This window comes from Pelagimonas sp. (assembly GCF_058892305.1).
The window spans coordinates 1-55,653 of sequence record NZ_JBZXVN010000052.1 but is presented as its reverse complement, the minus strand read 5'-3'; the positions used below and the strand labels follow the sequence as shown (position 1 = coordinate 55,653).

The following is a 55,653-nucleotide window of genomic DNA, read 5'->3' as shown; positions in this document are numbered from 1 at the left end:
TATGGGCGTCGATGAACTCTGGCGCCATCCAAGCCCGGACGAGGTGCTGTCATGACCCGCGCTTTGCACACCGACCGTCTGATCCTGCGTCGCCCCAATGGCTCAGACGCGGCGGCAACAACGGCCTTTTACCAAACCGAACGGTCGCAATTTGTCGGCGGTAACGTCCCTGAATTCCGCGCCTTTTCCAACTTCTGCGCCATGCTTGGCCATTGGGAGGTCCGCGGCTTTGGCCTCTGGGCGGTCACCACCAAAACCAGCGACGACATCATCGGCCTTGTTGGCCCCTACTATCCACAGGGCTGGCCAGAAACCGAAATCGGTTGGCTGATGTTTGACGGCTCCGAAGGTCGTGGCTACGCCGCCGAGGCCGCAAAAGCCGCCATCGCCGACGCGCGAACCCGGCTTGGCTGGACCGACATCGTGCACTACATCGCGCCGCAAAATGCACGCTCTATCACGCTGGCCGAACGGCTTGGTGCGCGCCAAGACCCAAATGCCACCGTCCCAAAGCCCGAAGACCCCTGTCTCGTGTATCGCCAACCGGTGGAGGCGTCATGAGCGACAAGCCCATCCTTGCCCCCTGCGAAAAGCACCGCCCCGGCCCAGCGGCACGGCAGGCGGCGCGTCTTGGCGGCAAAATCCCATCGCTCGACACCCGGCGGCTGCAAATTCGCGCCCCGCGCATCTACGACTTCAAAGCCTATGCCAAGATCATGGAAAGTGATCGCTCCATCCTGATGGGTGGCCCGTTTTCACGCAAAGAAGCCTGGGCTGAATTCACCAGCTATTCGGCGCTCTGGATGCTGCATGGCCACGGCCTTTGGACCATCGACGCACAAACCACGCCGTCGGCTGGGTTCATCCTCTTGGGCTATGAATACGACGATCCCGAACCGGAACTCGGCATTTTCCTTACCGACGATGCCGAAGGTCAGGGCATAGCCGAAGAGGCGATGATTGCCGTGCGCGACTATGCCTTTGAGGCGCTGAAATGGGACAGCGTCGCGTCCTTTGTCGATCAAGACAATGATCGCTGTATCAAGCTGATGGAACGTCTCAACGCCACGCGCGACACCGAGGCCGAAGCCACCATTAGTGACGACGGCCACACCCTCGTTTATCGCCACTCGGCCAAAGGAGCTGCCTGATGGGACACCGCGATATTCCCGTCCTCGAAACCAACCGCCTTGTGCTGCGCGGCCCGGATCCCGAGGATTATCCAGACTTCAAAGCCACCTTTGCCTCCTATCGCTCGCGTTTTATGGGCGGTCCTTTGAACGCCTATGAAACCTGGATGCTCTACGCCGCCGAAATCGGCCATTGGGAAATCCGTGGTTATGGCATGTGGATGATCCACCTCAAGGAAACCGACGAAACCGTTGGCATGGCCGGTGGCTGGTTCCCGGCGCAATGGCCCGAACGCGAAATCGCTTGGATCATCTGGCCCAATCAATCGGGTCGTGGCTATGCGCTTGAGGCCGCTGATCGCGTGCGCCGCTATTTCTACCACGACCTCGGCTGGGACACCGCCGTGTCCTATATCGACCCGAAAAACCTCGAAGCGATCCGGCTTGCCGAACGTCTGGGCTGTACCAAAGACCACGCTGCGCCAACCGTTGATGGCCATGATGCTGTCTATCGCCACCCGACTCTGGACCAACTGCAAAGCCAGCTGGGCCATGGCATCGACATGGAAATCGCGCATTACGCCGATCCGCTCTTCAAACCGAAAGGCTGGGCTCTTGACTGATGTGACCAATCAAAACGACGCCACTGCCCGTGCCGCCAAGGTGCTAATGGGGCACCGCGATAGCATCGACAGGCTCGATGCCATCCTCGTCTATACATTGGGCGAGCGGTTCAAACACACTCAGGCCGTTGGGGTGCTCAAGGCACAGCACGACCTCCCGCCCTCAGACCCCGCGCGCGAAGCCAAACAGATCGCGCGGCTCGAAGCCCTTGCGGATCAGGCCAATCTGGACCCTGAATTCGCCAAGAAATTCCTGAACTTCATCATTCAGGAAGTCATTCAACACCACAAACAACATCAATCGTGAATTCGGGCTGCGCCTCAGCAGCCCAAACGCCATCTAAGGAGAATAACCATGGCTATCAAAATTCGTCTCGCCCGCGGCGGTTCCAAAAAGCGCCCCTTCTACCGCATCGTAGCGGCAGACAGCCGTATGCCACGTGACGGCCGCTTCATCGAAAAGCTCGGCACATACAACCCACTGCTGCCTAAAGACAGCGAAGAGCGCGTGAAAATGGACATGGAGCGTGTTCAGTACTGGCTTGGCGAAGGCGCACAGGTCACCGACCGCGTATCGCGTTTCCTCGAAGCCGCTGGCGTCGTTGACAAAAAAGAGCGTAACAACGCCAAAAAAGGTGCTCCAGGCAAAAAAGCCGTTGAGCGCGCCGAAGAAAAAGCCGCCAAAGCGGCAGACGCCGCCGAAGCAGCAGCAGCCGCATCCGAAGAGTAATCTTCGCGGTTGTCGATTTGGGTCCGGCGGTCACACTGCCGGGCCCTTTTTGTGTCTGACCACTTGGCCTGAAAGGGGTGTGTCATGTTCCGCCTGATCCGGCTTGTTATCTTTGTGATGTTTGCATTTTTGGCTGGCATCCTGTTTGAGCGTGACAATCAGAAAAACCTTTGCGATCAATCAGGGGGCATTTGGGCCGATGGCCTGTGCACGATTGCGCAATGACACAACCAATAGATTTGGGGGCACGCACATGGATGATCTGATCTGTGTTGGCACAATTTCCGGCGCCTTTGGCGTTCATGGCGAGGTGCGGATCAAGAGTTTTACCGCCGATCCACAGGCCATCGCCGATTATGCGCCTCTGACGACCGAAGACGGCAGTCGGGCCTTTGATGCCCTGCAAATCACCCGGTCGCTTAAGAATGGTTTTGCCGCGCGCATATCTGGTGTAGCCACCAAGGAAGAGGCCGACGCGCTCAAAGGCACGAAGCTTTTCGTGCCGCGCGACACGCTCCCCAATCTCCCGGACGACGAGTATTACCATACCGATCTGATGGGGCTTGAGGTGGTTGATACCGGCGGCAACCCGCTTGGCATCGTTCACTCTGTACTCAACCACGGTGCCGCTGACCTGCTCGAACTCAAGGTGCCGGGGCAAAGCAAAACCGTTTTGCTCCCCTTTACCCTTGCCGCTGTGCCGACCGTTGATCTTGCATCCGGTCGCATCGTTGCCGACCCGCCCGAGGGTTTGTTTGACTAATCAACCCGGCGACGGAGGGGGACTCTGTTGCCCAGCTTGCTGGCGATAGATTCTCTCAATTTTGTATTTCTTCGACACATTCCCGATGAAACCTGCACAATCCCTCACCAGCGCGACGACCTTGCACAGTTCCGCAACAAACGCGTTCAGGTTTGGCGATTTCGACCAACATAGCGCCACAATGTCAGTCTAATTTTAGCCTTAATCGAAAGATTGACGTTAGAAAATGGACGAGACCAAGTGCATCGCATAATTTTGACCTTTTTGGCCCTTGGCCCTGCGCTGTTTGCGGCGTTTCCTGTGTCCGGCATCGCGATTGCGGTCGGCGGTTTGGGGAGCGCCTATGCGCTTGTTGCCTCGTTGCGCCCCCAACCGATCCGCGTCTCGCGCATTTCAACGGGGGGGAGCCGCGCCACCACGCTTTTGCGCGCCCCGTTGTCCAAATCCGAACGCGCCAAACTACCCGGTCAGACCGAACTCTCACGTCGCCTGATGCGCATCCTCACCTCTGCCAATGACTATCAGCCCCCCGGCTTTCCCCTCGACCGCGACACCGCCATCGCCCGCACCCTTATGGGGTTCATGCAGGGTTGGAAAACCCAAGACATTGCCAAACTGACCGAGCTTCAGCGCGCGGAACTACATCTTATCAACACCTTGCTGCGCACCACTCCGGGTGACGCTGGCCGCCTTGCACAACTTTTTGCCCGCCCTGATACCATGCTGGACCTGCGCGACGAAATTGACATGATTGCCCTGCGCCGCGCGGCCTTTGACCGTGATTACAACGCCTTTCTGGCAACCCAAAACATCTGGGATACAAACACCGGCCCTCGCCCGTTGCTCAACGCGCTCACCTCCATGCCCGCCGAGGATATCGACCTCTGGCATCATGTGGTTGTCCATCACGATCTGCGGGACCCGGCCCAACGTGCGGCCGCCTTGTGGTGTTTGCAAAAACCGACCTGTGACCGCGCAACTTTGGCGGCCTATTTTGGCCGGTTGACCAAAGATCACTTCCTACGCAGCCCCGAAGCCCAAGCCGATCCCGCCTATCTCTCCGCCGTTCAAGGGTTGATTCAGGGCTGGAACAACGGCTTTTACAAATCACACGAACTTGCGCTTATAGCACCCGATACGGTTGCAACGCTTCAACCGTTTTTCGACATCGAGTTGAACCTTCTGCTTGAGCAAACCGGAGCAATTTGGCCTAGCCCGCATTGTATCTTTATCGAATTTGATGGCCGCCCGCCACGCCCCCGCGACCATTGGGATTTGCGCACTGGTCAACTCTCCGAGCCGCCACGTCAACAAGACTATTTCGAAAGCGCCTTTGAGGCGATCTGATCGCATTGCTTGCCCCGCATTGCCCCAACGGATAGGACGGGCGCAAAGCAGGATCCGATATGTCAGACGAAACGCCCAAGACCACCGCGCAACAACCGAACAAATCCTATGGCCGCAAGACCATTCGCCCGACGTTGCAACCGCGCGAATTGATGAGCCACGCGCCCGATTTGGCGCGGGCGTGGCAGGCCCATATCATCACCCTGTTTCCCGAGGCCTTTCCCGGTGTGTTGGGCGAAAGCCTAACTGGTAAGGCGATCAAAGACGGCAAGTGGCAGCTCACAACCACAGATCTACGCCTCTTTGGCGAGGGCAAGCACCGCAACGTTGATGACACGCCCGCCGGTGGCGGCGCGGGCATGGTTTTGCGCCCCGATGTTATGGGGCGCGCCATTGATCACGCCTTGAAACGCGCACCCGGTCCGCTGGTTTATCTGTCTCCACGGGGCAAACGCTTTGATCAACAAATGGCGCGGGATTGGGCAACCTTGCCCGGTATCACCATGATTTGCGGTCGGTTCGAAGGGATCGACCAACGGGTGATTGACCATTACAATATTGCCGAAGTCTCGCTCGGGGATTTTGTGCTCACCGGTGGCGAAATTGCCGCGCAAGCCATGCTTGATGCCACCGTTCGCCTATTGCCCGGCGTCTTGGGCAATGCAGATAGCACGGTGGATGAAAGCCATTCGGATGGGCTTCTTGAACATCCGCAATACACCCGCCCCGCGACCTGGAATGACCGCGCCATTCCAGATGTTTTGATGTCCGGGCATCATGGCAAGGTGGCTGAATGGCGACGCGCCATGAGCGAAGACATCACCCGCCAACGACGCCCCGACCTTTGGGCCAAACATCTCGGAAAAACCACGGACTAGGCGGTTTGCGGAAATCGTGCCAAAGTCGTTTCATTGAAATGTGATTACTGCGCGACTTTGAAAAGGATTAGCCATGTTCCGCCTGCTTGCTCTGGCCGTTATGATGCCCTCCGCCACTTTGGCCTTTGAACACATGGTCGAATATCGGTTCAATGGGGCGGAAATCCAGTCCTTCACCGCCCATGTGCCCGAGCCCGAGGACCCCTGGACGATAGACCTTTCTCTCGAAAGCGAGGCCTTTGGGCCCAGTCAGTTGGTGATTGAAACGGATGGTGACTATGACGATTGCGTTTCGCTTTTGAATATCCACAAGGGCGATGCGACAACGGATTTTGTCATCCGGATGCATATGAATGCCTTCACGATGAACGGTGTTTTGATGGTGGAATGTTCAACCCGGCATCGTCCGTAATCCGACATGTCCGATCCGATTATCCGGCGTGCCCGACGCGGCGATCTTCAGGCCATCGTTGACATGCTAGCGGACGATCCGCTTGGTGCCGCGCGAGAAGCGGCAGGCCCTCCGGCCGATCCCGTCTATGACGCCGCTTTTGATGCCATCGACAGAGACCCAAATCAATTTCTGGCGGTGGCCGAACTCAACGATGATGTGGTGGGTGTTTTGCAACTCAGCTTCATTCCCGGATTGTCGCGTCGCGGGGCATGGCGTGGTCAAATAGAAAGCGTTCGCATTCACTCAAAAGCCCGAGGTTTGGGACTTGGCCAACGGTTATTTGACTGGGCCATTCACACCTGCAAAAGCCGGGGCTGCTCACTGGTGCAACTGACGACCGACAAATCCCGCCAAGACGCCCAGCGTTTCTATGAACGTCTGGGGTTCACCGCATCCCATTTGGGCTACAAACGAGACGTGTAAATTTTCTCTGGCAGGCGGTGTCCAGAGACGATCATGTCACGACGTTTGCCTTCGGCAAAAAATCTCATATTGCAAAGGCATTTAACGCAAGTTGGAGCGAAGTGCGTCACCCCTTTCACACAGAGAGACATGCCCAATCTCGATCACTCGGCTGCCTTTGCAAGGAAACCAACCCTCCCTGCGAAAGCACGCTCCCCTGATAGCTCTCTCTTGTCCGTACTGCGCGTCACAATTTAATAGGTCCAGATTCTAAGACTGGAGGCTGTCCGCCAGCACTTCTTTCAAGGTATCTAGCCGCACCGGCTTGCCTATAAAGCCGGAAAAGCCCGCCACATCACATTCTTCTCGCTGGGCGTTAGAGACATTTGCCGTGACCGCGATGACTTTTGGGCCATCCGGGGCCAGCATCCGAGATATCTCTTTGGTTGCCGTAACACCGTCCATTTTCGGCATGTTAATGTCCATCAGGATGACGTCATAGTGGCCGGTTTCCGCCTTTTCGATACACTCAAACCCATCATGGGCAACTTCACAGCTTAGCCCGCAATGCTTCAAAAGCTTTTGCAGAACCTTGATGTTGATCGGCTCATCATCCGCAACAAGGATGCGTGGTTGTCCTTCGCCATCTTGTGAGTTGGTCATGCCGCATCCTTTTCGTTTTGAGTGTTTTCGTGATCGCTCGCGGCGATCTGTGTGGGCAGGATCAACGCAAAGGTTGAGCCAGTGCCAAGTTCGCTATCCAGCGTGATCTCGCCTTTCGCTTCGCGCACGATCCCCATCGCAATGGCAAGGCCAAGACCGGTGCCTCCAGCTTTGCGGCTGGACGAACTGTCGCCTTGGGTAAATCGCTCAAAAATTCGACCGCGGTGCTCTTCGGCGATGCCGGGACCGGTGTCAGAGACAAAGACCCGCAACGTGACGTCTTGCCTATCGTCGGGCCGTTCAAGAACCGCTTGCACGCTCACGCCGCCGGTTTGGGTGAATTTCACCGCGTTTCCAACGAGGTTCACCAACACCTGGCGTAGTCTTTTGTGGTCGCCAAGAATGTCGGGCAGGTCCCGCGGTACGGAAACGTCAAGATCTAGCCCTTTGTTCTTGGCCATGACTGTTGCAAAGCTTGTTGCGTCCTTCACAAGTTGTGCAACGTTCACAGGCTCTTGGATCATACGAAGGGCCCCGGCCTCAACTTCGCCAAATGTCAAAATCTCGTCGATCAAGGCCATCTGCCCGTCAGCGCAGGACACCAAAATGTCGACCATTTCCTGATCGTCGTCTTCCAAATCACTATGAGCCAACAGCTGCGCTGCGCCGATGATCCCATTCATTGGGGTGCGCAACTCATGGCTGATGGTCGCTAAAAACTGTGTTTTGGCCATATCGGCGGCCCGTGCCGCGGCTGCTTCTTTTTCAAGGTTTCTTTTGGTTTGGATGATTTGACGGACGAGGGGTTTGACCACGCCAAACCATGCAAGAAGCGCCGCAAATAGAACGATCCCCAAGACCGCAAAGGTTAGCAATTCCGGCACTTTACCGGTGCGGAAAACCGTTTCTTGTAAAACTTGGCGCACGCTGGACAAGTGTGCATCTGGCAAAGCATCTGCAGCGGCCCAAAACCGCTCAATGCTTGCTGGATCACGCGAGCCATCCACAAAAATCGGAGCCCCTGCGATCAAAACCGCTCCAATTGACGCTTCGAGAGATAGGGCCTCACCATTTATGAAAGACCACTTATCTTCTTCCCAAAGCTGAACCAATTCATCGGGCATCTCATGCCCGTACAACCCCATGCTGGTGCTCAACTCAGCGGGCTGCACACCCAATCTTTCTGTCAACGTCGACAGAGCCTCGCGTTCAGGCGTGTCATTGTCTCCGAAGATTTCCGCCCCATCGGGGTCGGCGGCACGCAACGCACTAAAAAGCCCGACACCATCAACGAAGGTCTCTTTAAGATGCTCGGTAACGCCACTCCGCCCGGCCTCGATCCTAGCGACATCACCTTCCATTTGTGTGACGTGCTCGATGAGATTGCCAAGGACCATCGTATAGCGCGCGCTATCCGCCGCCTCATGGTGCAAGTAAACCGAAGCCCCGCTTGCCGCAAACAAGGGAAGCAACAAGACCGCCAAGGCCAGAAACACACGTCGTCGCACATGCAAGACGCTGCTTGCGCGTTCAACCGGCTGAGCGGCAGAAAGGTCTTGTTTCATAGTGCCTCCGACAGGTTTTCGCACGGGTTTGCTCCGCCCAGATCCCGCCCAGATCCCGCTCGGCCTGCTTGAAACTGATCAAAGAAGGTTTCAGCGTCGTTAAAATAACCAGTTGCTTTGACTGTACCCCCGCATCTCGGGCGAATTTTGCCGTTTAAGTTCCGCCAATTTGAACGACCCCATCGCGCCGACGCCAAACCAAAGCCAACCGGCCCTATGTTAGGGCCTTGGTTCCCCCTCTCTGCTCAAATGCCCCGCAATCAATGTCACAAGCCTGTTGTGGATTGCGCTGCGCGATTGCCCCCCTGCATCTTCACACAAGGGGTCAAGCTCGCCCTCGCGCTCCAGAATCTGGGGCCCCGCTGGCTTGCACTCTGCAAGGAAACTGAAATGGCTCGCATCGGGAACAATCTGATACGTTGCTTGTGGAATCCGCTCTGCGGCCGGGCGCGCATAGACCCCGGCGGGCACTTTGTCTTCGTCACCTAGGTTGATCACATGCACAGGAATATCAATCGCCGACAGGCTGTCTTGGGTTAGCGTGCTCACAATTCCGGGGTCTACAATCACGGCCCGCGACACCCGGTGATCTCGCAAATCCTGCGAGGCCGGGGATAGGTCCATCTCATGTAAATCCACGCCAAAATGCGCAAGGAAGGCACAATCAGACATGCCATGATCGGTGCTATCACAAAACCGTGCTAGCCGCGCGGGATCGACACGCGCTCCGGCAATTGCCATGGCCGTATAGCCCCCGGCCGAAAACCCAAGCATCGCGATGCGTGTCACGTCGATATAGGGATAGGCATCCGGATTGCCGGTTATCTCATCCAACACGGCCGAAATATCCGCTGGTCTTTCCCAAACACGCACCGCTGCCTTGGCCGAGGCATTGCCGGTTGTGGTGCCGGGGTGGTTGGGCAACACAACCACAAAACCAAGCTCAGCAAGCCGTGAAGCAATCCAACCAAACTGACCCGCATTGCCCCCGGCCCCATGGGACACAAGCACAAGCGGGAACCGGCCCTTTTGCGGCGGGGCACGTCGTCCGGCTTCACGTCCATAAAACACACCGTTGCCCCCAACGGTAATCGCCTTTCCGCCCGGCATGGCGGGGTACCAGATGTGAAACCCAAGGTTGTCGTCACGGATCGGAGCATAGGCAGACCCCTGCGTAAAACCCGCGCTTCCACCATAGGCGGGGCGCAGAATTTCGTACCCGCCCCAACCGGCCACCCCGACCATGGCCAACAAGGCGATCCCTTTTGCAAATGTTCTGACACTCGGCATAACAGCTCTCCTTTTTCGGATGCGCAAGTTCTGCCCTTGATGTGGCCCACTCCTCTAAAACTGGCGTCCTAAAACGCGATAAAGGTCGTCCTTAGACGCGTTTCAGGATATTGATCCGACACGAAAAACGGCATTGGTCACGGCTATATGGTATTTGTTCCCCTTCCTTTGTTTGCCACTTTGGTTTTGGCATTTGTCTGCGCGCATTTTGTGATGAACCGCGATATGTCGGCTCGCCCGCATCAGCTTTTCGCCGGACTCATGGCCCTATATGCGGTGCAATCTTTGCTGGTCTCGCTGCGCTGGGGCTATGGGGTTGAACCGGCGGCGGGTCTCATGGCGATCCTTGCCCCGATCCTGCCTGCGATGGCCTATATCGCTTACAAAACACTCTTCGGCCAAAACGGCGCACGGCGGCTCTGGCCTTTGGCCATCATAGCGCTCAATTGGATCGTTTTTGCCGCTGTGCCGGATTTGGCCGATGTCGTGATCCTTGTGACCTATCTTGGGTTTGGTGGCATCCTCTTGTGGCTGTTTTGGCACGGAGAGGATCAGCTCACCTTGTCCCCCATTGGCGGTGGGCGCGACATCCTCGCCGCGATGGGTCTGACCGGGGCGGCTTTGGTCGCATCTGGGTTGACGGACCTTTATGTCGTCTATGATTTCGTCTCCAACGACGGGCGCAATGCGGCTTTGGTTTTGACCTTTGCGCAAACGGCTTTGGTTTTGGTCATTGGTGTTTCGGCTGTGTTTGGCCAAGCCGCCGATGCCGACAAACCAGCCGCCGAACGCGCGCCTGTTCCGGAGGATCAATCGCTCCCAAATGCCACCGGCGCCGACGAAGACATCCTAAACCGTCTCGCATTGCTGTTTGACCGCGACAGGCTGCACCTGACCGATAATCTAAGCGTGCGGCGGTTGTCGCGGCGCTTGCGCGTTTCGGACCGGCAGGTGTCACAGGCGGTGAACCGCATCAAAGGCATAAGCGTATCGCAATTTGTAAACGAGCATCGCGTCAAGGAAGCCTGCCGTTTGCTCCGCGAAACGGACGACACCATTTTGCATGTGTCGCTTGCCTCTGGCTTTGCGACCAAATCCAATTTCAACCGAGAGTTCTCGCGCGTGACCGGGCAAACCCCATCGCAGTGGCGCGCCGCCACCCCGCCGTCGGCTGGGGTCTGACCTCACGGTTTTGTGATCCGGATTTGCCGGGGCGCGCGCGGTGCGTTCCCGCCTTTGGGGCAAACTGTACCAAACTCGGGTCGAATCGGGCGGATTGGTCAATTGGGTGTCGCAGATGGCCGAAAACACTCTGGGGCAATCTCCCCCAAACCCCGCTGGAATCGAACGGATTGGTCGGGGAAAACGGGCCCACGCAACGGAGTTAACGATGCGAACGCTTTGGTCGCCAAACGGGCATTTCACCCTTGCTTTAAAGGGGTCTGCGGCCTATACGGGCGCATCTTAACGGCATCGGGGCGACTCGAGTTCGTAGGATATCCGGGGTCCTCATCTGGGGCCCCAGACAAACAAAGAACAGCTGGTGTATCTTTTTTCCTTTTGGGATCAAAGCTCTGGCCGGACATTATCCGCGGGCAAACCGCGACGTACATGAAGGAGAGATCAGATGGATCTGATCGCACAGCTCGAAGCGGAGCAAGTTGCTGCGCTGGGGAAAGACATCCCCGATTTTAAAGCCGGCGACACCATTCGCGTAGGCTTCAAAGTAACAGAAGGCACCCGTAGCCGTATCCAGAACTACGAGGGTGTTTGCATTTCTCGTAAGAATGGCAAGGGGATAGCCGGTTCTTTCACCGTTCGTAAAATCTCGTTCGGCGAAGGTGTGGAACGTGTGTTCCCTCTGTACTCGACCAACATCGAATCGATCGAAGTTGTTCGCCGTGGCCGCGTCCGTCGCGCCAAACTCTACTACCTGCGCTCGCGCCGCGGTAAGTCCGCCCGTATCGCAGAAGACACCACTTACAAGCCCCTCAAGGCCAAAGCGTAAGGATCGACGAGATGAAAAAAGATTTGCATCCCGAGTATCACATCATCACCGTCAAAATGACCGATGGTTCGACTTTCGAAACACGCACCACTTGGGGCAAAGAAGGCGACCAGCTGTCGCTTGATATCGACCCGACCGTGCACCCAGCTTGGACAGGCGGCAACTCTCGTCTCCTCGACCAAGGTGGTCGCGTTTCCAAGTTCAAAAAGAAATACGAAGGTCTTGGCTTCTAAGCCTTTTTACCTTCAAGCCGTTTCAAATGCCGCCCCTCGGGGCGGCATTTTTGCATCCGGTGCTTGACGACTGGTGCCAAGGCAGGGAAGCCAAATTTCGACCTGAGTACCACCGACGTCACCGGGCCTAGGGCTCATGACTCGCAAGCCTCCGGCATGAATGCGCGTGAACCCCAATACCATCGGCAACCCAAGGCCCGTCCCCTTGCCACGTACCTTGGCCGAATAGAAGGGTTGAACAACTTTGCTGATGTCGCGACTGGCAATTCCAGTCCCCGTATCCCCAACTTCGACCACCGCATACGGCCCCACCGCCACGCCAGCGCCATCCACCATGCCCAAATCCGCGTCCGCACGTCTAAATGCGGTACGAACGGTTAAAGTCCCGCCGTCTGGCATCGCATCCACGGCATTCACAACCAGATTAATCAAGGCTGTCATCAGCTGCGTTTCATCAACCCGCACGCCGAGAGGCCTGTCACTCATTTCTGTTATCACAACGATATTGTCAGGGATCAAACGTTGAGCGAGCTCCATCATTCTTGGAACGGTTTGGGATAGGTCCAAATCCGTACGGAAAGACGGGGCTTTGCGAGAATAGATAAGCAGCTGTTTCACAACGGCTTCTGCACGTTTGGCGGCATCAAAAGCATCGTCAAATGCGGCGTCACGTTCTGCCTGATCAGGCAGTTCCCGACAGAGTTCGAGATTGCCCAAAATCGCCGTTAGGGTGTTGTTGAAATCATGGGCAACGCCGCCTGCCAGTTCACCAATCGCGGCCATTTTCTGCTCCTGCACAGCACGTTCGACCGCCTCCAACTCTGCAAGTTTCGCCTTGCGTGCCATAACCAGCGCCTGCGCAAGATAACCAACCAGGATGAAGTTGGTGACAATCCCGCCCCATTTCGCCAACAGGTTTTCAGCCGGAGGTCGGTACCAGAAAACAGCAACATACATGGCACAGACGACTGCAATTTCGCCCCAAACCAAAAAGCGTATCGTGTCGCCACGCCGAACCAAAAACACCAGGGCCGTTGCCAATAGGGTAGAGCCAGCGAAAACCAGATTGATATCGCTTTGGGCCGCCATAACTGCCGGCATCCACAAAAATGATGACATCACCACCAAAAAGAAACCAGATGCGGCCCGAACCTCCGCAAGACCACAGTCTTCGCTGCGGGTTTTTAAGTACCCGTAGTACATGCCATGGGCCAAAAAGAAACCGAGCGGCCAGAACCACGTCGCGGTCCAACCGGTATAGAGAAACAATATGAGCGAGCCAAAAGGCACACCAAAAAGCCGCAAAGCCAATTCAGGTGCTTCGCCGTATTCGACTTGAATCAACCTGTCGATTTCTTGCCGGTGTTCCGTTGTCATTCCGTAATTCGGGCCGATCCTGAGCTAGTAGGTTTAGAGTGGTCGCCGCAAAACAAGACCCGGTAACGAATGACTATGTACCTTTTGCAGCTTGGTTTAAGCAATAATATTTCAATGGTACCTAGCCATCGCAATACTGGCAAACAGTTTAAGGTTAATCGCTCGCTCCTGTCATCGACGCGACCGTTAAGGTTCCGGAATTCTGCGTTCCGGGCGAAATCGAATGGCTGTTGTTTACCTATTCAGGCCTTGAACCTGGGAGAGGAAAATAAACCCCTTCACAAATTCAATATTTAGAATATATATAACGCAACCCGCAAGGCCCCCGGCCACAAAGGATTGCTTCATGCAAAGATTTGCCCGCTATTTCCCGATTCTGACATGGGCCAAAACCTATGACCGCGATACCGCGACGTCCGACATGGTCGCCGCGGTCATTGTAACCATCATGCTGATCCCGCAATCACTGGCCTATGCCTTGCTAGCGGGATTACCGGCAGAAATGGGGCTTTATGCGTCGATCCTGCCTTTGATCGCCTATGCGATTTTCGGCACAAGCCGGGCGTTGTCCGTGGGGCCGGTGGCTGTGGTATCACTCATGACAGTCGCCGCGATTGGCAATCTCGGTCTATCCGACCCCGCTCAGATCGCTATGGCGGCTATCACATTGGCATTTATCTCGGGCGTGATCCTGCTTGCTATGGGCGTGTTGCGGTTGGGTTTCCTCGCAAACTTCCTAAGCCATCCCGTCATTGCCGGGTTCATAACGGCGTCTGGTTTGTTGATCGCCGCCTCCCAGCTGAAACACATCTTTGGGGTCGAGGTGCATGGACACACCTTGCCACAGGTCTTGGGCGATCTGTGGGCCCATTTGGGGCAAACAAACGTGTTTACGGTGTTGATCGGTGTCGCAGCCGTTAGCTTCCTGTTCTGGGTGCGCAAAGGGCTCAAACCTTTGCTGCTGTCCAAAGGGCTGACCCCGCGCATGGCGGATGTCTTGACCAAGGCAGGACCGGTCGCCGCGGTGGTCGCCACGGTTGTAGTCACATGGCTGTTTGGGCTAAACGCCCATGGCGTCAAAATCGTTGGTGAAGTCCCCATGGGCCTCCCCCCCCTTAGCGCACCAAGTTTGTCCCCCGATCTATGGAGCCAACTATTTCTGTCGGCGCTGCTCATATCGGTCATTGGGTTTGTCGAAAGCGTGTCCGTGGCGCAAACTTTGGCGGCCAAGAAACGTCAACGGATCGACCCGGATCAAGAATTGATCGGCCTTGGGGCGTCAAACGTCGCGGCCTCGATAAGCGGTGGGTATCCCGTCACCGGCGGATTTGCCCGCTCTGTCGTCAACTTTGACGCTGGGGCGGAAACGCCAGCTGCCGGGGCCTATACCGCCATTGGCATCGCGCTTGCCGCGCTTTTGTTGACGCCCCTCTTGTACTTTCTCCCCAACGCAACACTGGCTGCAACGATCATCGTCGCAGTGCTAAGCTTGGTCGACTTTTCGATCCTGAAAAAAGCCTGGGGCTATTCCAAAGTCGATTTCGCCGCCGTCGCCGCAACGATCATTTTGACCCTTGGGTTTGGTGTTGAAACGGGCGTCTCCGCCGGTGTGATCCTGTCGATTGCGCTCCATCTATACAAAACATCGCGCCCGCATGTGGCCGAGGTCGGCCTTGTTCCCGGAACCCAGCATTTCCGCAACATTCTGCGTCATGAGGTCGAAACCGACCCGCAGATCGTAACCTTGCGGGTCGATGAAAGCCTCTATTTCGCCAATGCCCGATTCCTTGAGGATTACGTTCTTAACCGCATCGCCGGAGACGCGGAGGTGTCGCATGTGGTGCTGATGTTCCCGGCTGTGAACGAGGTCGATATGAGCGCGCTTGAAACGCTTGAGGAACTGAACCGTCGGTTGGAGGAAATGTCGATCAAGCTGCATCTGACCGAGGTCAAAGGCCCGGTGATGGATCGTCTCAAGCGGTCTCACTTTTTGGACGAGCTCACCGGCGAGGTGTTCCTATGTCAGTATGACGCCTGGATCGCTCTGGGGCAGCGGATCAAGGCGGGTGCGCCCAAAGGGGCCAAGCAAGAAGGCCTCGTTGCCGAGTAAAAGCACCGGGTAGAGCGGGCGACCAAAGCCCGCACCGCCATCCACATTGACACGGTTGCCACGATGCTTGGGCATTTCGATGGCTGTGTGACCATGCACCACGAGACGGCCATGGTCGCGCGGATCATCCAGAAAATCACCCCGAATCCAGATCAGATCCTCGGGGTCTTGATGATCAAGAGGAACACCGGGACGAATACCGGCATGAGCAAAAATATGGTCAGCGGTTTCGTAAAGGCGCGGCAAACTGGCAAGCCAATCTACATGTTCTTGAGGAATGGCGCGCATCGCTTTTTCGCGAATGTCTACGTTGCTATCGCTGGCACGCACGTCCACACCATATGACGCTAAGGTTTCCAACCCGCCGATCTTGGGAAGAAACCAGCGGGTTCGACTACCATCCTTTGGCAAGTCAGGGGTCGCTCCCAAAAACCGCACCATATAGTCATCGTGATTGCCAAGCAGACAGGTCCAATCCTTGCCACTGGCCTGCCCCTGCATCAGCGTTTTCAAGACCGCCTGACTATCGGGTCCGCGATCAATGTAATCGCCAACAAACACAATGGGCGCACTGGCACAGGCATCCCGCGCAATGCTCTCTAGCGCCATGTCGAGTTGGTCAATTTGCCCGTGAATGTCACCGACAACAAAAACAGGATCAGACATAGGCCGCCCCTTAAAAATGTGACTATGGGCTGCGGTTAAATTAGCGGAAAAGAATATGCAAAGAAAAACGCCGCCCCGGTTAGGGCGGCGCTTTGAAAGCTTGGACTAGGCGACGTCAAACTGCAGCGGTTTGACCTGTTTGAACATGCCCGTGTCGCCCAGCTTGGCGATCACATCCGCCGGAACCGGCGCATCGACATAAAGCAGCGCAATTGCACCACCGCCCACTTCGGAGCGGCCAAGGGTAAAGTTGGCGATATTCACGCCGTGTTCGCCCATTGTCTGGCCCAAGGTACCGATGATGCCCGGCACGTCCTTGTTGGTGGTGTAAAGCATATGCGCGCCAACTTCGGCGTCGATATTGATGCCTTTGATCTGGATAAAGCGCGGTTTGCCGTCGCTAAACACAGTCCCGGCCACCGAACGCTCCATATCGTCGGTCACAACAGTGATCTTGATATAGCCGTCAAAGGTGCCTGCCTTGTCTTGGTTGGTCGTGCTGATCTGAATGCCGCGCTCTTTGGCGACAACAGGGGCCGAGACCATGTTCACATCAGGGTTGGCCTTTTTCATGATCCCGGCAATGGCGCTACAGTTCAGTGCCTCAAGGTTCATTTCAGCGGCAACGCCGTCATAGAGGATATTGATGGCTTTGATCGGCTCGTCGGTCATCTGACCGGCGAATGCGCCGAGATGCTCGGCCAGTTTGATCCATGGACCCATAACCTTGGCTTCTTCGGCGGTCACAGACGGCATGTTCAGCGCGTTTTCAACCGCACCGGTCAGCAGGTAGTTCGACATTTGGTCGGCAACCTGAAGGGCTACGTTTTCTTGGGCTTCGGTTGTCGCCGCACCAAGGTGCGGGGTGCAGACAACGTTGGGCAGGTTGAACAAGGCGTTCTCTTTGGCGGGCTCTTCCTTGAACACGTCAAAGGCCGCACCGGCAACGTGACCGGATTTCAGCAGCTCGGCCAGCGCCTCTTCGTCAACCAGACCACCGCGGGCACAGTTGATGATGCGCACGCCTTTCTTGGTTTTGGCAAGGTTCTCAGCGCTCAGGATGTTTTCGGTCACACCGGCAATGAACGGAACATGCAGGGTGATGAAATCAGAGCGGCTCAGCAGGTCGTCCAGCTCAACCTTTTCAACGTGCATTTTTTCGGCTTTTTCGTCCGAGAGGAAGGGATCATAAGCGATGACCTTCATCTTGAGGCCGCGCGCACGATCACAAACGATGCCACCAATGTTGCCCGCACCAATAACGCCCAGCGTTTTGTTGGTTAGCTCAACACCCATGAACTTGGACTTTTCCCATTTACCGGCATGGGTAGATTCCGATGCCTCTGGGATCTGGCGGGCCACGGCGAACATCATCGCGATAGCGTGCTCGGCTGTAGTGATCATGTTGCCAAACGGCGTGTTCATCACGATCACGCCCTTTTTGGACGAGGCTTCTTTGTCAACGTTGTCGGTGCCGATACCGGCGCGTCCGATGACTTTCAGGTTGTCGGCTTTTTCAAGCAGAGCAGCCGTGGCCTTGGTCGCCGAGCGAATGGCAAGACCGTCGTACTGACCGATGATTTCTGCCAGCTTTTCTTTGTCTTTGCCCAGTTCGGGCATGAAATCAACGTCGATGCCGCGATCGCGGAAAATCTGAACGGCGGTTTCGGAGAGTTTGTCGGAGACGAGAACTTTGGGGGCCATGATAGTGGTCCTTGAATATAGGGAGGGAACGGGGCCGCGCATGGGGCCCCGCGTTTTCACCAGAATGTCTTAGGCTTGCGCGTCGATTTCGGCGGCAAAGGCGTATTCGAGCCAAGGCAACATCGCCTCAATGTCGGCGGTCTCGATTGTGCCACCACACCAGATGCGCAGACCGGCAGGCGCATCGCGATAGGCACCTACGTCCAACGCAACACCTTCGGCCTCAAGCCGCTTGGCGATCGCTTTGGCAAAGGCGGCACCGTCTTTGATGCGGTCATCTGTGAACTTCAGGCAGACCGATGTGTTCGACCGTGTCGCCGGATCAATCGCAAGGTTGGCGATCCAATCACGCGCTTCACAGAAATCCCAAACGGCTTTGGCATTGGCTTCGGCGCGATTGATCAGACCCTTGAGGCCGCCAACAGACCGCGCCCAATCCAGCGCAACCAAGTAATCTTCGACGCAAAGCATCGACGGTGTGTTGATCGTCGCACCGGTAAAGATACCGTCGATCAGCTTGCCACCTTTGGTCAGGCGGAAGATTTTTGGCAGCGGCCAAGCGGGTGTGTAGCTTTCGAGACGCTCTACAGCGCGTGGGGACAGGATCAGCACGCCGTGTGCCGCTTCGCCACCCAGAACTTTCTGCCAAGAGAAGGTGGTTACATCCAGTTTGTCCCAAGGCAGGTCCATCGCGAAGGCCGCCGATGTGGCGTCGCAGATGGTCAGACCGTCGCGGTCTGCCGGGATCGCATCGCCATTTGGAACCCGCACACCCGAGGTGGTGCCGTTCCAAGTAAAGACAACGTCATTGTTAAAGTCGATGGTCGCGAAATCGACGATCTCACCGTAATCGGCGGTTTTGACCTCGGCGTCGATTTTCAGCTGTTTGACAACATCGGTGACCCAGCCAGAGCCAAAGCTTTCCCAAGCCACCATCTCGGCCTTGCGTGCACCGAGCATCGACCACATCGCCATTTCCATCGCGCCAGTGTCGGACGCAGGAACGATACCGATTTTATAATCAGCGGGGATGCCCAGAAGCTCGCGCGTCTCTTCGATCGCGGCTTTCAGCTTGGATTTGCCAATTGCGGCACGGTGCGAGCGACCCAAAGGCGCGTCAGCAAGTTTATCCAGCGAGAATGTGGGGATTTTGGCGCAGGGGCCGGAAGAAAAACGCGGGTTAGCCGGCCGCGCGGCAGGTTTAGTCATAGCCATTGATGCTATCCTTACAGATAATCGCCCTTCGTTGGGGAAGGGTGTCCCACTGCCGGACCTATCCGTCGCCTTGCGATCACGCAAGTCGGAAAATTGCGGAAAATGGCCGTTTTCGACTTATGGAGGAAATCTGTTGGAGCGGATCGGAAACATGAAGCCGCCGTTAACACGGATCAAAGCCGCGCCAATCCACCCTCGACAAAATCGGCTGCTAGCTCTGCATACTCTTGACGAGAAAGGCCTTTTCCCGGCCGGTGCCACATGTAAAACCAATTGAGGATGCCATACACCGTCATGGTCGCGGCCCTCAATCGCTCGGGGTCCATCCCCGGCTTGACCGCTTCAATTGCGACACTCATCGCCTCAACAAGATAGCGCTGCGCCGCCAAAAGAGGGGCCTGCATATCGGATGGAAGCGCAGACAATGATTCGAGCTGCAGCTTGTGTTCCGCATCTGCATCTTCATAGGAATCCAGAATTGCGGCGATAAGGGCACGCAGGCCCTTGGGCGCACTGTCTTCGACAACGCTTACCAAATCGGTCAAATGCGCCTCAAGAATGTCGAACAAAAGAGCCTCTTTGCTGTCGTGATAATGGTAAATCAACGCCTTGGAGACACCGATTTCCCGCGCGGCTCCATTCATCGACGCACGATCAAACCCGTGCCGCGCAAAATAGGCCGCGGCCCCTTTGCGCAGGGCCTCACGTTTTTCGTCATGGTTTCGGGCTATTCCGCGCGGCATTTTATGTCCTCTGTTGGCGGGTCGGTCTCTACCCAGCGCCCCCCAATTTGAAAAGCGCTTGATGGGACGGTGGGTGGGGCGGCGCTCGCACGCGAGCAAGCGTCACCCCGTCCCGTCAATCCTTGGGCCGATTGTCGACAATCCGCACCGCTTTGCCTTGGCTACGTGCCACGCCACCGGGCGAATCCACGTCAACCTTGACCGATATACCAACCACCTGTTTGACCTTGGCCGCCAGCTCTTTACCGGCCATATCACCAAGCTCCACCGTATCAGGTAGTGTCTCAACCTTGACCCGCATCTCATCCTTGTGCCCCACTCGGTTCAGCTCAAGCTGGAAGTGCGGAGCAAGCGACGCCACCTGCATCAATTGCTCTTCGATCTGGGTCGGGAAGACGTTGACGCCGCGCAAAATGATCATGTCATCACTGCGTCCCGTTACCTTTTCCATCCGCCGCATTGACCGCGCCGTTCCCGGCAAAAGCCGTGTCAAATCGCGTGTCCGATAGCGGATGATTGGAAACGCTTGTTTGGTCAGCGAGGTAAAGACCAACTCGCCCATTTCGCCATCTTCTACCACCTCACCGGTCTCCGGGTTGATGATCTCAGGATAGAAATGATCCTCCCAAATATGCAGCCCATCTTTGGTTTCCACACATTCGTTGGCGACACCGGGACCGATGACTTCAGACAGCCCATAAATATCCACCGCGTGCATATCAAAGGCCTCTTCGATCTCAAGACGCATGGCGTTAGTCCAGGGTTCCGCCCCGAAAATCCCAACCTTGAGCGGGCTTTTGCGTGGGTCCAGCCCCTGCGCGGCGTATTCGTCGATAATCGACAGCGCATAGGATGGCGTGACCGTCATACCGGTTGCACCGAAATCCTCGATCAATCGAACTTGGCGTTGAGTCATCCCACCCGAAATTGGCACCGTTGTTAGACCAAGTTTCTCGGCCCCGCCATGGACACCAAGACCGCCGGTAAACAAGCCATATCCATAGGCATTGTGCAGCACATCACCAGGACGCAACCCCGAGGCCCGCAAACAGCGCGCCACAACCGACCCCCACATATCAAGGTCATCGCGGGTATAGCCCACAACCGTTGGCTGGCCCGTCGTGCCCGAAGACGCATGCACGCGGATCACCTGTTCGCGCGGCACGGCGAACATCCCAAATGGGTAATTCGCCCGCAGATCGCCTTTTACGGTGAACGGAAACTTGGCCAAATCCGAAAGCGTTTTGAGATCATCCGGATGCACACCGGCATCGTCAAACGCCTTCTTATAATGCGGTACATTCTCATAGGCGTGCCGCAGCGACCATTTCATCCGTTCTAACTGCAACGCAGAAATCTCATCGCGTGAAGCGATTTCAATCGGGTCCAGATTCTCTTTGCGAGGTGTCAGATCCTCCATGGCGCGTCCTCCTCCGACTTGCCGATATGTCTTTAGCTCAGGCGTTCCATCACCAAAGCAATCCCCTGCCCCACACCAATACACATGGTGCAGAGTGCATATTTCCCACCGGTCTCCTGCAACGTATGGCCCGCCGTCAGCGCCAAGCGCGCACCCGACATCCCCAAGGGATGGCCCAGCGCAATCGCGCCGCCGTTCGGGTTCACATGCGCCGCATCATCCGCTAGCCCAAGGTCACGCATGACCGCGAGACCTTGCGATGCAAAGGCTTCGTTGAGCTCAATTGAGTCCATCTGGCCGATATTCAAACCCAACCGATCCAACAGCTTTTTCGAGGCCGGGGCCGGGCCAAAGCCCATGATCCGTGGTGGCAACCCCGCCGTCGCACCACCCAGAATACGGGCAACCGGGGTTAGCCCATGTTTCTCTGCCGCTTCTGGCGAGGCGATAATCAAAGCGGCCGCGCCGTCATTCACACCCGAAGCATTTCCCGCCGTCACACTACCGCCATCGCGAAACGGGGCGCGCAAGCTGGCCAGCTTTTCCAAAGATGTCAGGCGCGGATGCTCATCCGTATCCACAACAATAGGGTCGCCTTTGCGCTGGGGAATGCTCACCGGAGTGATTTCCCGCGCCAAACGCCCCGAGGCTATCGCCGCCGCTGCTTTTTCTTGCGAGCGATAGGCAAATGCGTCCTGATCAGCCCGTGAAATGTTGAAGTCTTCGGCGACATTCTCGGCGGTTTCCGGCATGGAATCGACGCCGTATTGCGCCTTCATCTGCTTGTTGATGAACCGCCATCCGATAGTTGTGTCATGGATTTCAGCCTGACGGGAAAAGGCGCTGGTGGCTTTGCCTTGCACAAAAGGCGCGCGCGACATGCTTTCGACGCCCCCCGCCAAAACCACCTCGGCCTCGCCGCATTTGACCGCCCGTGCCGCCATCATCACCGCATCAAGGCCCGATCCACAGAGCCGATTGACGGTGACACCCGGCACGTCCTCACCTAATCCGGCCAGCAATGCCGACATGCGTGCCACGTTGCGGTTGTCTTCGCCCGCTTGGTTGGCACAGCCCATGATGACCTCATCAATCGGGAGACCTTCGGGCACAACGGCGCGCATCACACCAGCCAGTAAATCATCCGGGCGCACCGAAGACAAAGCTCCACCATAGCGGCCAATAGGTGTTCTGCTGCCCTGACAAAGCCATGCTTCACGCATCTAAACTCTCCTGAAAGTGATTTCCTTTGACGGTGCGGGACAAACCCCGCATCAACGCCACCTTGCGATCATCCTCGCCCGTGACCGTGACGTCATAAACGCCAGATCGGCCCGGCTTGGCTTGCTCGATCGCCGTCGCGGTCAGCCTCTCACCGGCCTTGCCCGGCAGGAGATAGGTCACCTGACATTCCTGCCCAACCGTGATTTCGTTGTAGCTATTGCAGGCAAAAGCAAAGGCGCTATCGGCCAGCGTAAAGATGAACCCGCCATGGCACGAACCATGACCGTTCAAGAATTCGGGTCGAACAATCATCGACAACACCGCCCGCCCCGGACCGACCTCGTCGATCCGCATCCCAAGGTTTTGACTGGCCGTATCCGTGGCCCACATGGCCTCGGCCGACCGCTCGGCGCGCTCTTGTGGTGTCATGATGTCCTCCTGTCGCCACGATGCACAAAGCCGACCGCGCGGTCAAGTATGTTGATTTCTGTTTTTGTTTGGACCATGGTGCACCGCAACACGGCCCCGGATAAGGCCAATTGCGGAGGACACAGAATGCTGGAACCAAATAGCTTTGCCTATGGGCGCTGGATCACCCCCGGCGCATCGGCCAAAAACATCATCAGCCCAGTCAACGGTGCGGCAATAGCCCGCGCCGGCGGCAGCGAGTTGGATTTTGGGGCGATGATCACCCACGCCACACAGGTTGGCGGCCCAGCATTGCGTGCGATGACCTTCCATCAGCGTGCCAAAATGCTCAAAGCCTTGGCAATCTACCTCGATACACGCAAAGAAGAGCTTTATGCGATCAACCCGCTGACCGGGGCAACGCGCAAGGATGGCGGCATCGACATTGATGGCGGTATCATCACCATGATGGTTATCGCCTCAAAAGGTCGACGCGAAATGCCAGATGGGCATGTTTACGTTGATGGCGATATCGAACAGGTTTCGCGCAAGGGCACCTTTTTGGCCCAGCATATTGCGACGCCATTGCAAGGGGTTGCGGTACATATCAACGCCTTCAACTTCCCGGTTTGGGGGATGTTGGAAAAGCTGGCACCGACTCTGTTGGCTGGCGTGCCCGCTATCGTGAAACCCGCCACGCAGACCTGTTTTTTAACAGAAGCCTGTGTGCGGATGATCGTCGAGTCGGGCATTTTACCAGACGGCGCGTTGCAGCTCATCGTTGGCGGCACCGGCGATCTTCTGGACCGTCTCGGCCCACAGGACGTGGTGGCCTTTACCGGTTCGGCTGATACTGCGTTCAAACTGCGCAGCAATCCCAACATCATGCGCAATTCCACCCGCTTCACGGCGGAACAAGACAGCCTTAACGCCTCGATTCTTGGCCCTGATGCCGTTGCTGGAACACCCGAGTTTGACCTGTTCATCAAGCAAGCCGCATCGGAGATGACCACCAAGGCCGGGCAAAAATGTACCGCTATTCGTCGGATGATTGTTCCCGAAGGTCAGATGGATGCCGTCACCGAAGCCCTGTCTGAACGGCTCAAGAAGATCACCATTGGTGACCCGGCGGGCGACGCGCGTATGGGGGCATTGGTTTCCGGCGGGCAACGGGCAGATGTGCTTGAAAAGGCGGCGATGATTGGCACCGAGGCCGAACAGGTTCTTGACCAAAACGCCTTTGACGTGCCCGATGGCCCCGGCTTCCTTGCCCCGATGTTATTCCGTTGCGCCGATCCGGACGGTGCGCAAAATATCCATGCGATCGAGGCCTTTGGCCCGGTGTCGACGCTGCTGCCTTATCGCGACACAGCGCATGCAGCGGAACTCGCCAATCGTGGCCAAGGCTCTCTTGTTGCATCGCTCATCACGCATGACCCACAGGTTGCACGCGACGTGACCCTATCTAGCGCCGCGTGGCATGGCCGTTTGTACATCAGCGACCGTGCTAGCATGGGCGAAGGCACCGGCCACGGCTCCCCCCTTCCCCATCTTGTCCATGGCGGCCCCGGTCGCGCCGGTGGCGGCGAAGAGCTTGGCGGGGTGCGCGGCGTATTGCACTACATGCAACGCACCGCCATCCAAGGCGGCCCGGATGTTTTGACCGCGATCACCGGCCAATGGGTGCCGGGGTCCAAGCAGATAACCGGCCCGGATCATCCCTTCCAACGCACCTTCCGCGAGATTGAGATTGGTGAAACCATTGTCACCGATCCGCGCGAAGTCACCTTGGCCGATATCGAAAAATTCGCTCATTTCACCGGTGATACGTTTTACGCGCATATGGATGACGACGCGGCCAAGGCCAACCCGTTCTTTCCCGGTCGTGTGGCGCATGGCTATCTGCTGCTTAGCTTTGCCGCCGGTCTGTTTGTTCAACCGGACCCCGGCCCGGTTCTGGCCAATACCGGTTTGAACAGCCTGAGCTTTCAAAAGCCAGTAAGCCCCGGCGACACCGTTCATGTGCGCCTAACTGCCAAGCGCAAGACACAGCGCACCGACGAATATGGCGAAGTGGCGTGGAATGTGACCCTGTTCAATCAGGACGCGGAGCAGGTGGCGCAGTATGAATTGCTCACCATGGTCTCATACGAGCGCTAACGCGGTTGCACATGGGCAACAAGCCTTTAGACTCAGGGGTATGGATCCGCTTCAACCCCTGATCGACACCCTACATTCCGACGGGCGACCCCGTGTTTGGTCGCTTGTCATTACCGTTTTTGGCGATAGCGTTCAGTTGCGCGGCGGGCGGGTTCCTGCGGTGCGTTTGAACCGGTTGTTGGGCCGGATTGGCATTGAATCCGGGGCGCTGCGCACGTCGCTATCGCGATTGTCGCGTGATGGCTGGGTCGAGGGCCGCAAATCCGGTCGCACAAGCAGTTACGCGCTAACCCCATCCGGCACCGCACAGTTCGGCCCCGCAACGGCCCGCATCTATGCGGCACCGCGCAACGGCCCCGTTGCGGACTGGACCTTTTCGACGCAAGAAGTTGCCGGCGCGCTCCGGGTTGCAGGCGGCTGGCTTTCACCGTCCAAAGTCACAACATCCGGTTTCCAAATCACCGGCAGCCTGTCCAAAAACAGCGCCGATGACATCTGGAACAACTTGGCATCCGATCATGTGGCCGCGCTTGGTAAGCTAGCCGATGACCTCGCGACCCTTGCAGGACTTGACCCAGACCCGATAGGCGCCGCCGCCGCGCGCACGTTGCTTATCCACCGCTGGCGGCGTTTGGTTTTGCGTCACCCCGAAGTCCCCGCCGAGCTAACCCCTGCGGATTTTGCACCGGGTGACATTCACCGCGCCGTGGCCGATGCCTATGCGCGTTTGACACCCATGGCTGAACAATGGCTCGACCTTGCCCAAGGGGATATGCCCGCCATGCCCAACGCCACGCCCGCCCTCGCAAAACGATTTGGTCAGGCGTAATTCACTTGATCCTAACGTAAAACAGCGCAACCTTGAGATATGAACAGTCTGACACCTTTTCCTGGCGGCCCCAAAAGCAACGAGGTCGTCGCCTTCCAACGCCCCGAATTGGGGGTGATCATGTCCCTCTATGGCCGCATGGTCGCCGCGGGCGAATGGCGGGACTATGGCATATCGACCTTGCGCGACGTCGCCGTTTTCTCTGTCTTCCAACGCACCGCTGAACATCCGCTTTATCGCATCGAAAAGCGGCCAAAGCTGCGCAACAAACAGGGCGAGTACGCGATTTTCGGGGCCGACGGCCAGGTGTTGAAACGTGGCCATGACCTGAAAGCTGTACTGCGCGTTCTTGAGCGTAAACTCATCCGCGCAGTGAAGTAATCAGCGCGACAGCATCGCGCAAAGCAGTTCAAACATGACGGAAACACCCAAGAACGCGGTTCCGCCGCCTTCATCAAAGGGCGGCGACACCTCGACCATATCGGCACCGACAATGTTCAACCCATAAAGCTCGCGGCACACTTGCAGCGCCTGAAAACTATTCGGGCCACCGACTTCGGGTGTTCCCGTTCCGGGCGCAAAGGTCGGGTCAACGAAATCAATGTCGTAACTAATATAGGTCGGCTTTTGCCCAACGATGTCACGCGCCTCGGACATCACATCGGGAACACCACGGGCAAAAAACTCTTCGATCGTAATGATGCGAATGCCATTGGCGGCGGCAAAATCGCGATCTTCACTATCATACATCGTGCCACGAATACCGATTTGTACGATGCGCTTGGGGTCTAAAAGCCCTTCTTCAACGGCCCGGCGAAACGGCGTGCCGTGTGTATACATCGTTCCGCCAAAATAGGAATGGAACAGGTCGGTGTGGCTGTCAAAATGCACCATGCCCAAGGAGCCATCTTTGGCCAAAGCGCGCAAAACGGGAAGCGAGGTCAGATGATCCCCACCGGCCGTCAGAGGCCGGATGCCATTGCCGACCAGTTGATCATAAAACGCTGTGATCCGCGCCATGCTATCCTGAATATCCGCCGGGTTTGGCCCGACATCCCCCAGATCGGCGCAATTCACCATCTCAAACGGACGCATCCCCGACACCGAGTGCTGGGCACGGATCATGGTTGAGGCATCGCGAAGTTGACGCGGGCCGTGCCGCGGACCGGGTCGATTGGTTGTGCCACTGTCCCAAGGTACGCCGACCAAGCCAACATCGACGTCACCAAAGCGTGGGTGATCGGGGGCGACATGAGGTAGGCGCATAAATGTCGGCACCCCCGCAAAGCGCGGCAAATCAAACCCCGAGATCGGGTGGAAAAACGGATCGGATGTCATGGGGCACCTTTTGTCTGAACACATCTATGATTGCAGGCTTTGCCGGTGAGGCAAGCCTAAATCTTTTCTCAAAAGATTTGCAAATTCCTTGCAAGGAATTTGGTCGCGCGTGCCGCGATGTTGCTCACATCATAATCCGGGCACGGCGCGTGACCGGGCCATCACCTTGCTCAGCTATGCGTGAAATTGCATCTTGGATCGGCTCATAGGCCACGGCCATATGGTGGGCATTCGCATGGATAAGCGTCTCACTGTCCACAGCCATGGCCACATGCCCCTTCCAAAAGAACAAATCCCCGCGCTTTGAGGCGGTTCCCGGCACAAGCGTTTCACCCAAGGCTTGCTCTTGCTGATCACTGTCGCCGGGACACGGACGACCACATGCCAGTAAAGCCGCCTGAACAAGGCCTGAGCAATCTATGCCAAAGGATGAATTCCCGCCCCAAAGGTAGGGTGATCCAAGAAACAATTGGGCAACTTTGACTGGGTCGCCAAACTGGTGATCCGCGGCACACAGGTGGTTGGCAGGGACAAACCCATCTCGAGGAATGAGACCCTGAGAAATCGCAACCTTCGCCCATCCATCCGATTGATCGATAACGGTGAATGCCGCCCCAAAGGGCAGAGGCGTAACCTCTCCCATGGTTTTCAAACCCGGCGTCGATTTGGCATAGCTACGCGCTACACAGACTGTGTGTGTCGGGGAAGTATTAGGCGCGGCAATCACATCATCGGCTTGTAGCCAGCCGACATAGCCATCCCGCTCTGCAAACCCAAAAACCTTGGAGCCTTCGATATCCAAAACCGTAAACGTTTCACCACGCAAGAGTTGACGGTCGCGGTTGCCTTTCGCTGACAACAGATCCGCGACTTCGCTTCGGACACGATGTGGCTCCCCGTCAACGAACTTGTCGACCTCAACCTTGCCGCGCAAAGACACATGCGCGACGCGGCCATTGCTCGGGGTTAGGCGGCGGTCCATCACAGCCGCAAGGCCTTGGGCAACGCGGCGAAAATAGCGCGGCTGCCTTGACCAAGGCCGCCTTTGCTCCGACCCGGTTCGGGTTTTGGCTGCCACCCGTAAATGTCAAAATGTACATAATTATGCGCCTGATCCACGAACCGGCGCAGGAAAAGAGCGGCGGTGATGCTTCCTGCGAAACCGCCCGCCGGCGCATTATCAAGGTCGGCAATGCCGGGTTCGATCATCGCCTCGTAGGGGTCCCAAAACGGCATGCGCCACAAGGGATCTGCTGCGCCGGTTCCCTGTCCAGCCAGCTCCAAGGCAAGCGTGTCATCGTCACAATAGAACGGGGCCAAATCCGGGCCAACGGCAACACGCGCCGCGCCGGTCAGGGTTGCCATAGAAATCATCAGGTCGGGTTTTTCTTCGTCACCCAAAGCCAAAGCATCGGCCAACACCAAACGCCCTTCGGCATCGGTATTGTTGATCTCAACCGTCAAGCCTTTGCGCGATGTCAGGATATCACCGGGGCGAAAACTATTACCAGCAACGGCATTCTCAACGGCGGGGATAAGAACACGCAATTGGACGGCCAGCCCAGATTGCATGATCATATGCGCCAGCCCGAGTACATTCGCCGCGCCGCCCATGTCTTTTTTCATTAGGCCCATTGAGGCCCCGGGCTTGAGGTTCAACCCACCGGTGTCAAAGCAAACCCCTTTGCCGACCAGTGTCAGACGAGGCCCAGCATCGCCCCAACGTATATCAATCAGGCGCGGCTCTTGTTCTGCGGCGCGCCCTACCGCATGGATCATCGGAAGATTTTGTTCCAACAATGCGTCGCCCGATGTGACTTCGATTTTGGCGCTATGCCGGGTCGCCAAATCCAGCGCCGCAGCCTCAAGCGCTTCCGGCCCCATATCGGCAGCAGGGGTGTTGATGAGATCCCGTGTCAGGGCTTCAGCCTCAGCCAAGACCTCAACAGACGCCGCATTAACTCCCTTTGGCGCAATCAAGTCTCGCGCGGCACCGGATTGCGATTTATATCGCTCAAACCGATAGGATTGAAGCAACCAACCTAGTGTTTCTGTTTGCAATTCATCAACTGGTAAACCGCCCTCAAGGCGGTAAACCCCCGGGGCCAAGTTTGGCACAGCTGCTGCTAGAACAAATCGGCGGCGTTTGCGCTGTACCTCTGTGCCATATCCAGCCAAAGCTGCAACCGGCGCGCCATTCTCGCCCGGAATCATTAAAGCTGATCCAATAGCCCCGGAAAATCCACTGGATTTAACCCAAGTTTGAACGTTGTCAGGTTGGTCAGGCAGCCAAACATCAAGGTCGTCGCTAGACAAAACATGTAGTGGCAGGGCCGCATCTGTCGCGGCTGAAAACTTGAGTGGCATGGGGCGTCCCTAAATCAAAGCACGCCCCAGCCTAACTTTCCTATAGCCAACCGCAAGGGGCCAACCACATTGATCGTCACCTATCCGTCAAGCGGATCAACCAAGTAGGTCATTGTGATCCCACATTGCAGTTAAAGACCGTTCTCCGATACGGGCCAAACGCGCTAGCGTCGCGGCTTCTGCAACCAAATCACCCAGCTCTAGGCAATTGATCACGTCGCGTGCAACATCAGACAGGCCCACCATGCCAATCTGATCTGCAATGGCGCTTAGCGCGCGCAGCCCTTTGTGCAAATCCTCACGCGGACCATGCACGGCCATTTCCTGTAAAGCGCATAACCTATGCGCCAGCTCTTCCATCGCGCGACAAATGACGTCTTCGGCGGCATGTGGCCCCAAATCTGCGCAAAGCGTTTCGATTTGATCTGCATTCATGCTCGGCCGTTCCATCGGCGCGAGGTACGTTACCTCTTTCACATCTCACCCCATTATTACTGCCCCCACGGCTGAAACAATCTTGCAGATGTCAGTTCCCAAAAGGTTATTCCCAAAACTCTATTTATGCGTCTTTTCTCTCGAATTTCCTGCGAATCCTCTTTAGTTACGTCGAAACACTTTCGAGATGGAGGTTCGGATGGAACATGTGCACCCTTTGCCTGAGTACCTGGTGAGACGCTACAAAGGTTGGAAAGCGACAGAGTATGCAGACAATAGCGCTTGGTTTCGCAAACTTGCCGAGGGGCAACATCCGCGCGCCATGGTGATCAGCTGCTGTGATTCTCGTGTCCACGCGACATCGCTCTTTGGCGCGGATCAGGGCGAGTTCTTCTTGCACCGCAATATTGCCAACCTTGTTCCGCCGTACCAACCCGACGGAAAGCAACACGGTACATCAGCCGCATTAGAATACGCTGTCACGGCTCTGAAAGTTGCGCATGTAATAGTCTTGGGCCATTCGCAATGTGGCGGTGTGCAGGGGTGTCTAGACATGTGCAGCGGCAAGGCCCCTCATCTAGAGGAAAAGACATCCTTTGTTGGACGTTGGATGGATATTTTGCGTCCCGGCTACGAACAGATAAAAGACGTCGCCCCTGAAGAACAGGCGCGGGCCTTGGAAAAGGAATCCATCCTGGTGTCGTTGAACAACCTCATGACATTCCCTTTTGTTCAAAAGGCTGTCGCGGCCAACAACTTGTCCCTGCACGGTCTTTGGACCGACATCGGAGCGGGCGGCCTCGAAGGGTACGACCCGAAAACAGGGGAATTTAACCCGCTGTAGCTTTGGAATATTTCCGGGGGAATGGATCGCCCCGTTTCCCCGGTTTCGAAAGATCAGGAGTCGCGATAGGGTTTCCCCTAGCGGATCGAACGGCCCTTAAGGCTGCGCTTGATCGCAATCTGAAATTATCCCAACTCGCCCGAGTGACCGCCAGGATGCATCTTGATGCTCGGTCGGCCGATGCGGTTCGCGATCTCTGCCAAAGGAATACCAAGCCCGCGGCCCGTACAAATTGCGTCTCCGTTTTCATTTAGGATAACAAGCCGCCCTTCGCGAAAACACAGGCCGTAGCCCTTTTCAGAGAATCGCGAGTCGATTTCATCCCAATTGGGGGCCGTTTCTAAAATGGGCCCCAAAAACAAACGCAAAAGCGCTTGCGTTTCGCAGTCAATTGGCCCCGGCAAACCGTTGGTCGCCTGAGCCCAGCTTTTGGTCGTATCACTATGATGTGTCATGGATTCTGCTCCTTGCCTACGGGATCAGCCTGACAAAGGAGTTTGGCGAAATTAGGGCTTGGACGACAGATTGCCGCATCATCGCTAATACCTTCTTAACCTTGGAGACGCATCGTTGAAGAATGGAAAAGCGTGCCGTCACTCTAGAGCTGCCAAAACAGGTGTGGGAGGCGTTGCAAAAACGGGATCCCTCGTTGGAGCAAGCGATAACCTCGGTTTTGCAGTCCCATGTCGCCCACAATCTGCGGATTGTAGACGCGAAAATAGACGCCACTTTCCTGCAACGTCTAAAAGGTCATTTCGAAAACGCGCGCAGTTGGCCCGAACTTCAAGGTCGACTGAAATTGATCGGCTTGACCCTTCGCGCGTCGCCCAAAGGATTAGCCCTTTTTGAAACAGACACGCGTCAACGCGTTTGCGGCCTGCAACGATTGGGATGCTCTGAATCAGAGTTGGTAAATCAGTTAGGTCGCCCATTCCCGCAGGTCGCCCAAAGATGGCATCGTGATTCGCTCATTGATAGGGCTTCGGAACCGGCCCGAACTGGATCAGGCTGCAAACAATCTTTTGCGGCCACCGCGCACAGGCGTTGAAAAAGGCGATAGGCGTGACGGGCGTCCGCTTCGCTGACCTGTCAAAACATCCAAAGCCCGAAGGCGTCTTGCACGGGCTGTTTGTGCCAAAGTGCTCATGGTTTTATTCCTTTGCTGCCTCTGCCGATGTGGTCCCGGCTGGTGATCTCGTGTCACCCATGCTCAAGACTGCTTGGTCAACTGGGCAAATTCGAGACAAAGTTTGGGAATTTTTGGGCGGACCAAAGCGCATTTAGCAAACCAGAGCGACTGCGGTCCATGTCAGAGAGAGAGTGGAGAGAGTGGACCGCAGTCGTTATACCAGCACCGGGTTCGGTGCGAAAACGTAAGTGTGTCGCGCTAAGCGACGTTGGCGTTACCGGGTGAGAGACCAAAGTCACGGTCGCGCCATAATGTCCGTAAAACTCTTATAACCCGCGCCATGATTTTGTCACACTGTTTCAGAGCATAGGACCGAGTCCCTTTGGCACAGGCTGCCCTATCCATTTGAGTAGGCAGCAAAAAGGCCGATGGAAACGATCCACCGGCCTCGGTCTTGATTGTCTACAATTTAGCCCTTTTTCAAAGCTTTCTGTCCGAGAACTTCTGCAATCTGTACCGCGTTTAACGCCGCACCTTTGCGCAAGTTATCGGACACGCACCACAGGTTCAGACCATTATCAATGGTGCTGTCCTGACGGACGCGGCTGATAAATGTGGCAAAATCACCCACACATTCCTTGGGCGTCACATAGCCGCCATCTTCGCGCTTATCGATAACCATGATTCCGGGCGCTTCGCGCAGAATGTCGCGCGCTTCGTCTTCATCCAAGAACTCTTCGAACTCGATGTTAATCGATTCCGAGTGACCAACGAAAACCGGAACACGCACACAGGTGGCCGTAACCTTGATCGCCGGATCGATGATCTTTTTGGTTTCGGCGACCATCTTCCATTCTTCCTTGGTCGAGCCATCTTCCATGAAGACGTCGATATGAGGAATGACGTTGAACGCGATCTCTTTTGGATAAACCTTGGCCGGAACCTCGTTCACCGGATTGTAAACCGCCTTGGTTTGCTCCCAAAGCTCTTCCATCGCCTCTTTGCCCGAGCCGGACACAGACTGATAAGTCGATACAACCACACGTTTGATCTTGGCACGATCGTGCAGCGGCTTGAGCGCCACAACCATCTGCGCGGTCGAGCAGTTGGGATTCGCGATGATGTTCTTTTTCGTATAGCCCATCACAGCATCGGCATTACACTCTGGCACGATCAACGGAACGTCCGGATCATAGCGATACAGCGAGCTGTTATCGATCACCACACAGCCCTGCTTGGCCGCGATTGGTGCAAATTCTTTGGTGGCTGTGGACCCAACTGCGAAAAGCGCCATGTCCCAACCGGTAAAGTCAAAGGTGGCCAAATCCTTGGTCTTTAACGTCGTTTCGCCAAACGTCACCTCTGTCCCCAGTGATTTGCGCGAAGCAAGTACTGCGATTTCGTCGACGGGGAATTCCCGTTCGGCGAGGATGTTCAGCATTTCGCGGCCCACATTCCCTGTGGCACCCACGACAACGACCCTATAGCCCATTTGGCCCTCCTTAAGGATACATACGCACGCCAAGATCACCTTGGCGCGGCTCGCGCTCAATATCCGAGTGTAGGCTTTTGGAAAAGGCCTGAATCTGCCGCCAAGGGTCATCTTTGCGACTATGCAACAGGCATTTTGTCCAAAATGGCACGTTTTGAACAAAAATCGGCGCTTTCCGGCTCTGTCAAAAGTGCCTCCTTGTCCTGTAACTATTCCTTAACTTATTCAAGGCTTAGAGAATAAGCAGAAACACCCGCTAGTTGCATTTTTTGCCCATTCGGGCTAGGTAGCGGACAAAAATAACAATACTGGGGCCAAGCCCCAAGGACTGGGACGATGTTTTTTGAGCTCGTGACAAGCATGTCGCGTCAGCAGAAATCGCTGGTGTTTGCCTTTGTTGACGCTTTGGTTATCCCAGCAGCTTTACTGTTCGCCTACGTCCTAACCGATCCGTCGGCCTTTGGGTCGGCAAGCGCCATCCAAATTTTGTCTATACTTCTAGGCCTTTTGATTATTGGCGGGATGGCAGAATGGCGGCTGGGCCTCCCTCAGACCAAGCTCAACGCCTACGAAATGCGGGGAATCATACGTACGGTACCCTTGGCTGTCCTGCTTGGCGTGTCTTGCTTTGCCCTCGGCTTTGCCGTCTCCGCGCCCGTTGCCCCCGAAGTCTGCTTTGTTTTTAGCCTGCTCGTCCTGGTGTTCACTGCGACTTGGCGCATCGTGTTGCGACAAATCACGCTGGAAATTTACCGGCGTGGTTCTGATCGGATGCGTGTCTTGGTTTACGGGGCTGGGCAAACTGGCCAGCAGTTGGTTGCCGCCTTGCGTCAAGACAATGCGATTAACCCGATTGCTTTTGTTGATGACAACCCAACGTTGCAGAGCAGTATGATCGCCGGTCTCCGCGTCATCTCGCCGTCCGATATTTCTGCTCTTTCCAAAAAGAAGCCGATTGATCGCATTGTTCTAGCGATGCCGTCGTTGAACCAACCCGCTTTGGCACGGGTCGCTCAGAGCCTGCGCCACTTGGGATGCGAGATTCATGCCCTCCCTTCATTTGCGACGCTGGTCGGAGAAGGGGCGTTGAAAAGAAGCGTATCGGCCGTTTCAATTGATGACCTGCTCGGGCGAAATCAGTTGGAGAACGAACTTCCGAGCGTGAGCGAAGCCTATAGCAACCGGCGTATTCTTGTCACTGGTGCCGGGGGCTCGATTGGCTCAGAGCTATGTCGACAATTGATCGCGTGCAAACCATCCTGTGTTGTCCTGCTCGATCACTCAGAACTCGCCCTTTATAATATCGACAAGGAAATCCGGGATTTGAGCTCCGGCTTCGAAGTTGTTCCGGTCCTCGGCTCGGTCCAAAACGCCTCTCTGCTCGAAGATGTTCTTCGCGATCACAAAATCGAAGTGGTCCTGCATGCCGCCGCTTATAAACATTTGCCTTTGGTCGAGAGCAATCCGATTGCCGGTCTGACCAATAACGTTTTGGGCACAAAAACAATCGCAGACGCCGCCCGCGATGCCGGTGTCGAACGGTTTATTCTGGTGTCGTCCGACAAGGCGGTTCGCCCGACCAATGTGATGGGGGCATCAAAGCGTTTGGCCGAACTGGTGATCCAAGATCTTGCCACCCGTCATTCAAGCACCCAGTATTCCATGGTGCGGTTTGGCAATGTGTTGGGATCGAGCGGATCGGTGATCCCTCTGTTTGAGGAACAGATTGCTCGGGGGGGGCCTGTAACCCTGACTGACCCTGCTGTTACTCGCTATTTCATGACAATTTCCGAAGCCGCACGTTTGGTTTTGTTGGCCGGATCCTTTGCCCGCGGCGGTGACGTGTTTGTGTTAGATATGGGCAAGCCTGTGCCAATCCGCAAACTCGCTCGCCAAATGATCGAGGCGGCCGGATACTCCGTGAGATCGCCCGAATCCCCCAACGGTGATATCGAAATCGCAATTACCGGTCTTCGCAAAGGTGAAAAGCTCCACGAAGAGCTCCTTATTTCACCCGACATGTTGACCACGCCGCATCCGAAAATTTTACGGGCCCAGGAAACGCATCTCTCGGAATTTGAAATCGCGACTGCGATGCGGGAATTGCGAAATGCCATCGAAAGCCGGGACGAAGCTGCGGCTCGCAAGGTCATTGCGCGTTGGGTTGAGCGCCGGCTTGAGACAGAGCAGGTTCAGGACGGATCGGCCTGAACCCGGTCTGGTTGCTTTAGCGCCCGGGAATATCACTCCTGGCTGGGGCTGGATCCCAGTTTTCGATGATCTCCGCCGCTTCTTCCCCCGTCTCTACAAAACGGAATAGGTCGAGGTCCTCAGGGCTAATCGTCCCTGCATCTTGCAAAGCATCCCAATTGACGATCTTTTCCCAAAACGCCCGACCGAAAAGCAGGAACGGCACGCGTTGCATCCGACCCGTTTGAATGAGCGTCAAAGCTTCGAACATCTCATCCAACGTGCCAAAACCACCGGGAAAAACGCAAATCGCCCGCGCCCGCATCAGGAAATGCATTTTGCGGATGGCAAAATAGTGAAAGTTAAAGGCGAGTTCTGGCGTGACATAGGGGTTCGGGGCCTGCTCATGCGGCAAAACGATATTCAACCCGATGGACACCCCACCTTCATCTGCGGCACCGCGATTGCCCGCCTCCATCACGCCCGGCCCACCGCCAGTCGTCACGACATAATCGCGGTTCCCAGAGGCAATAGATTTGCGTGTCATCAATCGGGCAAAGCTGCGTGCTTCGTCGTAAAAATGGGACAGGTCCGCCAAGGTCTTGGTGCGGGCTGTCTCCTTGTTCTCGGGGGCAGGAATACGCGCGCCACCAAAGAGCACAATGGTCGACTCCACCCCCTGCTCATCCAAAAGCAACTCGGGCTTAAGAAGCTCAAGTTGCAACCTGACCGGCCGAAGCGCGTCGCGGCACAAAAAATCTTCGTCCGCAAAGGCCAGCCGATAAGCCGGTGACCGCGTTTGAGGCGTATCTGGGATATGCTCGGCCGTATCTAAATCTGTATGGGCATCGCGAAACCTACTGCGGCGATCGTCTTTCATAGAGCACTCCTTGAAACTAAGACCCCAAGGAGTAGCCTGAAAAAACTACACTTTCCAGTAAAGGAATTGCGACACCTCCGAGCGCCCAAAGCCCGTTCGGCGCTTTGCACGTTGTAGCCAGTTTTAGAGCGATGCCAAATATGCTTCTTCTAGACTTTCGCGCAAAGCAACCATCTCACCTGTGGCTGCCATTTCGGCAGCAATCGGCTCGATCTTGTCAATCAAATCAACATGGTCTTCATGCACGTAGTGATATAATGGCTGCTCGTTTAGGGCGGGCATAATAGGTACGATGTCACCAAAGCCCAGTGTTTTGAGAGAGGCCATACCATCAAGGTAACTGGTTAGCGCGAGATCGACTCGACCGGCTTCTACAAGTTTATACATTGCTTCTGGACCATTCACCGTTGTCACAGTGTCAATGCCTTCAGTGATCGCAATCGTATGCAAAACTCCGGCTGCAATAGCAGATTTATAGTTCTTCAAATCTTCGCGGTTGCTAAGCGTAATATCTGCGCCATCCAACGCAAACCCAACGGTCTGCAATTTCGACAACGCCGTCGGGACGCGAATCAGAGACGTCACCCTCTCCCCCAACCCATAGACCCGTAGAGTTTCACCGTCCATTGCACCGCTTGACGCCTGCTGCAATGCACGTTTGCCTGGCAATGCGGTTATGGTCATATCAATGCCAGCCCGCTTGTAGATCTCTGTCAAAAGGCTTTCGCCCACAGCCTGCTCGGCCAAACCAGCAATGCGAACAAACTTATAAGGTGCCGCAGCGTGAACAAGTGTCGGGCCGACGGCCAACATAAGACCGGAAAAGCCAGCGGTTTTGAGGAATTCGCGTTTAGAAAGTGCCATCGGTGCCTCCAGAAGAGTTTTTCGAAGTAGAAGTCTGGCTGTTGAGCTAACCGAAGAAGGTAATAATCCGCTGAATCTTTCATTTTCATCTTTTCTAAGACTTTATTAGTCGCTCGCGGGGTGACGCCGAGCCTGTCTTTGGCTATCAACCTCCGAAATCCACGAGACCGGAGTTTTCCCCATGTCCAATGCTCAGCTTGAAACCGCCATCGAAGCCGCGTGGGAAGCACGCGACACCATCACGCCCACAACGACCGGCGAAACCCGCGAGGCTATCGAAGATACGTTGAACGCTTTGGATAGCGGCGCGCTGCGCGTTGCGGAAAAGCAAGCGGACGGCAGCTGGCACGTCAATCAGTGGGCCAAAAAGGCCGTGCTGCTTGGCTTCCGCATCAAAGATATGGAAGAGCAATCCGGTGGCCCACAGGGCTCTGGCTGGTGGGACAAGGTCGACAGCAAGTTCAAAGGCTGGGGCGACAACCAATGGAAAGCCGCGGGTTTCCGCGCCGTGCCTAACGCAATTGTGCGCAAATCGGCCTACATCGCCCCCGGCGTTGTATTGATGCCCTCCTTTGTGAACCTCGGCGCGCATGTCGACGAAGGCACCATGGTCGACACATGGGCAACCGTCGGTAGCTGTGCTCAGATCGGTAAAAACGTTCACCTCTCGGGCGGCGTTGGTATTGGTGGCGTATTGGAACCTATGCAGGCCGGCCCAACCATCATCGAAGACAACTGCTTTATCGGCGCGCGTTCCGAGGTGGTCGAAGGTTGTATCGTCCGCGAAGGCTCCGTTCTGGGAATGGGCGTGTTCATCGGCCAGTCGACCAAGATTGTTGACCGTGAAACCGGCGAAATTATGTACGGCGAAGTGCCCCCCTATTCGGTCGTCGTCGCAGGCTCCATGCCATCGAAAAACGGCATCAACCTCTATTGCGCTGTGATCGTGAAACGCGTGGACGAGCGGACCCGCTCAAAAACCGGCATCAACGAATTGTTGCGCGACTGATGTCAAAACGCTTCGCCTCACTTTGCACCGCGTGGCTAACCCTTGGGTTGGCCACCACTGCCTTGGCCGGACCATATGATGGGCTCTACTTCCCCGAAGGGGGAGCCGACCATTGGGATTGCCAGCGCGTCGGTGCAGATGGCGGAGCGATTTCCGTGCAAGACAACATGTTTGAGGGGGTGGAGAACCGCTGCAGCCTGACCAATCCGGTTGCCGTGCGCGGTATGGATGCCACGCTCTATGATGCGAAATGCAATGGCGAGGGCATGGAGTACGCGTATCGCATGATGCTGATGTCCAGCCCGCCGGGCCTAACCATTATCCGCGAAGGCTATGCCTCTTATTTCGAACGGTGTGATCAGCGATGAGCAAAGACAAAAAGCCCGCAAAAAAGCGCAAGCATCAGGTGTTCACCCTGCTGGTTGAGATTGGCCGCAAGGATGGCGACGGCTTGCCCGACAACAGCACCGGCGCGGCATTGATGTGCTATGCCTCAGGCGTCGATGAAGCCGAAGCGGTGCGCGAAACCGTTGCCATCCTCAAGCAGGCCGATACCGCCCCGCTTGATGTAACGGGGTACGGCACGCTCGATGAACGTCGCGAACAGGGTCATGACATCCCGGACGAAGAGATCGAACTGATGGACCGGGCACTGGCAGAGAACGCTGTGATTGTTGCTCAGGTCACGCCGTTTTTCGACAAGCCATAAGGGGCTAGGCGGCGCGGGCTTCGGCCAGAGTGATCGCCTCAAATGGCCCCAAAACCTTGATCCCGGTTCGGGCGTGCTCTGGCATCAAATTGCGTGGGACATCACCGAGCAGGGTTTGATTTAGCTGCTCGGTGCGGCGGCGCAAACGCCCGACATAGAGGCTCTCTAGTTCCGCTCCGGCGGCAATCACTGGCTCTTGCCTAGGCAACAATAGTTGATGGTATTCAACCATTTGAAGACCCTCTTCGTAGACAGCCGTGAACCCATTCACGAGGCTTAACGCCGGGATCAAAACCGCCTCACGGCCGAAAATATACTCAACCTCGGAGCCGCCTATAACCAGCCGTTGGTGGGGCGCAACCACAAGATCGCGCATCAAACCGAGGTAAGGCGCACGCAAACGAACCGGTTGAAACGAACCGAGCGCCGGAACAATCCGCGACACCCGATGCAACACCGGAACAATGCCGTTCTTGCGGGTATTGACCGTGTCGCCACAGCGCAAATCAGACACGGCACGATAGCCGGTCGGCGTCATCACCGGAACCTGTCCGACCAATGACGGCATCGGGCCAACGGCCTCGATCTCATCTGACACAGCGAAAAAGATCACGTCCGGGTCCATCTCGATCAACTGCGGACGGCGGGCCAGCGTATAGATATCTTCGATCAAAAGAGGCGGCGGCGCGGGTGTGGTTTCAACAACAACCGTGTCACTTTCAGGGCGCTCAACCGCAATCCGGCCAAAGCGCGCTTCACTGTCCCAGCTAAATGTCACCCTAAGGACATCGGTTCGGGCCTCGTGTTTGTGTTGCAGGACGGTGTGAAACACCTCTTCGCCCTGGCTCATCACCAAAACGATCCCGCCCCCCGGCACCGCGCGAAATGAAATCGCTCCAAACCACGGGTGTGCCCGTTCATACGACAAAAGCGTTTGTGGTCGACCATCCGGGGACAAGCGGGTTTCGATCATGATCGACCCCTTGGACATCAACCGGTCGCGTTGTTCAGCCCCGCCTCCGAAAATCCGGGGGCAGACCCAGGATTTCCCCTGGCCCGACAACGCGATCCAACTCATGCAACCTTGCTCCTGCTCAGCAGCGTCGCTTCGTGTCTTTGCAGAATGCGACGTGCTGCCGGACCGTACCCCGATCCGGTTTCCGGGTCCAGCTCTGGAAAGACATCTACGATTTCGGCAAGCGTTTCGTCTTCGAAGAGCGACGAGGTTTGCGGCCCCGGCAAAAAGCTTTCGCTCAGCAGACCATTGGCGCGAATAATTTCGTGCTGGTCAAAGAGGATATGCACATATTCGACCGTTCCACCTTCGGCGACCCGAATGGAGTGATCGTTGATCAGATGCTTGGCTGCGGCAAGAACTTCGGGCTCTTCGAATAGCAGATGCGCCATAATATCCTGCACCAAAACCCGATGCTGGGGCGACACCATGACCGCCGCATGATCCCCCAAGGCACCGGCGGCAATGCGGATTGGCGCATAATTTCCGCGTGCGGGAACGCTTCGCCGCCCAATCCAACGCAGCGGTTGCGGGCCATGATCGCGCGTGTTGACCAAATCCCCGGCCACCAGCTTGTGAACCGGTTTCTGCCCATCTGGCGTCTCGATCATTGTCCCGGCGACAAAACACGGCACCGAATCCACCGTGACATAGCCCACGTCGGTCTCACCGGTCGAACTTGTGGCGGTATAGGTGTAGTTTATCGTTTCTTCGTCGCCATCGCCAAGAACCGACATCGTGCCATCGGCGTTCAAGGTGATTTCCTGACCGGTGTTCAACACAACCGTGTCACCCGCGCTCACGGCGATGCCGTTGATATGGGTGATCGTCAACGTTCCGGCGGTGCCGTTTTCATCGTTTGCCAAGGCATCTACGACACTGCTGCCGGTGGTGTAGACTGTGACGCTATCTTCTAGTGCAACAAGGGTGGTTTGAACGGAATCTGCCGCGATCAACAGGTTGGAATCGTAGCGGTTGTCCACAACGTCAGCGACACCAATTCGGATCGAGTTCACCTGACCGGCTGTCACCGGCATCGTCAGAGTCATCGTGACAGTGAACCCGTCCATCTCGGTGTTGTATTCATCGTTTGTGTTGGAAATGAAAAGGTTCTCATTGGTCCCGGAGTTCACGTTTCTCGGGTCAATGTCACCATCACCAATCGCAACATCGACCTGAACGCCATTCACCCAAACGCCAACGAAATCCTGATATTGCGACGATTGATATTCCGGGTACTCTTCGGACGAAAACACAAACTGCATCGTCATGACGTCTTCCGTCGGGATGAAATCGACATCCAGATAAGACGCATCATAAGTGCGGGCTCCGGCGGCGGCATTGAAGTCAGAGTTGTTGTTCTGACCGCTCGTATTTGTCGAAGTGTTGGTACGCCAATTCGACTGCCCCCAGGAGTTGGTGAAGTCGGTCACCCGCCCCGTGGATAGGATCACGCCCTCATCCGACGGCGCGACGCCCGGCGACGTGCCGAACCCATCGGAATAAATCCCGGATGACCGACTATCCCCGGTATAGCTTGCCGAAACAACGGTGACCCCTTCCCCAAAGATGGTTTCCGCCATCTGGGTTGCGTTGGCCCCGGTGTTGATCGGCAGTTCTGATGCTGCGACCATGCTCGTCTGTCTCACTTGCGAGGCACACGACATCCTTGCCCGGCGAACCGAGTTAGACGAAAGATATCACTGAATACTGCGCGCCTGCCTCGGCGTTATCGTTGTTTTGATAATCTGTAACACATCCAACGGGTTGACGTTAACCTTTTCTCAACCTTTACCCTGCGGAACCCTTGGGCGGCCGATGTATTTTCGCCACATTTGCGATTGCCGTCCGACTGCGATAGCCAAGTCCCACAGCTTGAGGAGACCCCAGATGACCCGCATTGACCCCGCCGAATTGACCGCTCAACTTGTGCAATGCGCTTCTGTGACACCCGTCGAAGGTGGCGCTTTGGTACTCCTGCAAGGGGTGCTGGAAGAAGCCGGGTTTACCTGCACACGGGTGGATCGAAATGGCACGCCCAACCTCTACGCCCGCTGGGGCGTCAAAAAGCACAGCCAAAGTTTTGGGTTCAACGGTCACACGGATGTTGTTCCCATCGGCGACGAAACCGATTGGCAACATGCCCCCTTTGGCGCTGAAATCATTGACGGTTTCATGTACGGGCGCGGCACCACCGATATGAAATCGGGCGTCGCGGCCTTTGCCGCCGCTGCAATCGACTATGTCCGCGAAACACCCCCCGATGGCGCTGTTATTCTTGCCATCACCGGCGACGAAGAAGGCGATGCCACCGACGGCACAACTGCCTTGCTGGATTGGATGGATGCCGAGGGCGAATCCATGTCGGTCTGCTTGGTCGGAGAGCCGACCTGCCCTGATCACATGGGCCAAATGATGAAAATCGGACGTCGCGGGTCGCTCTCAGCGTGGTTCGAGGTTGAAGGCAAACAGGGCCATTCCGCCTATCCGCACCGCGCCTGTAACCCCTTGCCGGCAATGGTGCGCCTGATGGACCGCCTTGCCAGTCACGAGTTGGACCAAGGAACCGCGCATTTCGATGCCTCAACCCTTGCGGTTGTGACCATTGACACCGGGAACCCGGCAACAAACGTCATTCCGGCCAAGTCTTCGGCCTGTGTCAACATCCGGTTCAACGACGATCATACCGGTGCCGAGCTTAGCGATTGGTTGCGCAACGAGGCCGCCAAGATCGACACCGAGTTTGGCACGACAACAGGCGTCACCATCAAGATTTCTGGCGAAAGCTTCCTTACCCCTCCCGGTCCCCTGTCTGATTTGATCGGCAAAGCGGTCGAGGCAGAGACGGGCCACGCGCCAGAGCTTTCGACCACCGGTGGCACATCGGACGCGCGTTTTGTCAAAAATCATTGCCCCGTGGTTGAATTCGGGTTGGTTGGCAAAACCATGCATGCGGTTGATGAACGTGTCGAAGTCGCGCAAATTCATCAATTGAAAGCCATCTATACCCGGATTTTGCAGGATTATTTTGCATGATCGTTCGGGTTGCCACCGATGCCGACATGGGCGCCTGCTTCGCGCTCCGCCGCACAGTTTTCATTGATGAACAGAACGTTCCAGAAGAGCTGGAACTTGACGAGCACGATCAAACGGCAGTGCACCTGATCGCTGAGATCGACGGCACGCCAATGGGAACTGCGCGTATGATGTTCGGCGATGACTATGCCAAGGTGGGCCGTGTGTGTGTTTTGCAGTCTGCCCGCGGAACGGGCCTTGGCAAAGCCTTGATGCTCGAAACCATCAACCAAGCCAAACTTCGCCCCGGCATCACAAAAGTCATCCTTCAAGCGCAAACATCGGCGCTTGGCTTTTACGAAGCCCTTGGGTTTGTCGCCCATGGCGGGATCGTCATGGACGCCGGGATTGAGCATCGCGATATGGAAATGGTCCTTACGTGATGCGCACTGTTATTGTCATGGTCAAGGAACCGCGCCCCGGTCGGGTCAAAACCCGTCTGGGGCGCGACATCGGTTATACCCGGTCTGCTTGGTGGTTTCGCCATCAATCCGCCGCCCTTTTGCGCCGCATTCAAGACCCGCGCTGGCAAGTGGTTTTGGCCGTATCGCCCGACCGCGAGGGGTTGCAAAGCCGGGTCTGGCCCCATCATCTACCACGATGGCCGCAAGGTCGCGGCAACCTTGGCGACCGGATGGCGCGCATGATGTCGCTGGCCCCCAATGGCCCCGTTTGCGTTATCGGGGCCGACATTCCCGGTATCAATCGCAACACGCTGTGGACTGCTTTTCAGGGGTTGGCCGGTCATGACGCCGTTTTTGGCCCCGCTATGGACGGTGGGTATTGGCTTGTTGGTTTGCGCAACGGCGGGCATGTGCCAAATGGGCTATTTGACGGGGTACGTTGGTCTTCCGAAACGACTCTAACCGACAGTATCGCAAGCCTCGGACAACGACGTGTGGCATTGGTTGATCCTCTGCGCGATGTGGATACCGTCGACGATCTCGCTAAAATCTGAACAACGAATTGCGGATTGCAGCCCAAAGCGCCCCGCATAATCGAATAGGCCATGACGCTGTTGGCAACCCGTGTTACGGGAAAGCATGAGCAAGCTGCCAACAAAACCCGAGATCCTAGATTGGATCAGCGAAAACCCGACCCTCACCTCGAAACGCGACATTTCCAAAGCGTTTGGGATAAAAGGGGCCGCCCGGATTGACCTCAAACGCCTGTTAAAGGAGTTGGAGGCCGAAGGTCATTTGCAAAAGCGCAAAAAGACCTATCAAGACCCTGATCGCTTGCCCCCGGTGAGCGTCCTTCAGATGTTGGCACCAAACAAAGATGGCGATCTCTTTGCGCGACCGTTGGAATGGCACGGCGAAGGTGTGGAACCGGTCGTACTCTATGTGCCGCGCCCCTCTGATCCGGCCTTGGGCGAAGGCGATCGTATTTTGGCACGGCTTCAGGTCGTGCATGAAGAAGACCACAATTACGAAGCCCGCCTGATCCGCAGCATTGGAACCAGCCCGCGCAAAGTTGTTGGTATTTTTCGCAAAGGGGCCGAAGGCGGGCGGATCATGCCCATCGACAAGGGCAATGACAAAGAGTGGCTTGTTCCAAGTGATGCGACCGGCGGTGCCAAGGATGGCGAGCTGGTTGAGGCAGAACAGGCCGGGCCCAAAGGGCGGATGGGCCTTCCCAAGGCGCGGATTGTCATGCGTTTGGGGGACCCGACCGAACCACGCGCCGTTTCGTTGATTGCGATCCACCAACATGGCATCCCCGATGACTTTCCCCAAAACGTGCTTGAGGAAGCCGATAGCATGAAGCCTGCCGGGCTCGCCGGACGCACCGATTTGCGCGACATGCCCCTGGTTACCATCGACCCATCCGACGCCCGTGATCACGACGATGCGGTTTACGCCCAAGCCGACGAAGACCCAAAAAACAAAGGCGGACATATCGTTTGGGTCGCTATCGCCGATGTGTCCCACTATGTGCGCCCCGGATCGCGGCTCGATAATGAGGCCCGCAAACGCGGCAACTCAAGCTACTTCCCGGACCGTGTTGTTCCGATGTTGCCTGACCGTCTGTCCGGCGACCTATGCAGCCTTCACGAAGGGGTGCCGCGGGCCTGTCTAGCCGTTCGCATGGTCTTGGACGCCGACGGCAACAAGCTATCGCACGAATTTCTACGCGGTTTGATGCGGTCGCCCGCTTCTTTGAACTATCAAGAAGTCCAGGCCGCCATGGATGGCGCGCCCAACGAGCGGACCGAAGAGCTCATTCATCCGGTCATTCGCCCGCTCTATGCGGCCTACGCAGCGCTCAAATCCGCACGCGAACGCCGCCAGCCGCTCGATCTTGATTTACCCGAACGCAAGATCGTTTTGGGCGAGGATGGCAAAGTCACCTCGGTCGATTTCACTGAACGTCTCGACGCACACAAGATGATCGAAGAGTTCATGGTTTTGGCCAATGTCGCCGCCGCCGAGACGTTGATTGCCAAGGACACACCGCTTTTGTTCCGCGTGCACGAAGAGCCGCCGGTGGACAAGCTCGACTCCCTTCGTGAAACCGCCCAGAGCGCCGGGTTGGTTCTGGCCAAAGGGCAAGTTCTGAAAACCCGGCACCTCAACAAATTGTTGCATGATGCCGCCGGTACAGAAGAAGCCGAGCTCATCAATCTCTCGACCCTGCGGTCGATGACACAAGCCTATTACAGCCCGAAAAACTTTGGGCATTTCGGTTTGGCGTTAATGAACTACGCACATTTCACCTCGCCGATCCGGCGCTATTCCGATCTGATCGTGCATCGCGCCTTGATTACGGCGCATGGCTGGGGCGATGACGGGTTGTCACCGGTTGATATCGAAACGCTTGAGGCCACGTCGCAACATATTTCCGACACGGAACGCCGCTCGATGATGGCCGAACGGGACACAACCGATCGCTATCTTGCCGCCTTTCTAAGCGATCGTATGGGGGCCGAATTTACCGGGCGTATTTCCGGCATCGCCAAATTTGGCGTCTTTGTAAAACTGGACGAAACCGGTGCCGATGGGCTTGTCCCGATCTCGACCCTTGGCAACGAGTATTTCGATTTTGACCGCGAGGCGGGCACCTTGATGGGCTCGAAAACCGGTCGGATTATAGGCTTGGGGATGCGTGCCAAGGTCAAGTTGATAGAAGCCGCCCCTGTCACCGGTGGCATCGCCTTTGAGATGCTAGAGCTTGAAGGCGATGAGATGGAGCGCGGCTCTGGTGGGCGCATGCGGCGCGGTTATGGGCGCGGGCGAAGTAAATCCGGACCTTCGCCACGACGCAAAGCCACCAAGTCCAAGATCAAAACCGCCAAGACCAAGCGCAAGGTGTCCCGCAAACGCAAGTGATCTTCACAAATTTCGGGGGACGGTACTCAAACGCTCCGCCCCCTGTCAGTTTTTGACAGCACGTGGCAGTATGTATCTCTCATGTCTCGTACCGAACGCCTTTTTCAGTTGATGGATACGCTGCGCCGCCTGCCACCCCCTGTGACGGCCGGGCAATTGGCGCAAGAAACCGGCGTGTCTGAGCGCACCCTGTACCGCGACATTGACTCGTTGCGTGGCCTTGGTGCGGTGATCGACGGGGCCGCCGGTTTTGGGTATACCTTGATCGAAGATGCCCACCTCCCACCACTAAGTTTCGATGACGAAGAGCTTGAGGCGCTTGTTGTTGGATTGCGAGAGGTCAGAGCCGTCGGCGACCCGGCCTTGGCTCAAGCCGCCTCACGCGCCATGGCGCGCCTCAAAGCGCGGCTGCCCGACAAACAAGCGCACCGATTGAAACATGCGGTTCTAACGGCACACAGGTTTTTCCCAACTCCGGCCCCCGGTATTGATGCCAGCGCGTTGCGCAAGGCCTGTTGGGAAGAAAAACAAGTGGTTTTTGACTATACGGACCGCAACGGTGCCCCCACTCAGCGCGAGGTCAAACCGCTCTCGATTATCTTTTTTGAGCAAAGCCATTGTTTGGTTGCGGAATGCCAGCTGCGACAAGCGTTTCGCACGTTTCGGCTTGATCGTATGTCAAACTTGGATGTCACCACCCGGTCTTTTCGACCGCATCGTGTTGGCCTTCTACGCGAAGCTCTAAAGCGGTTTACCGGCGAAATCGACAATCACGGTTAGGTCGCTCTAATCGTCGTCTTCGGGCTGGCAATACCCACCTCGAAAACACCGCTGCAATGCGTCTAGGGTTTTGCGGCGCGGTTCGGGGAATAGCCAGCTTTCGCAGGGATCGGAAATGGCAATATGGCGACCGTTTTCGCGTTTGATAAACACCAAATACTGCCGCCCCGAATCTGGGTGTCCGCACCAAGAACCAAAGCATTGGATGCGTAATGACACATGACCTTGAAACGGGTCTTTGAACCCGTCGACCCCAAGGGAATTCCCGACAAGTTGCGCCCGCAACTCGACATCGTCATGACCACCATCGGACACCGCAGGAGGCAGGCGGCTTTCGTCGAAATCCAATCGCCCGACGACCGCGCCCCAACGATCCTCGGATGCGTTGGCTTCAAGATAACTTCGTACGGCATCTGGTTTCAGACAGCTAAGCGCCAACGCCGGGTGTGCAAACCCGAGCATAACCAAAATCGCCGTACAAAGCCTTTGCATTACAAATACCCCTTAAAGGCGGCCATGACCTGCTCATAGACACCGCGTTTGAAGGGAACAATTTGCTCCAACACCTCATCCGCAGCCAACCAACACCATTTTGAAAACTCGGGGTGCTCAACATCAATGTTGATATGATCGTCGCGACCGTGAAAGCGCAAAAGGAACCATTTCTGCTCCTGCCCTTTGAACCGACCCTTCCAGATTTTCGGCACAATATCATGGGGTAGATCATAGGCGATCCAACCATCGGTCTGCGCCTCAATGGTCACAAGATCGGCGGACACACCGGTTTCTTCCTCAAGCTCACGCAGGGCGGCGGTTTGTGGGTCTTCGCCCTTGTCGATCCCGCCTTGGGGCATTTGCCAGGCGGGCACCTCGCTATCCAAACGCTGCCCTACCCACGCATGCCCATCGGCATTCACAAGCATAACCCCAACATTTTGACGATAGGGGAGTTTGGCGATGTCTTCGGGCGTCATGGGCGTCTCTTTTCTACTGCGTTTGTGCGAAATACCGGCATGGCAGATGTGTCATACCGCAAAGGGCTTTCCAACAGGTTGCCATGACGCCGACAAACAAAAAAGGCGAGGTTTCCCCCGCCTTTTGAACCATGTCCGATGAATGGGTGATTATTTCGCGTCGCCCAACGCCGACAAGCCACGCAGGATGTCGATGGCATAGGCCAACTGGTAGTCATCTTCGCGCAGCTTGGCCGCGGCTTCGGCTTTTTCGCGATCTTCCTCGATATGGCGAATTTCATCTTCGCTCAACGAGTCATTATCCAAACGCCCGCGCAAATCCGCTTCGGAGCGGGAGAAGCGGTTGTTGGTTTCCTCTTCCTCTTCGCTCTCTGGCTTGCGGCGAGGCTGTTCCACCACCACGTCTGGCGACACGCCCAGCGCTTGGATCGAGCGGCCCGATGGGGTGTAATAGCGCGCCGTGGTCAAGCGCATCGCGCCTTCGCCGCGCAAGGGCATAACGGTTTGAACCGATCCCTTACCAAAGCTTTTGGTGCCCACAACAATGCCGCGACGGTGGTCTTGCAAAGCACCCGCAACGATTTCCGACGCCGAAGCCGAGCCGCCATTGATCAAAACAACCAAGGGCTTGCCATCGGCGAGATCGCCGGGGGTTGCGTTGAAACGCTCCCCATCTGCCGGGTTACGACCACGCGTCGATACGATTTCACCAGCCTCAAGGAAGGCATCGGAAACACGGATCGCCTGGGTCAAAAGACCGCCGGGGTTGTTGCGCAGATCGAGAACGAAGCCGTTCACATTGTCCATGCCACCGGCTTCTTCGACCTGCTTGGCAAGACCGTCGGACAGGTTCGGGAATGTTTGATCGTTAAACGTTGTCACCCGCAAAACGACTGTCTTGCCCTCAAGACGCGAGCGCACAGCGGTCAGTTTGATGGTGTCGCGAATGATCGACACGTCAAAGGGTTCTTCTTCGCCTTCGCGGACAACGGTGATGATGATTTCGGAGCCAACCGGGCCACGCATCAAATCAACCGCTTCGTCCAATTTCAAACCGAGAACAGATTCACCATCAACATGGGTGATGAAATCGCCCGCTTCCATACCGGCGGCATCCGCAGGGGTGCCATCAATCGGGGAAACAACTTTGACGAAACCGTCTTCTTGGGTGACCTCGATACCAAGCCCACCAAATTCGCCACGCGTTTGAACGCGCATGTCTTCGGCATCTTGGGGCGGCAAATAGCTGGAATGCGGGTCAAGCGAAGTCAACATGCCGTTGATCGCCGCTTCGATCAGGTCCGCTTCGTCCACTTCGGACACATATTGCGCCCGGATGCGCTCAAAGATGTCACCGAAAAGATCGAGCTGTTCATAGACGCTTGCCGGGCGGTCGGCCTCTTGGGCCACAAGTGGGCCAACAAATTGTGTGGTCGCGACCACCGAGGCCAAAGTGCCACCAAGCGCGGCCATGACGAATTTTTTCATTCTCAATTATCCCTTGTCGGTTGCGAACCACAAAAGTGGATCGACGGGCGCATCGCCCTCTCTTACCTCTATATAGAGCGTTTCAGAACGCTCGGCGCCACCCCCTTCACTCAAAGGTGACGAATTATTCATCTGCATCGTGCCGCCCATGGTGCCAACCGGGCTGCCCTCTGGCAAAACTTGGCCGATTTCGCCATAAACCGCATCCAACCCGGCCAAAACAAGCATAAGGTCGGCTTGTGGTTCAAGAATGATCACCAAGCCGTAGTCAAGCAGCGGCCCATTGTAGCGAATGGTGGCCGCAACCGGCGTTGTTACCAAGGCCTGAGGTTGGGTCGCGACGACGATACCGGGGCGTGTAACCCCCGCGGCATCGGATTCGCCCGCCTGACGCAAAATCACGCCGCGCACCGGCAATTGCAAAAGCCCCATACGATCGTCAATCCGGGTCGTGGTAACCGGCGCGTCGTCTTCGCTAATTTGCGTAAGGCCCGACGCAAAGCCCTGAAGCGTTTCCGTGGCCGAAATCAGAATCGCGGTTTTGATCGGGTCTTCGGTAAAACGACGCGGTAAATCGGTTCTATCGGCAATGGCTTTGGAAAGGGCGGTTCGGGCGTCTTGCACACCTTCCAACCCTTTTTCGAGGGTTTGTGCCGCGTTTTGCTGAAGCTCTCGCAGGGCGCTGACCTCTTCAAGGTCAGCGCGCAATTCTGACGCCTGCTCGGCGAGACCAGGTGTGACCGACGCCACCAACATACCAGAGCGCGCCATGCCAAGAGGCCCTTGGGGGTGCAAAAGGGTTTTCGGTTCTGCCTCACCACCCATTGCCGTCAAAACACCTAGCAATTGCTGAATCTCTGCCTCTTGCGACTCCAGCTTTCGGCTAAGCTCGGTTTCACGAATAGCAGCGGCGCGAAGCCCTTCGCGCATGGCAGCAAGGCCATCTTCATAGGCGCGCACGGTTTCCGTCAACGCCTTGACCCGATCCCGTGCGCTTTCCGCCTGATCCAAGCCAATAGACGCTGCATCTAGCGCATCGGCGGCGGCGCGGGCCCCGGCCCCGCCATCCTGAGCAAACAGCGGCGTGGCACAAAGGCAAAAGATCAGCGCGAGGCGTCTCACTTGATCAGGCTCTCCCCTGTCATTTCGTCCGGTTTCGCAAGGCCCATGACCTGCAACAGTGTCGGCGCAACATCCGCCAAACGACCGGCCTTTAGCTCCGCCCCTTCAGGCCCACCAAACAATACGACAGGCACCAAATTGGTGGTGTGCGCCGTGTGCGGCCCGCCGGTTTCAGGATCGACCATGGTTTCACAATTGCCATGATCGGCAATGACCAGCATCGCGCCACCTTTTTCTTCGAGCTTGGCAACAACCTGCCCCAAACCGGCGTCCACCGCTTCGCAAGCCTTGATCGCCGCATCAAGATCACCAGTATGGCCCACCATATCCGGGTTGGCGTAGTTCACAACTATCAGGTCATAGCCATGATCAATGGCACCAAGGAACTGCTCGGTCACTTCGCCAGAGCTCATTTCGGGTTGCATATCATAGGTCGCCACCTTGGGCGATTTGGGCATGAAGCGGTCTTCGTTCGCCTCTGGCACCTCAACACCGCCGTTCAAAAAGAACGTCACATGCGGGTATTTTTCGGTCTCGGCCAAACGGAATTGCGTCTTGCCTTGCTCGGCCACCCAATGGCCGAGGGTATTGGTGATTTCACGCTTTGGATAGGCGGTGGTCATATAGCCGTTGTGCGCATCAGAATATTCGACCATCCCCAAAAGTGCCGACAACTCCGGCGCTTTTCGCTCAAAGCCATCGAACTCCGACGCCCCAATGGCCGCCAAAATCTCGCGCGCGCGATCCGAGCGGAAATTCAAGCAAAAGAACCCGTCCCCAGCTTGAACGCCAGCGTAATCGCCGATCACAGTTGCGGGTATGAACTCATCTGTCACGTCCTTGGCGTAGTTTTGTGTGACCGCGATGACAGCATCATTCGCCGCCTCGCCCTGCCCCAAAACCATTGCATTATAGGCGGTTTCAACACGTTCCCAGCGGTTATCGCGATCCATCGCATAATATCGACCGGTCACCGTGCCAATCAACGCGCCCATAGGCAGACCATCCACCAAGTCATTCATGAACACCTTGGCCGAGCTTGGTGCGACGTCGCGCCCATCGGTCACCGCATGGAAAACCACCTCAACACCTTGATCTAGGATCGCTTGGATCGCGGCTTTGATATGGTCGATATGGCCGTGGACGCCGCCATCGGAGACAAGCCCCATCAGATGCGCCCGCCCGCCCGCGGCTTTGACCTTGGTCGCAAACTCGACAACTGCGGCATTGGTGAAAAACGAACCATCTTCGATCGCCAGATCAATCTGGCCCAAATCCATCGCCACAACCCGACCCGCGCCGATGTTCGTATGCCCCACCTCAGAGTTCCCCATCTGCCCGGTTGGCAGGCCGACATCAGGCCCATGCGTGATGAGCGTGGCGTTGGGGCAGGTTGCCATCAACCGGTCCATTGTTGGCGTTTTCGCCAAATAGGGGGCGTTGGCAGCGGTGTCATCGGACAAGCCCCAACCGTCGAGGATGGTCAAGATTACGGGTTTAGTCATGAAATAGGCCCTTGCATGCGGGGAGTTGAGCGCTGTTTAGCAGCCCCTGCGCAAGATGCGAAGGGGGCCGCGTGCAACAACGTGATAACGGCTTGTTTTTGCTTCTAAGCTTAGGAAAGCTCGTGCGCCCAAGGTGGATTGGCCCCGGCGCGCGACACGGTCACCGCGGCAACCTTGGCCCCATGGGCAAGCGCCGCTTTGGCTTGATCGCCGGTCATGCCCTTGAGCGCCGTTTTTGAAAGCAAGCCCAGCTCGGACAGTTTGGCGAGAACTCCGGCGTTAAAGGTGTCGCCCGCGCCGACCGTATCAACAACCTGCACTTTTTCGACCGGAACCGAGACCTGAGACCCATCGGCAAGATAGCCAGACGCGCCATCCCCGCCGCGCGTTACGATAATCATCGCCGCCCCACCGTTCAAAAGCGTCGCCACCTTTTCGTCCAATCCCGCATCGCTCGGCACAATCCAATCCAAATCTTCATCCGACACTTTGATGATGTCAGATTTGGCAAGCATCTTGTCCAAGCGCGCCCGATAGCGGGCCTCATCTTGGATGAAACCGGGGCGGATATTTGGGTCAATCATCACCGCCCGCGTGTCACCGTAGCGCTCTAAGAGCGCCGCATAAGCATCGGCCCCCGGCTCACAAGCCAGGCTGATGCCCCCAAAATACAGCGTATCAACATCACTAGGCAGACTAGGCATGTCCTGCGGCCCAAGCATGCGACCGGCAGAATTTTCATCATAGAAATCATAGGTGGCATGGCCATCGCGCAGCTGCACAAACGCCAATGTCGTCGGGCGTGCAACCTCGACCACCAGATTCGTATCGACTTGGCTTGCCTCTAGCCCGGCTTTGAGCTGTTGCCCGAACATATCTGTCGACAGCCCCGTCAGCATCGCCACCTCTGTGCCCAACCGGCCCAGAGCCACCGCCGTATTGAAAATCGCACCGCCAGTATGCGGGACGAATCCGTCGCGTTGTGTGTTTGTTGGCGTTGGGATCATGTCGATCAACGCTTCGCCACAGCACAAGATCATGGCAAAATCCTTTCGGGAATGTTTCCGCTAACAGTGCCAATACCGACCCGCTTGTCCATGCGTCAAGAGGGCGACGGCACACTGCAATGCGTATTTATATAAGTGTTTGTTGACCACGCCTTTTTTACCCGGCACACTTTTCGAAACTGAATTCAGGTCTTGGGACCTGGATGTGGGAGGTTCCGATGTCATCAAATCTCTCGGACATAGAGTTCATCCAAGCGCTGTGCGAAGATGGTGGATTAAGATTGTCTGACGCTTTCAGCGAGGCGGGCATAGGCCTTTTGCATCTTGATCTTGCCACAAGAGACATAAGTTTCAGCCGAAGCCTTTCCGAGCGATTAGGGTTGGACACTGGTGGACATTCAACACAGCTTAGTGCCCGACAAATGTTTGTTCATCCCGACGATCATTGGATGCCTGAACCCGCGTTGGTGGCTCATCTCGAACATGGCCAACCCTATGAAACTCTTATGCGTTTCAAGCATGCAAATGGCGAGTATTTGTATTGCCGCACAATCGCCAAGGCTTTCTTTGATTCCGAAGGCAAGCCCGACAAGATGATTGGGATTGTCCGCGAAGTTGACGCACATGAACGCGGGAAAGAGGCGATGCGGCGCGCGGAACGCATGGTTAAATTAGGCAACTGGCATCAAAGTCTGACGACCGGAAAAACCACATGGTCCGAAGGTATGTTTGTTATCCACGGGGTTGTTCCCGGCACAATGGAGGTGTCCGAAGACTGGGTCTTTGATCAATTTCTTGCCGAAGACCGGTCGCATGTTCGCGATGAAATATCGACCGCTATTGCCCAAGCCGCCCCTTTTGAATTTCGCGCCCGCATCTCGACCTCAAATGACGAAATTCTGACGCTACACATAGTCGGAGATGTCGAAATCGGTGCCCAAGGCGAAGTTATCGCTTATTACGGCGTTGCCCGTGACATTACCCATGAATTGCAGCAAGAAACTCTTTTAATTCAATCTCAAAAGGCCGAATCAATTGGAAACATGGCCGGTGGCGTCGCCCATGATTTCAACAATCATCTGGCCGTGATCCTTGGCAATCTAGAACTGATGCAGGAAGAAACCGACGATCCGGTTTTGCAGCGGCACATTAGGACCTGTATCAATGCGGCCTCAAGTGGGGCGGAACTGACAAAAAACATGCTCAGCTTTGCGCGCAAGGCACCGCTTGTTCCCCAACTCCTGGACATCAACGAAGTGGTGAGAAACACCAACCAATGGGCCCGGCGTACGCTCCCCGCAACAATTTCAACCGAAGTTTATTTGCAAGCCGGACTTTGGAAAGCCGAGGTGGACAGAAGCTCCGCCGAAAGTGCCCTCCTGAACCTTATCCTGAACGCGCGTGATGCGATGCCGGACGGTGGAAAGTTGACGATCGAGACATCGAACATGCGCATCGACGATGATTTCATTCAAAACAGACAGGAGGATCTTCAGCCCGGTCGCTACGTGTTGTTGTCCGTAAGTGACACCGGTCATGGCATCCCAGAACCGATGCAGAACTCGATCTTCGATCCATTCTTCACCACAAAGGAACCGGGCAAGGGAACCGGTCTTGGCCTATCCATGGTGATGGGTTTTATGAAGCAATCCAATGGAACCCTGCGCGTGTATTCGGAAGTGGGAACCGGGACCACGTTCAACGCCTATTTCAAGGCTGACGACACCGCCGACAAGGCCCCCGTCGCCACAGTCACGACACCGAACAATGATCAAACAAAACACCGACGCATCCTTGTTGCAGAGGATGAACCAGGCGTGGCCGACATACTCATGCGTATTCTAAGCAATGCTGAATATAAGGTGACACTTGCGGAAAACGGCGATTTGGCCAAAGCCATATTTGAAAGAGATCCACATTTCGATCTTCTGCTAACAGACATCGTGATGCCGGGAACCTTGCAAGGCAGCGCACTGGCCAGAGAGTTACGCAAGATTCGCGGTGATCTGCCAGTGGTCTTTATGTCAGGCTATGCAAACGAGGCCATGGTACACGGCAACGGTCTGCGACCAGAAGACATCCGCCTTATGAAACCAGTCCGGCGACAGGAATTGCTCGCCGCACTGAGGAAAGCATTGACAGGATAACCTCTGTCA

At 56.3% G+C, this 55,653-nt stretch carries 58 protein-coding genes (1 of these 58 only partly in view); 31 read left to right on the top strand and 27 right to left on the bottom strand.

The window, feature by feature from the left end:
• The 12 genes from AC5EFR_RS20170 to AC5EFR_RS20115 form a co-directional block, all read left to right on the top strand.
• On the top strand, positions 1–55 hold the 3' end of the coding sequence (locus AC5EFR_RS20170) for a GNAT family N-acetyltransferase (protein WP_493577531.1). Its footprint begins 476 nt before the window's first position; 55 of the gene's 531 nt are visible here — the last part of the coding sequence; the start codon falls outside the window, past its left edge; the stop codon is at positions 53–55.
• Positions 52–561, top strand: coding sequence for a GNAT family N-acetyltransferase (locus AC5EFR_RS20165; RefSeq protein ID WP_493577530.1), 510 nt, complete (start codon positions 52–54; stop codon positions 559–561). Before AC5EFR_RS20170 ends, AC5EFR_RS20165 begins: the two co-directional genes overlap by 4 nt.
• Entirely contained in the window at positions 558–1,151 is a 594-nt protein-coding gene (locus tag AC5EFR_RS20160) for a GNAT family N-acetyltransferase (protein WP_493577529.1), read from the top strand. Before AC5EFR_RS20165 ends, AC5EFR_RS20160 begins: the two co-directional genes overlap by 4 nt.
• A complete protein-coding gene (locus AC5EFR_RS20155; protein ID WP_493577528.1) occupies positions 1,151–1,753 on the top strand; it encodes a GNAT family N-acetyltransferase in 603 nt (200 codons plus the stop codon). The genes AC5EFR_RS20160 and AC5EFR_RS20155 overlap by 1 nt, the downstream gene beginning before the upstream one ends.
• A gap of 1 nt (position 1,754) precedes the next feature.
• On the top strand, positions 1,755–2,060 hold the full coding sequence (locus AC5EFR_RS20150; protein ID WP_299926738.1) for a chorismate mutase: 306 nt from the start codon (positions 1,755–1,757) through the stop codon (positions 2,058–2,060).
• A gap of 48 nt (positions 2,061–2,108) precedes the next feature.
• On the top strand, positions 2,109–2,483 hold the full coding sequence (gene rpsP / locus AC5EFR_RS20145) for a 30S ribosomal protein S16 (RefSeq protein ID WP_299926524.1): 375 nt from the start codon (positions 2,109–2,111) through the stop codon (positions 2,481–2,483).
• 84 nt (positions 2,484–2,567) lie between these two features.
• A complete protein-coding gene (locus tag AC5EFR_RS20140) occupies positions 2,568–2,708 on the top strand; it encodes a hypothetical protein (RefSeq protein WP_493577527.1) in 141 nt (46 codons plus the stop codon).
• A gap of 28 nt (positions 2,709–2,736) precedes the next feature.
• Entirely contained in the window at positions 2,737–3,246 is a 510-nt protein-coding gene (rimM, locus tag AC5EFR_RS20135; RefSeq protein WP_493577526.1) for a ribosome maturation factor RimM, read from the top strand.
• Between the two features lie 240 nt (positions 3,247–3,486).
• Positions 3,487–4,593 (top strand): hypothetical protein, encoded by a 1,107-nt coding sequence (locus AC5EFR_RS20130; RefSeq protein WP_493577525.1) that lies wholly within the window; start codon positions 3,487–3,489, stop codon positions 4,591–4,593.
• 59 nt (positions 4,594–4,652) lie between these two features.
• A complete protein-coding gene (gene trmD / locus AC5EFR_RS20125; RefSeq protein WP_493577524.1) occupies positions 4,653–5,471 on the top strand; it encodes a tRNA (guanosine(37)-N1)-methyltransferase TrmD in 819 nt (272 codons plus the stop codon).
• A gap of 73 nt (positions 5,472–5,544) precedes the next feature.
• Positions 5,545–5,883 (top strand): hypothetical protein, encoded by a 339-nt coding sequence (locus AC5EFR_RS20120; RefSeq protein WP_493577523.1) that lies wholly within the window; start codon positions 5,545–5,547, stop codon positions 5,881–5,883.
• A gap of 6 nt (positions 5,884–5,889) precedes the next feature.
• Positions 5,890–6,348, top strand: coding sequence for a GNAT family N-acetyltransferase (locus AC5EFR_RS20115; RefSeq protein WP_493577522.1), 459 nt, complete (start codon positions 5,890–5,892; stop codon positions 6,346–6,348).
• 249 nt (positions 6,349–6,597) lie between these two features.
• Here the strand turns inward: AC5EFR_RS20115 and AC5EFR_RS20110 are convergent, their stop codons facing one another.
• The 3 genes from AC5EFR_RS20110 to AC5EFR_RS20100 all read right to left on the bottom strand — a co-directional run bounded on the left by AC5EFR_RS20110 (position 6,598) and on the right by AC5EFR_RS20100 (position 9,845).
• Positions 6,598–6,990 carry a response regulator gene (locus tag AC5EFR_RS20110; RefSeq protein WP_493577521.1) on the bottom strand — a complete coding sequence of 131 codons (393 nt, stop codon included), beginning with the start codon at positions 6,988–6,990 and terminating at the stop codon, positions 6,598–6,600.
• A complete protein-coding gene (locus AC5EFR_RS20105) occupies positions 6,987–8,555 on the bottom strand; it encodes a sensor histidine kinase (RefSeq protein ID WP_493577520.1) in 1,569 nt (522 codons plus the stop codon). The genes AC5EFR_RS20110 and AC5EFR_RS20105 overlap by 4 nt, the downstream gene beginning before the upstream one ends.
• A gap of 219 nt (positions 8,556–8,774) precedes the next feature.
• Positions 8,775–9,845: an alpha/beta hydrolase family protein gene (locus tag AC5EFR_RS20100; RefSeq protein WP_493577519.1), complete on the bottom strand. Its 1,071-nt coding sequence runs from the start codon at positions 9,843–9,845 to the stop codon at positions 8,775–8,777.
• Between the two features lie 147 nt (positions 9,846–9,992).
• Here AC5EFR_RS20100 and AC5EFR_RS20095 point away from each other — a divergent pair, with 147 nt between their 5' ends.
• The 3 genes from AC5EFR_RS20095 (at position 9,993) to rpmE (ending at position 12,086) form a co-directional block, all read left to right on the top strand.
• On the top strand, positions 9,993–11,027 hold the full coding sequence (locus AC5EFR_RS20095) for a helix-turn-helix domain-containing protein (RefSeq protein WP_493577518.1): 1,035 nt from the start codon (positions 9,993–9,995) through the stop codon (positions 11,025–11,027).
• Positions 11,028–11,472: 445 nt separating this feature from the next.
• On the top strand, positions 11,473–11,853 hold the full coding sequence (gene rplS / locus AC5EFR_RS20090; protein WP_493577517.1) for a 50S ribosomal protein L19: 381 nt from the start codon (positions 11,473–11,475) through the stop codon (positions 11,851–11,853).
• Positions 11,854–11,864: 11 nt separating this feature from the next.
• Complete coding sequence (gene rpmE, locus AC5EFR_RS20085; RefSeq protein ID WP_299926560.1) at positions 11,865–12,086, top strand: 50S ribosomal protein L31; 222 nt, start codon at positions 11,865–11,867, stop codon at positions 12,084–12,086.
• A 12-nt stretch (positions 12,087–12,098) separates the two neighbouring features.
• Here the strand turns inward: rpmE and AC5EFR_RS20080 are convergent, their stop codons facing one another.
• Positions 12,099–13,463 (bottom strand): sensor histidine kinase, encoded by a 1,365-nt coding sequence (locus AC5EFR_RS20080; protein ID WP_493577516.1) that lies wholly within the window; start codon positions 13,461–13,463, stop codon positions 12,099–12,101.
• A gap of 346 nt (positions 13,464–13,809) precedes the next feature.
• Here AC5EFR_RS20080 and AC5EFR_RS20075 point away from each other — a divergent pair, with 346 nt between their 5' ends.
• Entirely contained in the window at positions 13,810–15,573 is a 1,764-nt protein-coding gene (locus tag AC5EFR_RS20075; RefSeq protein ID WP_493577515.1) for a SulP family inorganic anion transporter, read from the top strand.
• Here the strand turns inward: AC5EFR_RS20075 and AC5EFR_RS20070 are convergent.
• From AC5EFR_RS20070 to paaI, 7 genes are all read right to left on the bottom strand, one after another.
• Positions 15,481–16,239 (bottom strand): metallophosphoesterase family protein, encoded by a 759-nt coding sequence (locus AC5EFR_RS20070; protein WP_493577514.1) that lies wholly within the window; start codon positions 16,237–16,239, stop codon positions 15,481–15,483. The two genes, AC5EFR_RS20075 and AC5EFR_RS20070, sit on opposite strands and share 93 nt — an antisense overlap.
• A gap of 105 nt (positions 16,240–16,344) precedes the next feature.
• The gene (gene serA, locus AC5EFR_RS20065) at positions 16,345–17,943 is read right to left on the bottom strand and encodes a phosphoglycerate dehydrogenase (RefSeq protein WP_493577513.1); all 1,599 of its coding nucleotides are present in this window, start codon (positions 17,941–17,943) and stop codon (positions 16,345–16,347) included.
• A gap of 69 nt (positions 17,944–18,012) precedes the next feature.
• A complete protein-coding gene (locus tag AC5EFR_RS20060; protein ID WP_493577512.1) occupies positions 18,013–19,158 on the bottom strand; it encodes a phosphoserine transaminase in 1,146 nt (381 codons plus the stop codon).
• A gap of 173 nt (positions 19,159–19,331) precedes the next feature.
• Positions 19,332–19,901 carry a TetR/AcrR family transcriptional regulator gene (locus AC5EFR_RS20055; RefSeq protein WP_493577511.1) on the bottom strand — a complete coding sequence of 190 codons (570 nt, stop codon included), beginning with the start codon at positions 19,899–19,901 and terminating at the stop codon, positions 19,332–19,334.
• Between the two features lie 115 nt (positions 19,902–20,016).
• On the bottom strand, positions 20,017–21,321 hold the full coding sequence (paaK, locus tag AC5EFR_RS20050) for a phenylacetate--CoA ligase PaaK (RefSeq protein ID WP_493577510.1): 1,305 nt from the start codon (positions 21,319–21,321) through the stop codon (positions 20,017–20,019).
• 32 nt (positions 21,322–21,353) lie between these two features.
• A complete protein-coding gene (gene pcaF / locus AC5EFR_RS20045; RefSeq protein ID WP_493577509.1) occupies positions 21,354–22,544 on the bottom strand; it encodes a 3-oxoadipyl-CoA thiolase in 1,191 nt (396 codons plus the stop codon).
• Complete coding sequence (gene paaI / locus AC5EFR_RS20040; RefSeq protein WP_493577508.1) at positions 22,537–22,974, bottom strand: hydroxyphenylacetyl-CoA thioesterase PaaI; 438 nt, start codon at positions 22,972–22,974, stop codon at positions 22,537–22,539. The genes pcaF and paaI overlap by 8 nt, the downstream gene beginning before the upstream one ends.
• A 126-nt stretch (positions 22,975–23,100) precedes the next feature.
• Here paaI and paaZ point away from each other — a divergent pair, with 126 nt between their 5' ends.
• The 3 genes from paaZ to AC5EFR_RS20025 are packed head-to-tail and all read left to right on the top strand — an operon-like array spanning position 23,101 to position 26,323.
• A complete protein-coding gene (paaZ, locus tag AC5EFR_RS20035; protein WP_493577507.1) occupies positions 23,101–25,113 on the top strand; it encodes a phenylacetic acid degradation bifunctional protein PaaZ in 2,013 nt (670 codons plus the stop codon).
• A 40-nt stretch (positions 25,114–25,153) separates the two neighbouring features.
• Entirely contained in the window at positions 25,154–25,942 is a 789-nt protein-coding gene (locus AC5EFR_RS20030; RefSeq protein WP_493577506.1) for a PaaX family transcriptional regulator C-terminal domain-containing protein, read from the top strand.
• A gap of 39 nt (positions 25,943–25,981) precedes the next feature.
• The gene (locus tag AC5EFR_RS20025; protein WP_493577505.1) at positions 25,982–26,323 is read left to right on the top strand and encodes a DUF2794 domain-containing protein; all 342 of its coding nucleotides are present in this window, start codon (positions 25,982–25,984) and stop codon (positions 26,321–26,323) included.
• Here AC5EFR_RS20025 and speB read toward each other — a convergent pair whose 3' ends face one another.
• The 4 genes from speB to AC5EFR_RS20005 form a co-directional block, all read right to left on the bottom strand.
• Positions 26,324–27,280 carry an agmatinase gene (speB, locus tag AC5EFR_RS20020; RefSeq protein WP_493577504.1) on the bottom strand — a complete coding sequence of 319 codons (957 nt, stop codon included), beginning with the start codon at positions 27,278–27,280 and terminating at the stop codon, positions 26,324–26,326.
• 124 nt (positions 27,281–27,404) lie between these two features.
• Positions 27,405–28,262, bottom strand: coding sequence for a C40 family peptidase (locus AC5EFR_RS20015; RefSeq protein ID WP_493577503.1), 858 nt, complete (start codon positions 28,260–28,262; stop codon positions 27,405–27,407).
• Positions 28,262–29,647: a leucyl aminopeptidase family protein gene (locus tag AC5EFR_RS20010; RefSeq protein WP_493577502.1), complete on the bottom strand. Its 1,386-nt coding sequence runs from the start codon at positions 29,645–29,647 to the stop codon at positions 28,262–28,264. Before AC5EFR_RS20010 ends, AC5EFR_RS20015 begins: the two co-directional genes overlap by 1 nt.
• Before the next feature lie 96 nt (positions 29,648–29,743).
• A complete protein-coding gene (locus AC5EFR_RS20005; protein ID WP_299926612.1) occupies positions 29,744–30,124 on the bottom strand; it encodes a hypothetical protein in 381 nt (126 codons plus the stop codon).
• Positions 30,125–30,281: 157 nt separating this feature from the next.
• Here AC5EFR_RS20005 and AC5EFR_RS20000 point away from each other — a divergent pair, with 157 nt between their 5' ends.
• A complete protein-coding gene (locus tag AC5EFR_RS20000; protein ID WP_493577501.1) occupies positions 30,282–30,926 on the top strand; it encodes a carbonic anhydrase in 645 nt (214 codons plus the stop codon).
• A 125-nt stretch (positions 30,927–31,051) separates the two neighbouring features.
• Here AC5EFR_RS20000 and AC5EFR_RS19995 read toward each other — a convergent pair whose 3' ends face one another.
• On the bottom strand, positions 31,052–31,381 hold the full coding sequence (locus tag AC5EFR_RS19995) for a hypothetical protein (RefSeq protein WP_493577500.1): 330 nt from the start codon (positions 31,379–31,381) through the stop codon (positions 31,052–31,054).
• A gap of 122 nt (positions 31,382–31,503) precedes the next feature.
• Here AC5EFR_RS19995 and AC5EFR_RS19990 point away from each other — a divergent pair, with 122 nt between their 5' ends.
• Positions 31,504–31,974, top strand: a complete 471-nt coding sequence (locus AC5EFR_RS19990; protein ID WP_493577499.1) for a hypothetical protein — start codon at positions 31,504–31,506, stop codon at positions 31,972–31,974.
• A gap of 550 nt (positions 31,975–32,524) precedes the next feature.
• On the opposite strand, the gene AC5EFR_RS19985 is transcribed toward AC5EFR_RS19990, so the two are convergent.
• The gene (locus AC5EFR_RS19985; protein WP_493577498.1) at positions 32,525–33,547 is read right to left on the bottom strand and encodes an aspartate-semialdehyde dehydrogenase; all 1,023 of its coding nucleotides are present in this window, start codon (positions 33,545–33,547) and stop codon (positions 32,525–32,527) included.
• A 336-nt stretch (positions 33,548–33,883) separates the two neighbouring features.
• Here AC5EFR_RS19985 and AC5EFR_RS19980 point away from each other — a divergent pair, with 336 nt between their 5' ends.
• A complete protein-coding gene (locus AC5EFR_RS19980) occupies positions 33,884–35,758 on the top strand; it encodes a polysaccharide biosynthesis protein (protein WP_493577497.1) in 1,875 nt (624 codons plus the stop codon).
• A gap of 16 nt (positions 35,759–35,774) precedes the next feature.
• Here AC5EFR_RS19980 and AC5EFR_RS19975 read toward each other — a convergent pair whose 3' ends face one another.
• Complete coding sequence (locus tag AC5EFR_RS19975; protein WP_493577496.1) at positions 35,775–36,617, bottom strand: LOG family protein; 843 nt, start codon at positions 36,615–36,617, stop codon at positions 35,775–35,777.
• A 123-nt stretch (positions 36,618–36,740) separates the two neighbouring features.
• Positions 36,741–37,481: a hypothetical protein gene (locus AC5EFR_RS19970; protein WP_493577495.1), complete on the bottom strand. Its 741-nt coding sequence runs from the start codon at positions 37,479–37,481 to the stop codon at positions 36,741–36,743.
• 181 nt (positions 37,482–37,662) lie between these two features.
• Between AC5EFR_RS19970 and dapD the strand changes: the two genes are divergently transcribed.
• Genes dapD through AC5EFR_RS19955 form a run of 3 tightly spaced genes read left to right on the top strand, consistent with a single transcriptional unit; the run spans position 37,663 to position 39,199 of the window.
• On the top strand, positions 37,663–38,490 hold the full coding sequence (gene dapD, locus AC5EFR_RS19965) for a 2,3,4,5-tetrahydropyridine-2,6-dicarboxylate N-succinyltransferase (protein ID WP_493577494.1): 828 nt from the start codon (positions 37,663–37,665) through the stop codon (positions 38,488–38,490).
• A complete protein-coding gene (locus tag AC5EFR_RS19960) occupies positions 38,490–38,858 on the top strand; it encodes a hypothetical protein (RefSeq protein ID WP_493577493.1) in 369 nt (122 codons plus the stop codon). The genes dapD and AC5EFR_RS19960 overlap by 1 nt, the downstream gene beginning before the upstream one ends.
• On the top strand, positions 38,855–39,199 hold the full coding sequence (locus tag AC5EFR_RS19955) for a DUF8846 family protein (protein WP_493577492.1): 345 nt from the start codon (positions 38,855–38,857) through the stop codon (positions 39,197–39,199). Before AC5EFR_RS19960 ends, AC5EFR_RS19955 begins: the two co-directional genes overlap by 4 nt.
• Positions 39,200–39,203: 4 nt before the next feature.
• Here the strand turns inward: AC5EFR_RS19955 and AC5EFR_RS19950 are convergent, their stop codons facing one another.
• Both AC5EFR_RS19950 and AC5EFR_RS19945 read right to left on the bottom strand, forming a co-directional pair.
• The gene (locus AC5EFR_RS19950) at positions 39,204–40,277 is read right to left on the bottom strand and encodes a Hint domain-containing protein (RefSeq protein WP_493577491.1); all 1,074 of its coding nucleotides are present in this window, start codon (positions 40,275–40,277) and stop codon (positions 39,204–39,206) included.
• Entirely contained in the window at positions 40,274–41,848 is a 1,575-nt protein-coding gene (locus AC5EFR_RS19945; RefSeq protein ID WP_493577490.1) for a Hint domain-containing protein, read from the bottom strand. Before AC5EFR_RS19945 ends, AC5EFR_RS19950 begins: the two co-directional genes overlap by 4 nt.
• 256 nt (positions 41,849–42,104) lie before the next feature.
• Here AC5EFR_RS19945 and dapE point away from each other — a divergent pair, with 256 nt between their 5' ends.
• The 5 genes from dapE (at position 42,105) to AC5EFR_RS19920 (ending at position 47,401) form a co-directional block, all read left to right on the top strand.
• Positions 42,105–43,250 carry a succinyl-diaminopimelate desuccinylase gene (dapE, locus tag AC5EFR_RS19940; protein ID WP_493577489.1) on the top strand — a complete coding sequence of 382 codons (1,146 nt, stop codon included), beginning with the start codon at positions 42,105–42,107 and terminating at the stop codon, positions 43,248–43,250.
• Positions 43,247–43,672, top strand: coding sequence for a GNAT family N-acetyltransferase (locus tag AC5EFR_RS19935; protein ID WP_493577488.1), 426 nt, complete (start codon positions 43,247–43,249; stop codon positions 43,670–43,672). The genes dapE and AC5EFR_RS19935 overlap by 4 nt, the downstream gene beginning before the upstream one ends.
• Positions 43,669–44,247 carry a TIGR04282 family arsenosugar biosynthesis glycosyltransferase gene (locus AC5EFR_RS19930; RefSeq protein ID WP_493577487.1) on the top strand — a complete coding sequence of 193 codons (579 nt, stop codon included), beginning with the start codon at positions 43,669–43,671 and terminating at the stop codon, positions 44,245–44,247. The genes AC5EFR_RS19935 and AC5EFR_RS19930 overlap by 4 nt, the downstream gene beginning before the upstream one ends.
• A gap of 85 nt (positions 44,248–44,332) precedes the next feature.
• Complete coding sequence (gene rnr / locus AC5EFR_RS19925) at positions 44,333–46,621, top strand: ribonuclease R (RefSeq protein ID WP_493577486.1); 2,289 nt, start codon at positions 44,333–44,335, stop codon at positions 46,619–46,621.
• Positions 46,622–46,702: 81 nt separating this feature from the next.
• Complete coding sequence (locus tag AC5EFR_RS19920) at positions 46,703–47,401, top strand: helix-turn-helix transcriptional regulator (RefSeq protein WP_493577485.1); 699 nt, start codon at positions 46,703–46,705, stop codon at positions 47,399–47,401.
• A gap of 6 nt (positions 47,402–47,407) precedes the next feature.
• Here the strand turns inward: AC5EFR_RS19920 and AC5EFR_RS19915 are convergent, their stop codons facing one another.
• The 6 genes from AC5EFR_RS19915 to AC5EFR_RS19890 form a co-directional block, all read right to left on the bottom strand.
• On the bottom strand, positions 47,408–47,893 hold the full coding sequence (locus AC5EFR_RS19915) for a hypothetical protein (protein WP_493577484.1): 486 nt from the start codon (positions 47,891–47,893) through the stop codon (positions 47,408–47,410).
• On the bottom strand, positions 47,893–48,375 hold the full coding sequence (locus AC5EFR_RS19910; RefSeq protein ID WP_493577483.1) for an RNA pyrophosphohydrolase: 483 nt from the start codon (positions 48,373–48,375) through the stop codon (positions 47,893–47,895). The genes AC5EFR_RS19915 and AC5EFR_RS19910 overlap by 1 nt, the downstream gene beginning before the upstream one ends.
• A 150-nt stretch (positions 48,376–48,525) precedes the next feature.
• Positions 48,526–49,863 carry a S41 family peptidase gene (locus AC5EFR_RS19905; RefSeq protein ID WP_493577482.1) on the bottom strand — a complete coding sequence of 446 codons (1,338 nt, stop codon included), beginning with the start codon at positions 49,861–49,863 and terminating at the stop codon, positions 48,526–48,528.
• 6 nt (positions 49,864–49,869) lie between these two features.
• On the bottom strand, positions 49,870–50,985 hold the full coding sequence (locus AC5EFR_RS19900; RefSeq protein ID WP_493577481.1) for a murein hydrolase activator EnvC family protein: 1,116 nt from the start codon (positions 50,983–50,985) through the stop codon (positions 49,870–49,872).
• Positions 50,982–52,490, bottom strand: coding sequence for a 2,3-bisphosphoglycerate-independent phosphoglycerate mutase (gene gpmI / locus AC5EFR_RS19895; RefSeq protein WP_493577480.1), 1,509 nt, complete (start codon positions 52,488–52,490; stop codon positions 50,982–50,984). The genes AC5EFR_RS19900 and gpmI overlap by 4 nt, the downstream gene beginning before the upstream one ends.
• A gap of 110 nt (positions 52,491–52,600) precedes the next feature.
• Positions 52,601–53,530 (bottom strand): carbohydrate kinase family protein, encoded by a 930-nt coding sequence (locus tag AC5EFR_RS19890; RefSeq protein ID WP_493577479.1) that lies wholly within the window; start codon positions 53,528–53,530, stop codon positions 52,601–52,603.
• 185 nt (positions 53,531–53,715) lie between these two features.
• On the opposite strand from AC5EFR_RS19890, the gene AC5EFR_RS19885 reads away from it, so the two are divergent.
• Positions 53,716–55,644 carry a PAS domain-containing protein gene (locus tag AC5EFR_RS19885; protein ID WP_493577478.1) on the top strand — a complete coding sequence of 643 codons (1,929 nt, stop codon included), beginning with the start codon at positions 53,716–53,718 and terminating at the stop codon, positions 55,642–55,644.
• Positions 55,645–55,653: the final 9 nt, after the last annotated feature.

What these genes read in the sequence shown, in the direction of transcription:
- AC5EFR_RS20165 (WP_493577530.1), top strand. Translation starts at nt 52, where the DNA reads ATGACCCGCGCTTTGCACACCGACCGTCTGATCCTGCGTCGCCCCAAT.
- AC5EFR_RS20160 (WP_493577529.1), top strand. Translation starts at nt 558, where the DNA reads ATGAGCGACAAGCCCATCCTTGCCCCCTGCGAAAAGCACCGCCCCGGC.
- AC5EFR_RS20155 (WP_493577528.1), top strand. Translation starts at nt 1,151, where the DNA reads ATGGGACACCGCGATATTCCCGTCCTCGAAACCAACCGCCTTGTGCTG.
- rpsP (WP_299926524.1), top strand. Translation starts at nt 2,109, where the DNA reads ATGGCTATCAAAATTCGTCTCGCCCGCGGCGGTTCCAAAAAGCGCCCC.
- AC5EFR_RS20140 (WP_493577527.1), top strand. Translation starts at nt 2,568, where the DNA reads ATGTTCCGCCTGATCCGGCTTGTTATCTTTGTGATGTTTGCATTTTTG.
- rimM (WP_493577526.1), top strand. Translation starts at nt 2,737, where the DNA reads ATGGATGATCTGATCTGTGTTGGCACAATTTCCGGCGCCTTTGGCGTT.
- trmD (WP_493577524.1), top strand. Translation starts at nt 4,653, where the DNA reads ATGTCAGACGAAACGCCCAAGACCACCGCGCAACAACCGAACAAATCC.
- AC5EFR_RS20120 (WP_493577523.1), top strand. Translation starts at nt 5,545, where the DNA reads ATGTTCCGCCTGCTTGCTCTGGCCGTTATGATGCCCTCCGCCACTTTG.
- AC5EFR_RS20115 (WP_493577522.1), top strand. Translation starts at nt 5,890, where the DNA reads ATGTCCGATCCGATTATCCGGCGTGCCCGACGCGGCGATCTTCAGGCC.
- AC5EFR_RS20110 (WP_493577521.1), bottom strand. Translation starts at nt 6,990, where the DNA reads ATGACCAACTCACAAGATGGCGAAGGACAACCACGCATCCTTGTTGCG.
- AC5EFR_RS20105 (WP_493577520.1), bottom strand. Translation starts at nt 8,555, where the DNA reads ATGAAACAAGACCTTTCTGCCGCTCAGCCGGTTGAACGCGCAAGCAGC.
- AC5EFR_RS20100 (WP_493577519.1), bottom strand. Translation starts at nt 9,845, where the DNA reads ATGCCGAGTGTCAGAACATTTGCAAAAGGGATCGCCTTGTTGGCCATG.
- AC5EFR_RS20095 (WP_493577518.1), top strand. Translation starts at nt 9,993, where the DNA reads ATGGTATTTGTTCCCCTTCCTTTGTTTGCCACTTTGGTTTTGGCATTT.
- rplS (WP_493577517.1), top strand. Translation starts at nt 11,473, where the DNA reads ATGGATCTGATCGCACAGCTCGAAGCGGAGCAAGTTGCTGCGCTGGGG.
- rpmE (WP_299926560.1), top strand. Translation starts at nt 11,865, where the DNA reads ATGAAAAAAGATTTGCATCCCGAGTATCACATCATCACCGTCAAAATG.
- AC5EFR_RS20080 (WP_493577516.1), bottom strand. Translation starts at nt 13,463, where the DNA reads ATGACAACGGAACACCGGCAAGAAATCGACAGGTTGATTCAAGTCGAA.
- AC5EFR_RS20075 (WP_493577515.1), top strand. Translation starts at nt 13,810, where the DNA reads ATGCAAAGATTTGCCCGCTATTTCCCGATTCTGACATGGGCCAAAACC.
- AC5EFR_RS20070 (WP_493577514.1), bottom strand. Translation starts at nt 16,239, where the DNA reads ATGTCTGATCCTGTTTTTGTTGTCGGTGACATTCACGGGCAAATTGAC.
- serA (WP_493577513.1), bottom strand. Translation starts at nt 17,943, where the DNA reads ATGGCCCCCAAAGTTCTCGTCTCCGACAAACTCTCCGAAACCGCCGTT.
- AC5EFR_RS20060 (WP_493577512.1), bottom strand. Translation starts at nt 19,158, where the DNA reads ATGGCTATGACTAAACCTGCCGCGCGGCCGGCTAACCCGCGTTTTTCT.
- AC5EFR_RS20055 (WP_493577511.1), bottom strand. Translation starts at nt 19,901, where the DNA reads ATGCCGCGCGGAATAGCCCGAAACCATGACGAAAAACGTGAGGCCCTG.
- paaK (WP_493577510.1), bottom strand. Translation starts at nt 21,321, where the DNA reads ATGGAGGATCTGACACCTCGCAAAGAGAATCTGGACCCGATTGAAATC.
- pcaF (WP_493577509.1), bottom strand. Translation starts at nt 22,544, where the DNA reads ATGCGTGAAGCATGGCTTTGTCAGGGCAGCAGAACACCTATTGGCCGC.
- paaI (WP_493577508.1), bottom strand. Translation starts at nt 22,974, where the DNA reads ATGACACCACAAGAGCGCGCCGAGCGGTCGGCCGAGGCCATGTGGGCC.
- paaZ (WP_493577507.1), top strand. Translation starts at nt 23,101, where the DNA reads ATGCTGGAACCAAATAGCTTTGCCTATGGGCGCTGGATCACCCCCGGC.
- AC5EFR_RS20030 (WP_493577506.1), top strand. Translation starts at nt 25,154, where the DNA reads ATGGATCCGCTTCAACCCCTGATCGACACCCTACATTCCGACGGGCGA.
- AC5EFR_RS20025 (WP_493577505.1), top strand. Translation starts at nt 25,982, where the DNA reads ATGAACAGTCTGACACCTTTTCCTGGCGGCCCCAAAAGCAACGAGGTC.
- speB (WP_493577504.1), bottom strand. Translation starts at nt 27,280, where the DNA reads ATGACATCCGATCCGTTTTTCCACCCGATCTCGGGGTTTGATTTGCCG.
- AC5EFR_RS20015 (WP_493577503.1), bottom strand. Translation starts at nt 28,262, where the DNA reads ATGGACCGCCGCCTAACCCCGAGCAATGGCCGCGTCGCGCATGTGTCT.
- AC5EFR_RS20010 (WP_493577502.1), bottom strand. Translation starts at nt 29,647, where the DNA reads ATGCCACTCAAGTTTTCAGCCGCGACAGATGCGGCCCTGCCACTACAT.
- AC5EFR_RS20000 (WP_493577501.1), top strand. Translation starts at nt 30,282, where the DNA reads ATGGAACATGTGCACCCTTTGCCTGAGTACCTGGTGAGACGCTACAAA.
- AC5EFR_RS19995 (WP_493577500.1), bottom strand. Translation starts at nt 31,381, where the DNA reads ATGACACATCATAGTGATACGACCAAAAGCTGGGCTCAGGCGACCAAC.
- AC5EFR_RS19990 (WP_493577499.1), top strand. Translation starts at nt 31,504, where the DNA reads ATGGAAAAGCGTGCCGTCACTCTAGAGCTGCCAAAACAGGTGTGGGAG.
- AC5EFR_RS19985 (WP_493577498.1), bottom strand. Translation starts at nt 33,547, where the DNA reads ATGGGCTATAGGGTCGTTGTCGTGGGTGCCACAGGGAATGTGGGCCGC.
- AC5EFR_RS19980 (WP_493577497.1), top strand. Translation starts at nt 33,884, where the DNA reads ATGTTTTTTGAGCTCGTGACAAGCATGTCGCGTCAGCAGAAATCGCTG.
- AC5EFR_RS19975 (WP_493577496.1), bottom strand. Translation starts at nt 36,617, where the DNA reads ATGAAAGACGATCGCCGCAGTAGGTTTCGCGATGCCCATACAGATTTA.
- AC5EFR_RS19970 (WP_493577495.1), bottom strand. Translation starts at nt 37,481, where the DNA reads ATGGCACTTTCTAAACGCGAATTCCTCAAAACCGCTGGCTTTTCCGGT.
- dapD (WP_493577494.1), top strand. Translation starts at nt 37,663, where the DNA reads ATGTCCAATGCTCAGCTTGAAACCGCCATCGAAGCCGCGTGGGAAGCA.
- AC5EFR_RS19960 (WP_493577493.1), top strand. Translation starts at nt 38,490, where the DNA reads ATGTCAAAACGCTTCGCCTCACTTTGCACCGCGTGGCTAACCCTTGGG.
- AC5EFR_RS19955 (WP_493577492.1), top strand. Translation starts at nt 38,855, where the DNA reads ATGAGCAAAGACAAAAAGCCCGCAAAAAAGCGCAAGCATCAGGTGTTC.
- AC5EFR_RS19950 (WP_493577491.1), bottom strand. Translation starts at nt 40,277, where the DNA reads ATGAGTTGGATCGCGTTGTCGGGCCAGGGGAAATCCTGGGTCTGCCCC.
- AC5EFR_RS19945 (WP_493577490.1), bottom strand. Translation starts at nt 41,848, where the DNA reads ATGGTCGCAGCATCAGAACTGCCGATCAACACCGGGGCCAACGCAACC.
- dapE (WP_493577489.1), top strand. Translation starts at nt 42,105, where the DNA reads ATGACCCGCATTGACCCCGCCGAATTGACCGCTCAACTTGTGCAATGC.
- AC5EFR_RS19935 (WP_493577488.1), top strand. Translation starts at nt 43,247, where the DNA reads ATGATCGTTCGGGTTGCCACCGATGCCGACATGGGCGCCTGCTTCGCG.
- rnr (WP_493577486.1), top strand. Translation starts at nt 44,333, where the DNA reads ATGAGCAAGCTGCCAACAAAACCCGAGATCCTAGATTGGATCAGCGAA.
- AC5EFR_RS19920 (WP_493577485.1), top strand. Translation starts at nt 46,703, where the DNA reads ATGTCTCGTACCGAACGCCTTTTTCAGTTGATGGATACGCTGCGCCGC.
- AC5EFR_RS19915 (WP_493577484.1), bottom strand. Translation starts at nt 47,893, where the DNA reads ATGCAAAGGCTTTGTACGGCGATTTTGGTTATGCTCGGGTTTGCACAC.
- AC5EFR_RS19910 (WP_493577483.1), bottom strand. Translation starts at nt 48,375, where the DNA reads ATGACGCCCGAAGACATCGCCAAACTCCCCTATCGTCAAAATGTTGGG.
- AC5EFR_RS19905 (WP_493577482.1), bottom strand. Translation starts at nt 49,863, where the DNA reads ATGAAAAAATTCGTCATGGCCGCGCTTGGTGGCACTTTGGCCTCGGTG.
- gpmI (WP_493577480.1), bottom strand. Translation starts at nt 52,490, where the DNA reads ATGACTAAACCCGTAATCTTGACCATCCTCGACGGTTGGGGCTTGTCC.
- AC5EFR_RS19890 (WP_493577479.1), bottom strand. Translation starts at nt 53,530, where the DNA reads ATGATCTTGTGCTGTGGCGAAGCGTTGATCGACATGATCCCAACGCCA.
- AC5EFR_RS19885 (WP_493577478.1), top strand. Translation starts at nt 53,716, where the DNA reads ATGTCATCAAATCTCTCGGACATAGAGTTCATCCAAGCGCTGTGCGAA.